Raw genomic sequence first — 41,466 nt, forward strand, 5'->3', positions numbered from 1 at the left:
GCCCATGAAGAACAACTAGTTGGTCGTGGATGCCCTGACGTGGCACGCTGTTGCCGTGCCCGAGCCAACTGCCGCGGACCCGTATCCCGGCGACATCCAATCGGTTTTGCTCTCCGAGGCCGAAGTGCAGAAGAAGGTGTCCGAGCTGGGCGCGATCCTCGGTGCGCACTACCGCGAGTCGGTCGCAGAAAACGGCCAAGACCTCCTGCTGGTGACCGTGCTCAAGGGTGCGGTCATGTTCGTCACCGACCTCGCTCGCGCGATCCCGCTGCCAACGCAGCTCGAGTTCATGGCGGTCAGCTCGTATGGCTCGTCGACGTCGTCATCGGGCGTGGTGCGCATCCTCAAGGACCTCGACCGCGACATCAACGACCGTGACGTGCTCATCGTCGAAGACATCGTCGACTCCGGGCTCACGCTCAAGTGGCTGCTGCGCAATCTCGCCACCAGGCATCCTCGGTCGCTGAAGGTCTGCACGCTGCTGCGCAAACCCGACGCCGTCCGGGTCGACTTGGACATCGACTGGTGCGGCTTCGACATCCCCAACGAGTTCGTCGTCGGCTACGGCCTCGACTACGCGGAGCGCTACCGCGATCTGCCGTACATCGGCACCCTGGATCCGAAGGTCTACGAGACGCCCTAGGGTTCGCGGCGCACAATGCAGGCATGGTCGACACCCGCACCGCGCTGAGAATCTGCCCGTTCTGCGAAGCCACCTGCGGGCTCACCCTGGAAGTCGACGACACCGCGCTTCGGGTGGTCGCCGCCCGCGGTGACCGCGAGGACGTCTTCAGTGCGGGCTTCATCTGCCCCAAGGGGGCGAGTTTCGGTGAACTCGACGGCGATCCGGATCGGTTGACCCGTCCGCTGATTCGCCGGGACGGCGAGCTGGTCGAGGTCGGCTGGGACGAGGCCTTCGCGGCGGCCGCGGCGGGACTGGGAGCCGTGCTCGCCGAGCACGGGGGTTCGTCCGTCGCGGTGTACGCCGGCAATCCGAACGCCCACACCATCGCCGGAGCGCTGTACGTGCCGTTGATCATCCGCGGCCTCGGAACCCGGCAGGTGTACTCGGCCAGCACCCTCGACCAGATGCCCAAGCACGTCGCGCTGGGGCTGATGTTCGGCAACCCGCTGGCGTTCACGGTGCCCGACCTCGACCGTGCCGTGCACCTCGTCGTGATCGGCGCCAACCCGCTGGTGTCCAACGGGAGCCTTGCGACCGCCGCCGACTTCGGCGGCAAGCTCAAGGCGCTGAAGAAGCGCGGCGGCCGGCTGACGGTGATCGACCCGGCGCGGACCCGCACCGCCGAATTGGCCGACCGGCACGTCGCGCCCCGGCCAGGAACGGACGCGGCGCTGCTGTTCGCCATGGTGCACACCCTGTTCGACGAAGATCTCGTCGACCTCGGGCAGCTCGCGGATCTCGTCGACGGTATCGACGAATTGCAAGCGCTGGCAAGGGAATTCGCACCCGAGCACGTCGCCGACCACTGCGGTGTTCCCGCCGAGGAGATTCGGGCGGTCGCCAGGGAGATCGCCGCGGCCCCCGTCGCCGCCGTGTACGGCCGGATGGGCACCTCGACCGTCGAGTTCGGCACCGTTGGCAGCTGGTTGGTCGACGTGCTCAACGTCTTGACGGGCAACCTGGACCGGCCCGGCGGGGTGATGTTCCCCCAGTCACCCGTCGGCGCGGCACCCCGTCCGCCGCGACCCGGCCGCGGATTCCTGGTGGGACGGTGGCACAGCCGGGTCTCCGGGTTCCCCGAGGTGCTCTCCGAGCTGCCGGTGACGGCGCTGTCGGAGGAGCTGGAGACACCGGGGGAGGGCCAGGTCAAGGCCGTCATCACCGTCGCGGGCAACCCGGTGCTGTCCGCGCCGGACGGAGCCCGGTTGAGCCGCGCGCTCACCGGCGTGGACTTCATGCTCAGCGTCGACCCGTACCTCAACGAGACGACGCGCCACGCCGACGTGATCCTGCCCCCGCCGCCGCCCTCGCGCAGCGCCCACTACGACATCGCGCTGGCCAACGCGGCGGTTCGCAACAACGCCCGCTACTCGCTTCCCGTGCTGCCGCTCGACGACGGCCAACCCGACGAGCCGACGATCCTGTCCCGGCTGGCGCTGACGATCGCCGGCCTCGGGCACGACGCCGACCCGGCGTTGGTCGACGAGCAGGTGATCGCCGCGACGCTCGGCAAGGAGGTCGCCGACCCCACCTCACCGGTCGCGGGGCGCTCCGTCGACGAGCTGACGGCGATGCTGCCGCCGGGACCGGGTTACGAACGTCGGCTCGACATGATGTTGCGGCTCGGCCCCTACGGCGACGGCTTCGGCGCCAACCCCGACGGTCTGACCCTGCAGGCGCTCAAGGACGCCCCTCACGGCGTCGACCTCGGGCCGCTGCGTCCGCGCCTGGCCGAGGTGCTGCGCACCCCGACGGGCAAGGTCGACCTGGCGCCTGCCCTGCTCGTCGCCGACGCCCAACGGCTTCGGGCGTCGGTGTCGTCAGACCGCGTCGACGGCTACGTGCTGATCGGCCGACGGCACCTGCGGTCGAACAACAGCTGGATGCACAACCTGCCCGCGTTGGCAGGCGGAACGAACCGCTGCACGCTGCAGATTCACCCCGACGACGCCGACGAGCTCGGCCTCGCCGACGAGGCAAGGGTGAAGGGGCCGGGCGGCGAGCTGGTCGTCGCGGTCGAGCTCACCGACCGCATCCGGCGCGGGGTGGTGTCCCTTCCGCACGGGTGGGGTCACGACCTCGGCGGCACCGCGCAATCGGTGGCGACCGGGCAACCGGGGGTGAACGTCAACCAGCTCAACGACGGGCTGACGGTCGACCCGCTGTCCGGCACCGCGGTGCTCAACGGCATCCCGGTGCACATCGCGGCGGTGGTGTGAGAAAGCTGGTCAGCCCAGTTCCCAGACGACCGTGACGGCGAAGCCGACGGTCTGCTGACCCGGTGACATCGGCGCGGCCTCGGCGGCCACGTCGTAGCGAACCGGCGACGGCGGCGGCGGGGTCACGCCACCGGTCTCCGAGATGGACAGCACCTTGCCGAGGCCGAGGCCGGACAGCTCCGCGTACTGCTGAGCCCGGCTCTTGGCGTCGTCGAAGGCCCGGCTGCGGGCGTCCTTGACCAACTGTGAGTCGTCCTCGATCGAGTACGTCACCGAATTGATCCGGGTGGCGTCACCACCGGTCGTGGTGACGGCGGCCAGGACCTGGGGTCCGGTGTCGATCTTGCGGACCTTGACGTCGATCGAGTTGCTGGACTGGTAGCCGACGATCGAGGTGCCGTTGGAGCCGTACTGCGGCTGCAGCGTGACCGTCGTCGTGCTGATGTCCTTGCGGTCGATTCCCTGACCGACGAGCGCGTCGGTCACCGCGTTGGCCCGGCTGCTCGTCTGATTGGACGCGCCGATCGCGTCCGGCGCCGTCGCGGCGATCGAAAGGCTGATCGTCAGCGTGTCCGGCGTGCCGTCGACCTTGCCCTCGCCGATCACGGTGACCTGGCGCGGCGCGGCTGTCCCTGGAACCGCTGCGGGGGCCGCGGTGGCGTCGCAGCCGACGACTGCGACGGCGGTCAGCGCCGCCCCGGCGAGCAGGAGGAGTCGAGTCAGAGGCTTCGGCATGGCACGCACCCTACCGTCCACTCAGACGGTGCCCAGGAACTCCAACAGCGCGGCGTTGACCTCGGCCGGGCGCTCCTGTTGCAGCCAATGACCTGCGCCGTCGACGAGCACCTCCCGGTACGGTCCCGACACCACGTCGCGGACGCGGTCGCGGGGCGTCATTTCAAGGGCCGGATCCGCGGTGCCGCCGATGAACAGAGTGGGCACGGCGATCGTCGGCGACGGGGTGGTCTGCGTCAGCTCCCAGTTCCTGTCGAAGTTGCGGTACCAGTTCAGCGGTCCGGTGAATCCCGTCCTGGTGAACTCGGCGACGTAGTGGTCGACCTCGTCTTCAGCTATCCAGTCGGGGCGGCCGTCCGGTTCCGGCAACCGCTCGACGAAGCCCGCCGGGCCGGGTGTCGCCATCTTGAGGAAGACGTTCGTGCTGTCGGTGGACCGCATGCCGCCCATCAGTCTGCGCATGGTGCGGGCGGGGTCGGCGGACAATTCGGCGTCGGCTGGCCCTGGTTCCTGGAAGTAGAGGATGTAGAAGAAGTCGTCGCCGAACGCGCTGCGCCAGGCCTCCGTCGGCCGCGTCGGGGGGCGGGGGATCGGGGGCACGCTGACGGCAACGCACGCCGACACGCGATCCGGGTGCAGCAGCGGAAAGTTGGTGGCCACCACCGAACCCCAGTCGTGGCCGACGACTACCGCCTTCTCCGCACCCACGTCGTCGAGCAGCCCCGCGACGTCGCCGGTCAACTTCACGACGTCGTAGTCCTCGACGTCCGACGGCGCCGACGAACCGCCGTAGCCGCGCTGATCGGGGGCCAGCACGTGATACCCGGCGGCAGCCAACGCAGGGATCTGATGACGCCACGAAAACGCGAGTTCCGGGAAGCCGTGCGCGAGCACGACGACGGGTGCTCCGCGGTCACCGGCCTCGGTCACGCGCAACGTCACGCCGTTGGTCTCCACTAGCCGCTGGGTCGAGGTGAGCACCTGCTGAGCCAAGCACGAGACGTCGGGAACCGTCGATCGTTGGTCAAGCGGTAGCCTTGATTCACCCAACCTGCGCTTATCGGAAGGACGTGGCCGGACTCGATCAGCTCGAGAATCTTCTGGCCTAAGACAACGAATGAACCGTAAGAACGTCATCCGCACCCTGACAGCGATTGCGGTCGTCCTGTTGCTGGGTTGGTCCTTCTACTACTTCAGTGACGACACCCGTGGTTACACGCCGGTCGACACCTCGGTGGCGATCAGCCAGATCAACGGCGACAACGTCAACTCCGCCCAGATCGACGATCGCGAACAGCAGGTTCGCCTCGATCTGAAGAGCGCGAACGGCGACACCGAAGGCAAGGACAAGGTCATCACCAAGTACCCGACGGGGTACGGGGTCGAGCTGTTCAACGCCTTGAACGCGAAGAACGTCAAGACCAACACGATGGTCAACCAGGGCAGCATCCTCGGGTCCCTGCTGATCTACCTGTTGCCGCTGCTGCTGCTCGTCGGTTTGTTCGTCATGTTCTCCCGCATGCAGGGCGGCGGCGGGCGGATGGGCTTCGGCATGGGCAAGTCCAAGGCCAAGCAGTTGGGCAAGGACATGCCCAAGACGACGTTCGCCGACGTCGCAGGCGTCGACGAAGCCGTCGAAGAGCTCTACGAGATCAAGGACTTCCTGCAGAACCCGACGCGCTACCAGGCGCTCGGCGCGAAGATCCCGAAGGGCGTTCTGCTCTACGGTCCGCCAGGTACCGGCAAGACGCTGCTGGCCCGCGCCGTCGCCGGTGAAGCCGGGGTGCCGTTCTTCACGATCTCCGGCTCGGACTTCGTCGAGATGTTCGTCGGCGTCGGTGCCTCCCGGGTGCGCGACATGTTCGAGCAGGCCAAGCAGAACAGCCCCTGCATCATCTTCGTCGACGAGATCGACGCCGTCGGTCGCCAGCGCGGCGCAGGCATGGGCGGCGGCCACGACGAACGCGAGCAGACGCTCAACCAGTTGCTGGTGGAGATGGACGGCTTCGGCGAGCGCCAGGGCGTCATTCTCATCGCGGCGACCAACCGGCCCGACATCCTCGATCCTGCGCTGCTGCGCCCCGGTCGCTTCGACCGGCAGATCCCGGTGTCCAGCCCCGACCTGGCCGGCCGCCGTGCGGTGCTCAAGGTGCACTCGCAGGGCAAGCCGATCGCCGAGGACGCCGATCTCGACGGCCTCGCCAAGCGCACGGTCGGCATGTCCGGCGCCGACCTCGCCAACGTCATCAACGAGTCCGCCCTGCTGACGGCCCGCGAGAACGGCACCATCATCACCGGTGCCGCGCTGGAGGAGGCCGTCGACCGCGTCGTCGGTGGACCGCGCCGCAAGGGCCGGATCATCAGTGAGCACGAGAAGAAGATCACCGCGTACCACGAAGGTGGGCACACCCTCGCGGCCTGGGCGATGCCCGACATCGAGCCGATCTACAAGGTGACGATCCTGGCCCGCGGCCGTACCGGCGGGCACGCGATGTCGGTGCCCGAGGACGACAAGGGCCTGATGACGCGCTCCGAGATGATCGCGCGCCTGGTGTTCGCCATGGGTGGCCGCGCGGCGGAGGAGCTGATCTTCCGCGAGCCCACAACGGGCGCCTCGTCGGACATCGACCAGGCCACCAAGATCGCCCGCGCGATGGTCACCGAGTACGGCATGAGCGCCAAGCTGGGCGCCGTCCGCTACGGCACCGAGCACGGGGACCCGTTCCTCGGCCGTTCGATGGGCACGCAGGCCGACTACAGCCACGAGGTCGCCCAGATCATCGACGACGAGGTGCGCAAGCTGATCGAGGCCGCGCACACCGAGGCGTGGGAGATCCTCACCGAGTACCGCGACGTCCTCGACGTGCTGGCCGGTGAGTTGCTCGAGAAGGAGACGCTGCACCGGGTCGAGCTGGCGGCGATCTTCGCCGACGTGAAGAAGCGTCCACGTCTGACCATGTTCGACGACTTCGGTGGCCGCGTGCCGTCGGAGAAGCCACCGATCAAGACGCCTGGCGAGTTGGCGATCGAACGCGGCGAGCCATGGCCGCCGCCAGTGGAGGAGCCGGCCTTCAAGGCGGCGATCGCCGCCGCGAGCAGAGCGGCCGAGGCCCAGAACGGCGCCAACGGCCACAACAACGGTGTCAACGGCAACGGGTCCTACGGCGGCCAGAACGGCTCGTCCGGCCCAGGCGGCAACGGCGCACCCGCCGGTCCGACTCAGCCCAACTACGGCGCACCCGCCAACTGGCATGCACCGGGATGGCCTCCTCGGGGACAGCCGCAGGGGCAGGGGCAGTACCCGCCGCCACCGCCGTCGGGATGGGGACCGCCGCCGCCATACCAGGGTGGCTACCAGCAGCCGTATCCGCAGCCCTATCCTCCATACCAGCCGTATCCCCAGCCAGGCGCGCCCGCGCCGCGCGGTGGCGGCCCCGCGCCGCGCCAGCAGGACGACGTCGACGACAGCAGTGACGACGGACCCGCAAAGCACTCGGCCGGCTGAACCGAACGGAGCTCCGTTGACGAAGCCCGCTACTACGACGACCGCCGACCCGACCGACTCGCATGCCTTCGTGGCGGCGACGTTCGACCAGGAGCGCGCCGAGAACGCCGTCCGTGAACTGCTGTACGCGGTCGGTGAGGATCCCGAGCGGCACGGTTTGCTCGACACGCCGGCCCGGGTCGCGCGGGCCTACCGGGAGATGTTCGCCGGGCTGTACTCGAATCCCGACGACGTGCTCAACACCACGTTCGACGAGCAACACGACGAGCTGGTGCTGGTCAAGGACATCCCGATGTACTCGACCTGCGAACACCACCTGGTGTCGTTTCACGGCGTCGCGCACGTCGGCTACATCCCTGGCGTCGACGGCCGGGTGACGGGGCTGTCCAAGCTGGCCAGGGTGGTGGACATGTACGCAAAGCGGCCGCAGGTCCAGGAGCGGCTGACGGGGCAGATCGCCGACGCGCTGATGCGCAAGCTCGACCCGCGCGGCGTGATCGTCGTCATCGAGGCCCAGCACCTCTGCATGGCGATGCGCGGCATCCGCAAGCCGGGGGCCAGCACCACGACCTCGGCGGTGCGGGGCCAGTTCAAGACTGACAATGCGTCGCGGTCCGAGGCGCTGGATCTCATCCTCCGCAAGTGACGTCGACACGCGTGAAGGTGATGGGCGTCGTCAACGTCACCGACGATTCGTTCTCCGACGGCGGCCTCTACCTCGACCGTGACCGCGCCGTCGAACATGGCGTGGCGTTGGCCGCCGCGGGCGCGGCGATCGTCGACGTCGGCGGCGAGTCGACGCGTCCTGGCGCCACCAGAGTCGACTCCGCCGCCGAGATCGCCAGGGTGGTTCCGGTGATCAAGGCGCTCAGTGAGCAGGGGGTGACGGTCAGCATCGACACGATGCACGCGGCCGTCGCTCGGGTGGCGTTGGAGAACGGCGCCAGAGTCGTCAACGACGTCTCCGGTGGGCGGGCCGATCCCGACATGGCGCCGCTGCTGGCCGAGGCGGGCGTGCCGTGGATCCTGATGCACTGGCGAGCAGTGGCCGCCGACCGCCCACACGACGTGCCGCCCTACGGCGACGTGGTGGCCGAGGTGCGCGACGAGTTGGCGGCCGCGGTGGACGCCGCGGTTGCCGCCGGAGTCGACCCCGGCAAGCTCATCATCGATCCGGGTCTTGGCTTCGCCAAGTCCGCCCAGCACAACTGGACGTTGCTGGCGGCGTTGCCGGACATCGTCGACCTCGGCTTGCCGGTGCTCGTCGGCGCATCGAGGAAGCGGTTTCTCGGTGCGCTGCTGGCCGACGAAGACGGTGAACTGCGGCCGCCCGGTGGCAGGGAGACCGCGACGGCGGTCATCTCGGCGCTGGCGATGATGCACGGCGCGTGGGGGGTGCGCGTCCACGACGTCGCCGCGACAGTCGACGCGCTGAAGGTCGTCGAGGCATGGGAGGCGGCACCCACGTGGGCAGGTGAGGCGGGCCGTGGCTGATCGAATTGAATTGCGCGGCTTGACCGTTCGTGGAAATCACGGCGTGTTCGACTACGAACGTCGTGACGGTCAGGACTTCGTCGTCGACGTCACGGTCTGGATCGACCTCGCCGCCGCGGCGGCCAGCGACGACCTCGCCGACACCGTCGACTACGGGGCACTCGCCCAGCTGGCGGCGGACATCGTCGCCGGCCCGCCCCGCAACCTGATCGAGACGGTCGCCGCCGAGATCGCCGACGCGGTGATGGCCGACGAGCGGCTGCACGCCGTCGAGGTCGTCGTACACAAACCAGAAGCGCCGATTCCGTTGACGTTCTCCGACGTGGCGGTGGTGGCGCGGCGATCGCGCCGCGGCGGGCGCGCCGGCACGCCATCGTGACCCGCGTCGTCGTGTCGATCGGCTCGAACGTCGGCGACCGCCTTGCCTACCTGCGGTCGGTGGTCGACGGGTTCGGGTCTGCCGTCCGCGCCGTGTCACCGGTGTACGAGACGGACGCGTGGGGCGGCGTCGAGCAGGGGCCGTTCCTCAACGCCGTCGTGATCGCCGAGGACGCCGCGCTTGACTGTCGTGCATGGCTGCGCCGCGGGCAGGAACTGGAACGGTCGGCCGACCGTACGCGCGAAGTCCACTGGGGTCCAAGGACTCTCGACGTCGACCTGATCACGTGTCACTCCGGCGACGACGAAGTGACGAGTACCGACGAGGTGCTGACGCTCCCGCATCCGTACGCGCATCAGCGGGCCTTCGTGCTCGTCCCGTGGTTGGCCGCCGACCCGGAGGCCACGTTGACGGTGAACGGAGCGTCGCAACCGGTCCGACGGCTGCTCGCCGACCTGGACGCGGGCGAGCGCGACGGCGTCCGTCCCGTCGCCGACGTCCTGGCCCGCTGAATGGTCCCGACCCGCAAACGGGATCTCACGATCGCGACCGTCGTCCTGGCGATCCTCGGCTACGTCGTCACGTGGCGGCTGTTCGGGTCGTTCCCCCCGATCAGGGTCTTGACCGGAGTGTCTCTGCTCGGGGTGGCCGTCGCCGTGGCGGCCTGGGCGTTCTACCTCAGGTCCAAGATCGGCGACGGCAAGATCGGCGTCGGCCCCGGCCGGGTTCACCCGTTGGCCGTGGCACGCGCCGTGATGATCGCGAAGGCGTCCGCGTGGGTCGGGGCGTTGGCCCTTGGTTGGTGGTTGGGGGTGAGCGCATTCTTCGTGCCGAACCGGAGCGTCCTGCGAGTCGCAGGCGAAGGCAGTGTCGGTGCGGTGCTGGCCGCCCTGAGTGCGCTGGCCCTGGTGCTCGCCGCCCTCTGGCTCGAGCATTGCTGCAAGTCGCCGGACGAGCCGCCCGACGACGCGGACGGCGTGCTCGGTTAGCTCGCCCGAGCAGCTGACCAGGAGAATCGCCGACGCGGTCGGTACGCGATGAGGACTGTCACAGGTACAGTCGGCCCATGACCGAACCGACTCGTGGGGCCCGCGCGCGGCGCGGAAACCGCAGGCCGGGCTCGTTGCTGCTGACGGCTTTGCTGGTACTTGCCATCGTGTCGAGTTCGGCCCTGGTGTTCACCGACGAGGTGGCGCTGTTGAAGCTTGCCGTGGTCGTCGCCCTGTGGGCGGCGGTGGTCGGTGCCTTCGTGTCGTTCATCTACCGACGGCAGGCCGATCTCGACCAGGCGAAGTCCCGCGACCTGAAGTTGGTGTACGACCTGCAGCTGGATCGGGAGATTTCGGCGCGGCGCGAGTACGAGTTGTCCATCGAGACGCACCTGCGCCGCGAACTCGCCTCGGAGATGCGGGCCCAGACGTCCGACGAGGTAGCCAGCCTCCGCGCCGAACTGGCGGCGCTGCGCGCGAATCTGGAGATCATCTTCGACACCGATCTGCAGAGCAGGCCGGCCATCGAGACCGAACGAACCACCGTGCACAGGTTCGGGGACTGGGACGCCGTACCGCAGGCGACGCAGGAACGCGACGACGACCGGAGCTTCGGCCCCGGCCGGGTGATCAGCAGCCGCATCGACACCCAGGACACGCCGGCCGCCGACGCCATCGTCGGTGACGACAGCGATCCCAACACCGAGGAAAGCCCGATCATCGACGTGCCCGCGGAGCCGCAGCCCGAGGGTGACGAGTGGGGACCGTTGTTGTCGGGCGGCGCGCACCGGCGCGCATCGGAACAGGAACGCGCCGCCGCCGCGTGGCGCCCGCCGGCCGCCGAGGAGCCACGGCCGGAGGGCAGACGACGCGCGCCGGAACCGTTTCCGCCGCCGCCGCCCAGCGCGCCGGTTCGGGAGCCGGTCAACAGGCACGAACCGGTGGAATCGGATTGGCGGCCAGCTCCCGCCCAGGGTCAGTTCATCCCCGCCGGAGCACCGGGGAGCAACTGGACGTCCCCCGTCGTGGAGCCCGACACCTCCGACACCCTCGACACCTCGGCGACCGCTGACCCCGTCGACCAGGTCCCACCGCCACCGCCACCGCCACCGCCGGCGATGACGTCGCCGCCAACGGAAGCGCCTCGCCCTGGGCGCCACTACACGGGCGACCACAAGGTGGAGACCGCCGCCGAATCCGCCAGGCGCGCCCGCCATGCGGCCGCCGCGGAGGATGCCGAGGCCGCTCGCCGCACACCGCCGACGCTGGCTACTCCGACCCCTCCTCAGCCCGAGGCTCCCGAGGTGCCACCCGCACGGCATCGCGGTGCCGACGAGCCGGAAGAACCGGCGGGCCAGCACATCGGCGGCCAGCCGGTCTCCGAGCTGATGGCTCGTCTGCAAGCCAACGGCACCGGAGGCGGCCGTCGTCGGCGCCGCGACGAGTGAGTTAGTCTCGACGCTCACAACCACTAGCCTGCGAGGTCGTCTGCGATGGTGCAGCCCGACGGACTGCGTCCGGCCCGGCTCGCGGTGGGCATCATCTCCGCAGGCCGGGTGGGGACGGCCCTTGGCGTTGCCCTCGAGCGGGCCGAGCACGTCGTCGTCGCATGTAGCGCGATATCGCGAGCGTCGCGTCAGCGGGCCGAGCGCCGACTCCCCGACACCCAGGTGCTGCCCGTCCAAGACGTCGCCGCCAATGCCGAGTTGCTGATCCTGGCGATCCCCGACGTCGAACTCGCCGGAGTCGTCGCGGGACTGGCCGCCACGGGATCGGTCCGGCCGGGCACCATCGTCGTGCACACCTCGGGAGCCAACGGCATCGCCGTGCTCGCCCCGCTGGCCGAACTCGGGTGCATCCCGTTGGCGATTCACCCCGCGATGACGTTCACCGGCTCCGACGAGGACCTGACCAGGCTCTCCGGCGCGTGCTTCGGCATCACCGCGGCCGACGACGTGGGGTACGCGGTCGCCCAGTCGTTGGTGTTGGAGATCGGTGGCGAGCCATTCGGCGTGCCGGAGGACGCCCGGCCGCTCTATCACGCAGCGCTGGCCCACGGGGGCAATCACGTCGTCACCGTGGTTCTCGACGCGGTCGAGGCGCTGCGTGCCGCACTCCGCGGGCAGGAACTCCTCGGCCAGGAAGCCGTCGGCGACGCCCCAGGCGGCATCGCCGAGCGCGTCCTCGCGCCGCTGGCGCGCGCGTCGCTGGAGAACGCGTTGCAACGCGGTCAGTCCGCACTGACCGGACCCGTGGCCCGCGGTGACTCCGCCGCCGTCACCCGTCATCTCCACGCCCTCGAGGACGTGGATTCCGCACTCGCACAGGCATACCGGGCCAACTCACTGAGGACGGCGCAGCGGGCACATGCCCCGGCCGACGTATTCGACGCGCTGACAGACCAGCCGAATGAAGGGGGTCGCCCGTGAGCGTCCACAAACCGCCGAAGTTCGCCGCAGGTGAGCTCAACGTCTACACCAAGGTCCGGGACGTCGCCGACGTCTCCCGCGCGCTTCGCACCACCGGACGACGCGTCGTCCTGGTGCCGACGATGGGGGCGCTGCACGAGGGTCACCTGGCTCTGGTGCGGACGGCCAAACGCGTGCCGGGTGCGGTCGTGGTCGTGTCGATCTTCGTCAACCCGTTGCAGTTCGGCGCTGGCGAGGATCTCGACGCCTATCCCCGGACGCTTGACGACGACGTGGCGCTGCTTCGGGGCGAGGGTGTCGAGATCGTGTTCGCGCCCACCGCGGCCGACATGTATCCGCACGGTCAGCGGACGACGGTTCAGCCCGGCCCGCTCGGCGCCGAGCTCGAAGGTGCTTCCCGCCCAACGCACTTCGCGGGGATGCTCACCGTCGTGCTGAAGCTGCTGCAGATCGTCCGACCCGATCAGGCGTTCTTCGGCGAGAAGGACTACCAGCAGTTGGTGCTGATTCGGCAGATGTCGGACGACCTCGATCTCGACGTCAAGATCGTCGGAGTGCCGATTGTGCGAGAAGCCGACGGGCTCGCCATGTCCTCGCGCAACCGGTACTTGGACTCCGACCAGCGCGAGCAGGCGGGAGCCCTGTCGGCGGCGCTGCTCGCCGGCATGTACGCCGCCTCCCATGGCGCGGCGGAGGCGCTGGACGCCGCCCGCGCCGTGCTCGTCGAAGTGCCTGATCTCGAGGTCGACTACCTCGAGATCAGGGACCCGTGGCTGGGTCCGACGCCAGCGGAGGGATCCGCCAGGATGGTGGTCGCCGCCAAGATCGGCACCACCAGGTTGCTGGACAACATCGCGGTCGACGTCGGCGCGGCAGCGGGAATCGACGGGCATTCGCGCGTCGAATCGGGTCAGAGCCGCGAACTGCCGTGGAGGAATTGACGCCGTGCTGCTCGCGATCGACGTCCGCAACACCCATACCGTCGTCGGACTGATCTCCGGTTCGGGCGACCACGCAAAAGTGGTGCACCACTGGCGCATTCGCACCGAGGCCGAGGTCACCGCTGACGAGTTGGCCCTGACGATCGACGGTTTGATCGGCGACGACGCCGAACGGCTGACTGGCGCGACCGGGTTGTCGACCGTGCCGTCGGTGCTGCACGAGATTCGCGTGATGCTCGACCAGTACTGGTCTTCGGTGCCGCACGTGCTCATCGAGCCGGGCGTGCGGACGGGCATCCCGTTGCTCGTCGACAATCCCAAGGAAGTCGGCGCCGACCGGATCGTCAATTGCCTTGCGGCGTACCAGAAGTACGCCAGTGCGGCGATCGTCGTCGACTTCGGGTCGTCGATCTGCGTCGACGTGGTGTCGGCCAAGGGGGAGTTCCTCGGCGGAGCCATCGCGCCGGGCATCCAGGTGTCCTCGGACGCGGCGGCCGCCCGGTCGGCGGCCCTGCGTCGGGTCGAGTTGACCCGCCCGCGTTCGGTGGTCGGCAAGAACACCGTGGAGTGCATGCAGGCCGGCGCGGTGTTCGGCTTCGCGGGCCTGGTCGACGGTCTGGTCAGCCGGATTCGATCCGACGTCGACGGCTTTGCGGGCGACGACGTCGCGATCGTGGCCACCGGACACACGGCGCCGCTGTTGCTGCCCGATCTGGACACCGTTGCGCACTACGACCAGCACCTCACCCTGGAGGGTCTGCGCCTGGTGTTCGAGCGCAACCAGAACGACGGCCGGAGCAAGCTCAGACCGGCTCGCTAGCCCCGTTTCTCCCAGTTTCGGACTCCCCGTTTCTTCCTGTTGACGTGTGACGTCCGCGGGAGAATCATGTGTTGCGCATCGCGTGAGCGTTGCGCTCCATGCAACAGTCGGAGGATTCCTTGGCAGCCCCCAAGGTCGTCGTCATCGGTGCGGGAATCGTCGGAAGCTCGTTGGCCGACGAACTCACCGCCCGAGGCTGGACCGACGTCACCGTTGTCGACCGCGGTCCGCTGTTCGCCACGGGTGGGTCGACGTCGCACGCCCCCGGTCTGGTGTTCCAGACCAATCCGTCGAAGTCGATGTCGGAGTTCGCGAAGTACACCGTCGAGAAGTTCAGTGCCCTCGATCATCCCGACGGCTGGGCCTTCAACCCGACGGGCGGACTCGAGGTGGCGTCGACCCCGGAGCGCTGGGCCGATCTGCACCGCAAGGCGGGCTGGGCCCAATCCTGGGGCATCGCAGGCGAACTTCTGACCGCAGGGCAATGCGCGGAGATGCACCCCCTGCTGGACGCCGACCGCATCCTCGGCGGGTTCCACACTCCCACCGACGGTTTGGTCAAGGCGATCAGGGCCGTGGAGGCCCAGGCGCGCGCGGCGACCGCCCGCGGCGCGACGTTCCGCCCCCACACCGAGGTGCTCGGCATCGTCGACGACGGCCGCAAGGTGACGGGCGTTCGGACCGCCGACGGCGTCATCCCCGCCGACGTCGTCGTGTGTTGTGCCGGGTTCTGGGGCGCCCAGCTGGCCAAGCAGGTCGGTCTCGTCGTGCCGCTGGTCCCGATGGCGCACCAGTATGCGACGACCGGCCGGATCGAACCGCTCGTCGGCCGCAACACCGAACTGACCGAGGCCAGGCTGCCCATCCTGCGTCATCAGGATCAGGACCTGTACTTCCGGGAGCACGTCGACCGGATCGGGATCGGGTACTACGGGCACGACCCGATGCCAGTCGACATGTCATCCCTTGCGGCCGACACTGCAGGCGAGCAGATGCCGTCGATGCTTCCGTTCACCGAGGAAGACTTCGCCCCCGCCTGGCGAGAGTCCACGAAACTCCTTCCCGTGCTCTCCGATTCGAAGGTAGAGCAGGGATTCAACGGGATCTTCTCGTTCACCCCCGACGGCTTCTCCATCATGGGTGAGCACCGCGAGCTCAGCGGCTTCTGGGTCGCGGAGGCGGTCTGGGTGACGCACTCGGCTGGCATCGCCAAGGCCACCGCGGAATGGATCGTCGACGGCACCCCGTCGGTCGACGTCCACGAATGCGACCTCTACCGCTTCGAGGACGTCGCCCGCACCGACGACTTCATCCTGACGACCAGTTCGCAGGCGTTCGTCGAGGTGTACGACATCATCCATCCGCATCAGTTTCGCGACGCGCTGCGCGGGCTCCGTACCAGCCCGTTCTACGCGCGTCAGCAAGAGCTCGGCGCCTTCTTCTTCGAAGGTGGGGGCTGGGAACGGCCGGCCTGGTACGAGGCGAACGGCGAACTGGCGCAACGGCTCCGCGACGAGGGCCTGGCGTTCCCCGAGCGCGACGAATGGTCGGCGAAGTTCTGGTCGCCGATCTCGATTGCCGAGGCCCACTGGACCCGCCACCACGTCGCGATGTACGACATGACGCCGCTGACCCGTTACGAGGTTGCGGGCCGCGGTGCGGTCGAGCTGCTGCAGCGGCTGACCACCAACAACGTCGACAAGAGCGTCGGGTCGGTCACCTACACGATGATGCTCGACGAAACGGGCGGCGTCCGAAGCGATCTCACCGTCGCCCGGCTGGCTCCCGACCGTTTCCAGGTCGGCGCCAACGGGCCAACCGACTTCGACTGGCTCACCCGTCACCTGCCCGAGGACGGCAGCGTGACGGTCCGCGACGTCACCGGCGGCACGTGCTGTGTCGGCCTGTGGGGGCCCGCGGCCAGGGACCTGGTTCAGCCGCTGTGTCATGACGACCTCTCCCATGATGGCTTCAAGTACTTCCGCGCCATGTCGACTCATCTCGGCGCCATCCCGGTGACCATGATGCGGGTGTCCTACGTCGGCGAACTCGGGTGGGAGATCTACGCCGACGCGGCATACGGGGCCGCGCTGTGGGACCTGTTGTGGAACGCCGGGCAGGACCACGGCGTCATCGCCGCAGGCCGGATCGCCTTCAACAGCCTGCGCATCGAGAAGGCCTACCGTTCGTGGGGCACCGACGTGACGGCCGAGCACCTTCCCGCGGCGGCCGGACTGGACTTCGCCGTCCGGATGACCAAGGACGACTTCGTCGGCAAGGCCGCTCTGGAAGCGGCCCCACCGCCAGAAAAGGCATTGCGCAGCATCGTCTTCCACGACCCGACGGCCGTGGTGCTCGGCAAGGAGCCGGTGTTCCTGGACGGCTCCCCGGACTGTGCCGGCTACGTGACCAGTGCCGCCTACTCGGCCACGATCGGGCGTTGCATCGCCTACGCGTGGCTCCCCGCGTCCACCGCGCCGGGTGACGTGGTCGCCGTCGACTACCGAGGTAGCCGCTACGGCGCAACGGTGCACGCCGAGCCGATAGTGGACCCCGAGATGGCCCTAATTAGGCGATGACCAGAGGAACGCGATGACCACGACCGAGAACTCGCCTGCGCTGCTGGCCACCCTTGCCGGTGACTTCTACACCAGTGCAACGATTTTCGCCGCCGAACAGAACGAGATATTCGAGAAGCTCTGGTTCTGCGCCGCCCGCTCCAGTGAACTGGCCAACCCCGGTCAGTTCAAGAACGTGCAGATCGGGCGCGAGAGCGTGCTGGTGGTCCGCGGCAAGGACGGCGCCCTGCGGGCGTTCCTGAACGTCTGCCGCCACCGCGGCGCCGCGCTGTGCACCGAGTCCGAAGGCCAGGTCAAGCGGAGCCTGCAGTGCCCGTATCACGCCTGGACCTACGCGCTCGACGGCAAGTTGATCGCCGCGCCGAACCTGGCGTCGCTGAAGGAGGCCTCCGGTGAGGGCATCGACCGCTACAAGTACGGGCTGATTCCGGTCGCGCTGACCGAGTGGCTCGGCTACGCGTGGGTCTGCCTTGCCGACGAACCGCCGTCGTTCGACGACGACGTGATCGGCGAGGTCACCCGCCGCCTCGGCGATCCGACCGCCGTCGACCACTACGACATCGCAAGTTTGAGCGTCGGCCGCCGGGTGGTCTACGACGTGGCGGCCAACTGGAAGCTCATCGTCGAGAACTTCATGGAGTGCTACCACTGCGCCACGATCCACCCCGAGCTCACCGAGGTACTCCCCGAATTCGCCCAGGGCCTCGCGGCGCAGTACTACGTGGGACATGGCGCCGAATTCGGTTCCGACATATCCGGTTTCACCATCGACGGCAGCGCAGGCTTCGACACCCTTCCCGGCGTCACCGAGGACCAGGATCGCCGCTACTACGCCATCACCATCAAGCCGACGGTCTTCGTGAACCTCGTGCCCGACCACATCATCTTCCACCGGATGTATCCGCTCGCCCCGGATCGCACCATCGTCGAATGCGACTGGCTCTACACCGCGGACGTGGTGGAGCAGGGTCGCGACGTCTCCCGTTCGGTCGAGCTGTTCCACCGGGTCAACCAGCAGGACTTCGACGCCTGCGAGCGCACTCAGCCCGCGATGTCGTCGCGCGCCTATCGCAACGGTGGCGTACTCGTTCCTTCCGAACATCACATCGCGGAGTTCCACGAGTGGGTAGTGTCCCGAATCGGCGCCCACCCTGACGCCACGACGCGAGGTGACATGTGAACGGTGAGCCCGACCTCTACGTCGGCGGGCGGTGGCGTCACGCGTCCGACGCCGGGACCCGCGAGATCGTCAACCCGGCCGATGGAAGCATCGCCGCCGTGGTCGACGAGGCAACCGACGCCGACGCCAGGGATGCCGTCCAGGCGGCCAGGGCGGCGTTCGACGACGGGGCTTGGCCCGCAACGCCCGTCGCCGAACGGGCGGCGCTGCTGATGCGGATAGCCGATCTGCTACAGCGCGACCGGGAAGAACTGTCGCTGCTCGAGACCCGCGACACCGGAAAGACCCTGGCGGAGAGTCGGATCGACATTGACGACGTGACGTCGGTGTTCCGCTACTACTCGAAGCTGGTTGGCGTGCAGGCCGACCGGGTCGTCGACGTCGGCGATCCCGACGTCATCAGTCGTGTCGTTCGGGAGCCCATCGGGGTGTGCGTCCTCATCGCGCCATGGAACTACCCGCTGTTGCAGATGTCGTGGAAGATCGCCCCCGCGCTTGGCGCCGGCTGCACCATGGTCGCCAAGCCCAGCGAAGTCACCCCCTTGTCGACCATCGCCTTCGTGCACCTGCTCGAAGAGGCGGGCGTGCCCGGCGGAGTGGTCAACCTGGTGCAGGGCAGCGGCGCGGCCCTTGGCGCCGCCCTGACCGACAACGGCGACGTCGACTTCATCTCGTTCACCGGCGGACTCGCCACCGGGCGGACCATCTCCAAGGTCGCCGCCGAGCACGTCACAAAGGTGGCCGTGGAACTCGGTGGCAAGAATCCGCACATCGTGTTCGCCGACATCGGGACCGGAGACGCGTGGGACGCCGCCGTCGACCAGGTGCTGACGGGGGTGTTCCTGCACTCCGGTCAGGTCTGCTCGGCAGGCACCAGGCTGATCGTCGAGGAGTCGATCGCCGACGAGTTCGTCACCGCTCTCGTCGCCCGTGCCGAGAAGATCCGGATGGGTGACGGCATGGATCCGGCCAGCGAGACCGGTCCGCTGGTGTCAGAGCAACACCGGGCCAAGGTGGAAGCCCATGTGGCGTCGGCGATCTCGGAGGGGGCGACGCTCGTCACCGGCGGATCGCGGCCCACCGATCCGGCGCTGGCGGCTGGCAGCTTCTATCTGCCGACGATCTTCGACCGGTGTGACCGTTCCATGGCGATCGTCCAGGAGGAGACCTTCGGTCCGATTCTGACGGTGGAGCGGTTCACCGAAGAAGCCGAGGCGATCCGCCTCGGGAACGACACGGAATACGGTCTCGCGGCGGGCGTTCGGACGTCCGACCCGGCGCGGGGCGAACGTGTGGTGCGCGCGTTGAGGCACGGCACGGTGTGGCTGAACGACTTTGGCTACTACACCGCGGCAGCGGAGTGGGGCGGATACGGGAAGTCTGGGAACGGTCGCGAGCTTGGCCCCGCCGGGCTCGCGGAATATCAAGAGCTCAAACATATCTGGCACAACGTCGCGCCGAAACCCGCGGGCTGGTTCAAGGGTGTATAGCCGAACCTTTCGAGAGGACGTTTAATGGCAGTCGACCCGAACGCTCTGAGCGCCGACAGTGGCGGCTTGGACGACTTTGGCTACAAGGAATCCCTCGACCGAAGCATTGGCAAGTTCGCCAGCTTCGCCGCCGGGGTCAGCTACATCTCCATCCTCACCGGCACTTTTCAGCTGTTCTACTTCGGCTTCGGCACGGCGGGACCGGCCTACCTGTGGTCGTGGCCGATCGTGTTCGTCGGCCAGATGGCCGTGGCGCTGTGCTTCATGGAGCTGGCCGCCAAATACCCGATCGCGGGAGCGGTCTACAACTGGTCGAAGATGCTCGCGAGCCGGATCGTCGGATGGATGTCGGGCTGGCTCATGCTGACGGCGTCGATCGTGACGATCTCGGCCGTCGCGCTGGCCTATCAGCTCAATCTTCCCCGGCTGTGGAGCGGCTTCCAGATCATCGGCGACGGCACGGGTGAGTACGACGGCCCCGCCAACGCCGTCCTGCTCGGCACCGTCCTGATCGCGTTCACGACACTGGTCAACGCTCTTGGCGTCAAGCTCATGGCCCGAATCAACAGCGCGGGCGTCTTCATCGAACTCATCGCCGCCGTGTTGATCGTGGTGCTCCTCGGATTCAACATCAAGCGCAGTCCCGACATCTTCTTCTCGACCAACGGCTACGGGGCGGGGGAGAGCACGGGCTACCTCGGCGCCTTCCTGATCGCCTCGCTTGCATCGGGTTACGTCATGTACGGCTTCGACACGGCCAGCTCGCTGGGCGAAGAGACCGTCGAACCGCGCCGCACCGCACCGAAGGCCATCTTCCGGGCGATCCTGGCGTCCTTCGTGATTGGTGGCGGCATCCTGGTGTTCGCGGTGATGGCCGCACCCAACCTGGAGGACCCGGCGCTCGGCGAGAGCACCGGCGGTCTGCAGTACATCGTCGAGCAGGTCATGTGGGGCCCGCTTGGCACGATCTTCCTGATCTGCATCGTCATCGCGGTGACGGTGTGCACGCTGGCGGTCCACACCGCGGCCATCCGGCTCACCTTCGCCATGGCACGCGACAACGCACTTCCCTTCGGAGAGAAGCTGGCTCGCGTTCATCCCAAGACGCAGACCCCGATCGTTCCCGCGGTCATCATCGGCGTGCTCGCCGTGCTCATCCTGGTGATCAACGTCGGCCAGGCCAAGATCTTCACGGTGCTGACCTCGATCGCCATCATCATGATCTATCTCGCCTACCTGATGGTGACGGGACCGCTTCTGAAGAAGCGACTCCAGGGGCAGTGGCCGCCAAAGGATCTCGCCGAGGGCGGCTACTTCACGATGGGCAAGTGGGGCATGCTGGTGAACATCGTCGCCGTGGTGTGGGGCGCGGCGATGGCACTGAACCTCGCCTGGCCGCGGGTCGCGGTGTACGGCGAGGGCTGGTACTACCAGTGGGGCGCCTTCATCTACATCGGCGTCATCCTCGGCGCGGGTCTTCTGTGGTACGCCGTGAAGGGCCGCCACCACATCGGCACGCTGGAATCGCATGCCGCCGTTGCGAAGATCCCCGGCATCGATGTCTGACGATCAGTTCGATTACGTCATCGCCGGCGGCGGGACGGCCGGCTGCGTGCTGGCCGCCCGCCTGTCGGAGGACCCCGACGTGACGGTGTGTCTGGTCGAGGCCGGCCCGACCGACGTCGGCAACGACGACATCCTGCCCCTGGCGAAGTGGATGCACCTGCTCGACTCCGGCTACGACTGGGACTACCCCGTCGAACCGCAGGAGAAGGGCAACAGCTTCATGCGGCACGCCCGCGCGAAGGTGCTCGGTGGGTGCTCGTCGCACAACTCGTGCATCGCGTTCCACCCGCCCGCCGAATGCCTCGACGAGTGGGTCGAGATGGGCGCCACCGGTTGGGGGTCGGCCGAAATCCTGCCGCTGGTCCGGCGTTTGGAGACCAACGACGCGCCAGGGGACCACGGGCACGACGGCCCGGTTCGCCTTCAGGACGTGCCGCCCGTCGACCCATGCGGCATCGCGGTGCTCGAGGCAGCGGCACTGGCTGGGCTGCCGACGGTTGCGTTCAACCGTGGCGACACCGTGCGCAACGGCGCGGGCTGGTTCCAGATCAACGTGGGCGCCGACGGCACCCGCATGTCCACCTCGCACGCGTATCTGCACCCAATCCTGGACTCCCGCAAGAATCTGGAGGTCCGCACCGGCTGCTGGGTCTCGGAGATTCTCTTCGACGAGTCCAATGCCGCCACCGGCGTGCGGTATCAACGTCCCGACCTCACCGGCTACGACACCGTGTCGGCGCGCCGCGAGGTGATCGTCACCGCCGGATCCATCGACACGCCGAAGTTGTTGATGCTCTCCGGAATCGGTCCCGCCGACCACCTCAGGGAGATGGGCGTCGCGGTTCGGGTCGACTCACCGGGCGTCGGGTCCAACCTCGACGACCACGTCGAGGGGCTGGTGTTCTGGGAGGCCGCCAAACCAATGGTGACCACCTCGACCCAGTGGTGGGAGATCGGTCTCTTCACCTGCGTCGACGAGGGTCTGTCCCAGCCCGACCTGATGATGCACTACGGCAGCGTGCCGTTCGACATGAACACGTTGCGACGCGGCTACCCGACGACGGACAACGGATTCTGCTTGACGCCCAACGTGACTCAGGGCCACTCGCGCGGAACCGTTCGCTTGCGCAGCCTCGACTATCGCGACCGGCCCCGGGTCGACCCCCGTTACTTCACCGATCCCGACGGCTACGACGAGCGGATCATGCTCGCCGGTGTTCGGTTGGCCCGCAAGATCGCCGAGCAGGCGCCGCTGAAGGGCTGGATCGCGCGCGAGCTGGCGCCGGGGCCCGACGCGACCACCGACGACGAGCTGCTCGACTACGTGCACCAGACGCACAACACCGTCTACCACCCGGCGGCCACCGCGCGGATGGGAGCGGTGAGCGACCCGATGGCCGTGCTCGATCCGCAGTTGCGGGTCAAGGGCGTTTCTCGGCTGCGGGTGGTCGACGCGTCGGCGATGCCGAAGCTGCCGTCGGTGAACCCCAACATCACCGTGATGACCATGGCCGAGAAGTGTGCGGACTTGATCCGGGGGAGCTGAGCGAGTTCCTCGGCGGGTACACGCCATTCCAGGCGGCGTCCGCCGACGAACTCGCCGATCTGGCGGCCGGGTCGACCGTGGTCACGTTCGCCACCGGCGCGGTGATCGCCGACTACTCGGCGCAGGTGCCCGGCGACGTGTGGATGGTTCGCACGGGCCGCGTGACGCTGCAGGCCGCCGACGGCTCGGCGGTCGACGTCGTCGAGCCGGGCGGCATCTTCGGCTACACCCCGCTGCTCACCGGCGGCGGGATGGAGTTCGTGGCTCGAGCCACCGAGCCGAGCACCCTGATCCGGTTGCCGGGCCAGCAGGTGCGTACCCAGTTCGCGACGCCCGCCGGGTTGGCGTTCCTCGCCTCGTCGGCGTGGAGCGTCACCGCGGGCAGTCGCCCCGCCCTGGTTCCCGTCGCCGACAGCAGGCCGGTCGGCGAATTGGTGCACGGGGACGTCCATCTCGTCACGCCCGACGTCTCGGTGCGCGACGCCGTCATCCGGATGACCGAACGGCACGTGTCCTACGCGCTGATCTCGTTGCCGGACGGCGAGTACGGGATCTTCACCGACCGCGATCTTCGGACTCGCGTCGTCGCGGCCGGGCTGTCGGTGGACGTGCCGATCACCCGCGCGATGAGCGCACCGGCGCGACGCGTCACCGCCGACCTGACCGCCGAGACGGTGCTGATGTCGATGCTGGAGAGCGGACTTCGGCACATGCCGGTGACCACGGCGCGCGGCGAGGTGATCGGCGTCCTCGAAGACGCCGACCTCCTGGCGGCCTCGGCGAGGCAGAGCTTCATGTTGCGGCGCTCCATCGGTCTGGCCGCCGACGCCGACGAACTGCAGGCCGCCGCGCAGCACGTCACCCATACCGCCAGCGCGCTGTTCCGAAGCGGCACGAAGGCATCCGCGACGAGCGGCATCCTCTCGATCGTGATCGACAGCGTGGTCCGCCGGGCACTGGAACTCGCACTCGCCGAGGCGCCGTCGGACGCGGGCACTCCGACGTCGGGCTTCGCATGGTTGACCCTCGGCAGCATCGCACGACGTGAGGCGATGCCCTCCTCGGACGTCGACAGCGCGCTGTCTTGGCGCGACGACCTGTCGCCGGTCGGCGACCAGCTCAGGGCGATCGCGAGGCGTGCCCACGCCATCCTCGACGGTTGTGGGCTGCCGTCGGACAGCAACGGAGCCGTCGCCTCGAGTCCCAATTTCTCCCGCTCACAAAGCGATTGGGCCCGAGCCGCCCGTGGTTGGCTAGAGGATCCGCTCGTCGGCAAGGGGTTGATCCTGTCCTCGCTGCTGCTCGACGGCCGGGTGGTCTGGGGCGAGACCGCGCTGCACACGATCCCGGCTGCCTACCGCAGGATGCGCGCCGAGCATCCGAACGCGTTGCGGCTGCAGCTGCTCGACGCGCTGTCCGGTCGGGTACGCGCCCGGTCCCTGCGCGACGTGCTGTCGCGTCGCGGTGGCACGTTCGACCTGAAGAGCCACGCGGTCACGCCGATCGTGAACCTGGCGCGGTGGGGCGGCCTGGTTGGCGACGTCGCGTCGGCGTCGACCCCGGCTCGGCTCGAGGCGGCCGCGGCCTGCGGCGCGCTGAGCGAGCGTGACGCGGCGACTCTCGGCGAGGTCTTCGTGATGCTGCAGCGGCTGCGGATGACCCATCAGGTCGAGCAACTCCTCGTCGGGCAAGTTCCCGGTGACGTGATCACCATGTCCGAGCTGTCCCCGCTGAACCGGAGCTTGCTCAACGACGGACTCCGCGAGATCGCCGCCGTCCAGAGACGTGTCGGCAACTTCGGCATTCCGGCCGTATAGGGTCGGAACCGATGCCGAGGCCGGAGAGCAGAACGACCCCAGAAGACGGCGGACGGTCTGCGTCCGTCCAGTCCGTGGACCGTGCATTGCTGGTCATGGAGATCCTGGCCACCAACGGGCAGGCTGGTGTCACCGAGATCGCCGCCGAGCTGGGCGTCCACAAATCGACCGTGTCCCGGATCATCTCGGTGCTGGAAGCTCGCGGGTACGTCGAGCAACTCGCCGACCGCGGCAAGTACCGGTTGGGCTTCGCGATCGCCAGGCTGGCCCGCGCCACCAGCGGCCAACTCGACCTCGTGAAGCAAAGTCAGGCCGCGTGCGACGCGCTTGCCCTCGAGTCCGGTGAGACGACGAATCTGGCCGTCCTCGACGGCGACCGGATCGTGAACGTCGCCGAAGCCATCGGCCCCGCCGGCATCGCCCTGCGCACCTGGGTGGGGCAGAGCTGTCCGGCCCACACCACCTCCAGCGGCAAGGTGCTGCTCGCGGCGCTCGACGACGCTGCGCTGCGCGAAACCGTCGGCACCCGGCTCGAGTCGTTCACCGACGCCACCATCACGACGCGGAGCGCCCTACAGGCCGAACTGGACGTGGTCCGCGAGCAGGGGTGGGCATGCGTCCGGGAAGAGCTGGAGGTCGGGCTCAACGCCGTCGCCGCACCGGTGTACGACGCGTCCGGCCGGGTCGTCGCGGCGCTGAGCGTCTCGGGGCCGTCCTATCGGCTCGGCGAGAACGAGTTCGGCGCGACCGCCAAGCGCACCGTCGCCGCGGCCGAGACCATCAGCCGCCGGCTCGGTTGGATCGACGTCTCCACCCGCCTCTGAGAGCTCGGGCGTCAGAAGAACGTGCGGACCAGGTCGACGATCCTGCCGTCGTCGTCGAGCGCCGGGATCATCTGCCACTTGTCGAACACCGTGCAGGGATGGGAAATCCCGAACTCGATCCACGTCCCCACCTCGACGCGATCGCGGTCGGCTGATCCAACCCGCAGATAGGCGTGCTGGTCGTTCAGCTTCAGCACGGTGCTGTCGGCGAGCCCGTACGGCACCGGAAGGTCCTGGTCGAAGGACACGTCGCGTCGGCCCATCGTCACCAAGGCCAGATCGGGCTCGGGCCGTGACGTCACCTGTGCCCATACCGACAGCGCGGGCCGGAACGCTCCCGTCAGCGGTGAGGTCCGACCGTAGAGCCCGTCGTCGTGAGTGAGGTAGCACCCGCTTCGCAGCACCGTGCGGACCGGCCCGACACCCGCCCATCCCGTGAGCTCGTCGGAAACCAGGTCGAAGTACGTGCTGCCGCCCGCCGTGACGAGCACCTCGTCGCCCTGGAACGTCGTCGCCAGACGGCCCACCGCCGACCGCAGTTCCCGCAGGTAGGCCCGCACCCGCCCGCGGGCATCGCCGGTCACGTCGTGTCCCGTGGCGGCCTCGTAACCCGCGACGCCTACCAGCCGCAGCTGCCGGGACGCGGCCGCGGCCCGTGCGACGGAATCGACTGCGTCGGCGCCCCGGCAGCCGGTTCGCCCGCCGGCCATCCCCACCTCGACGCAGACGTCGACCGGCCGTCTGGCGCCTGCGGCGGCGAGGGTGGCCGACATGATCTCAACCCCGCGCAGCGAGTCGACCCAACACACCAGGCCGAAATTCGGGTCGTCGTCCAATTCGGCTGCCAGCCAACGCAACCCGGCCTCGTCGACCAGCTCGTTGGCCAGTACGACGCGGTTGACGCCGAACGCGCGAAACGTCCGCACCTGACTGATCGTCGCCAGGGTGACGGCCGTGGCGCCTGCGTCGAACTGCCGCGCGAGCAGCTGCGGGGCCATGTGGGTCTTGCCGTGCGGGGCCAATTCGACGCCCCGGTCGCGGCACCACGCGGCCATCGTCGAGAGGTTGTCGGCGATGGCGGACTCGCGCAGCACGCACAGCGGCCCGACGGCGCCAGCGGCGATCGGGTCGACGCCGCCGGCACACACCTCGGCGGGGGTCTGCCCCCACCACTGCGACGGCAGACCCTTGAAACGCCAGTCCATCGGTTCGTCGGCAAGGGCGGCGACGGCAGTCGCGTCGACGGTCGCGGGCATTGACCCATTCAAGCCTCATTTAAGCTGGCACGTCGTGAGCTCCGCAGATGTTCCCGAGGCCGGTCCGACGAACGACGACTCCGATCTACCCGAGCAGTTCCGGATCCGTCAGGCGAAGCGAGAGCGACTGCTCGCAGAGGGGCGCAATCCGTATCCGGTCGAGGTGGCCCGCACCCACACCCTGGCCGAACTCCGATCCGCCTACGCCGACCTGGAGGTCGACACCAAGAGCGGGCAGATCGTCGGGATCGCCGGTCGGGTGGTCTTCGCCAGGAACTCCGGAAAGTTGTGCTTCGCAACGCTGCAGGAGGGCGACGGCACCCAGCTGCAGGCGATGATCAGCCTCGACGGCGTCGGCAAGGAGTCACTGGACGCCTGGAAGTCCGACGTCGACCTTGGCGACATCGTGTTCGTCCACGGTGAGGTGATCAGCTCGCGGCGCGGCGAACTGTCTGTGCTTGCCGATTCTTGGCAAATAATCTCGAAGGCCCTGCGGCCCCTTCCCGTCGCGCACAAGGAGCTCAGCGAAGAGTCGCGGGTGCGGCAGCGTTACGTGGACTTGATCGTGCGTCCGGAAGCTCGCACCATTGCCCGCCAACGGATTGCGGTCGTTCGTGCGGTGCGTTCGGCTTACGAGCGACGCGGCTTTCTCGAAGTGGAAACGCCGATGCTGCAAACCCTTGCTGGTGGTGCCGCCGCACGGCCCTTCGTGACCCACTCCAATGCCCTCGACGCCGACCTGTTCCTGCGCATCGCGCCGGAGTTGTTCCTGAAGCGGTGCTTGGTCGGTGGTTTCGAGAAGGTTTTCGAGATGAATCGGAACTTTCGAAACGAGGGCGCTGATTCCACGCATTCACCGGAATTCGCCATGCTCGAGACTTATCAGGCCTACGGCACCTACGACGATTGCGCCGTCGTGACGCGCGAAGTTATTCAGGAGGTCGCCGACGAGGCGATTGGCACCCGAAACGTGCCACTGCCCGATGGCACGACCTACGATCTCGACGGGGAATGGGCGACGGTCGAAATGTACCCGTCGCTGTCCGAGGCGCTTGGCGAGGAGATCACTCCCGATACGCCGACCGATCATCTCTGGTCGATTGCCGAGAGTCGCGGTGTCGAAATCGCTCGCGATCGCGGATTCGGTCACGGCAAGCTCGTCGAAGAACTCTGGGAGGACGCCGTCGGAGTAGACCTGTGGGCGCCCACATTCGTACGAAACTTCCCCGTGGAGACGTCGCCGCTGACACGCGAGCATCGCAGTATCCCCGGCGTCACCGAGAAGTGGGATCTCTACATCCGAAACTTCGAATTGGCCACCGGCTACACCGAATTGATTGATCCCGTGGTGCAACGGGAAAGGTTCGAAGCCCAAGCACGTGCGGCTGCCGCGGGTGACGACGAGGCAATGGTTCTCGACGAGGACTTCCTGGCGGCATTGGAGTATGGGATGCCCCCGACCGCCGGAACGGGAATGGGCGTCGACCGCTTGTTGATGGCGTTGACGGGCTTGTCGATCCGGGAGACGGTTTTGTTTCCCCTCGTACGAAGGGATGCGCGTCGGCAGGGCTAGCCGGAAGGCGTTTCATACTTTTGTGTTGAATTGCGTCGCTTCCTATGCCAACATTGTTCAGGGTTTCGAGCGAAGTATGACTACGCGCCCGTGCAGAAGGGGCAGTGTGAGCCAATGGCAAAAAAAGTGACCGTCACGTTAGTCGATGATTTCGACGGTGAGGGTTCTGCCGACGAGACCGTCGAATTCTCACTCGACGGCGTCAGCTATGAGATCGACCTATCGTCGAAGAATGCGACGAAACTTCGAAACGATCTCAAACAATGGGTGGAGGCAGGTCGCCGTGTCGGTGGCCGTCGCCGTGGCCGCTCGGCCGGATCGGGCCGTGGACGCGCGACGATTGATCGCGAACAAAGCGCCGCCATCCGGGATTGGGCGCGCCGTAACGGACACAGCGTTTCGACGCGCGGCCGCATTCCGGCCGACGTGATCGACGCATTCCACGCGGCAACGTAACCGCGGGTAGCCATACGTACGTTTCCCCGTTGGGTACGACGATCGACTTTCGCTAGCGGCGAAGCGTCGTCGTGCCCGTTGGCGGAACCGATCCGCGCGGATCGGGCGTTGGAACCCCTGCGGCCTGGAAAAGGTCACCGTTCGGTCTTTCACTACGAGAGGACAAGCGGGACACCCAGAGCTGCCGCCCACTACAGTGGACGTCAAGCGCAGAGCACGGTTCGCCGTGTGAGGACTGCGCTATCTACGGAGGGCAGGTAACCACCGATGTTCGAACGCTTCACCGACCGCGCACGGCGCGTTGTCGTCCTGGCTCAAGAAGAAGCCAGGATGCTGAACCACAACTACATCGGCACCGAGCACATCCTCCTTGGCCTCATTCACGAAGGCGAGGGTGTCGCGGCGAAGTCGCTCGAGTCGCTGGGCATTTCGCTGGAGGGTGTGCGCAGCCAGGTCGAGGAGATCATCGGACAGGGCCAGCAGGCACCGTCCGGCCACATCCCCTTTACCCCGCGCGCCAAGAAGGTGCTGGAGCTGAGCTTGCGCGAGGCGCTGCAGCTCGGCCACAACTACATCGGCACCGAGCACATTCTGCTCGGCCTGATTCGCGAAGGCGAAGGCGTCGCCGCCCAGGTCCTGGTCAAGTTGGGTGCCGAGCTGACGCGCGTGCGTCAGCAGGTCATCCAGCTGCTCAGCGGTTACCAGGGCAAGGAGACCGCCGAGACCGGCACGGGTGGCCGCGGCGGCGAGGCGGGCAACCCGTCGACGTCGCTGGTGCTCGACCAGTTCGGTCGCAACCTGACCGCAGCCGCGATGGAGGGCAAGCTCGACCCCGTCATCGGCCGCGAGAAGGAAATCGAGCGGGTCATGCAGGTGCTGAGCCGCCGCACCAAGAACAACCCGGTGCTGATCGGCGAGCCCGGCGTCGGCAAGACCGCCGTCGTCGAGGGCTTGGCGCAGGCCATCGTGCACGGTGACGTGCCCGAGACACTGAAGGACAAGCAGCTCTACACCCTGGACCTCGGGTCTCTGGTGGCAGGCAGCCGTTACCGCGGTGACTTCGAGGAGCGCCTGAAGAAGGTGCTCAAGGAGATCAACACCCGCGGCGACATCATCCTGTTCATCGACGAGCTGCACACGCTCGTCGGTGCGGGTGCCGCCGAGGGCGCGATCGACGCGGCGTCGATCCTCAAGCCGAAGCTGGCTCGTGGCGAGCTGCAGACCATCGGTGCGACGACCCTCGACGAGTACCGCAAGTACATCGAGAAGGACGCCGCCCTGGAACGACGCTTCCAGCCGGTTCAGGTCGGCGAGCCGACCGTCGAGCACACCATCGAGATCCTCAAGGGGTTGCGCGACCGGTACGAGGCGCATCATCGCGTCTCGATCACCGACGGCGCGATCGTCGCGGCGGCCACGCTGGCCGACCGCTACATCAACGACCGGTTCTTGCCCGACAAGGCGATCGACCTGATCGACGAGGCGGGCGCCCGGATGCGCATCCGCCGGATGACCGCACCGCCAGACCTGCGCGAGTTCGACGAGAAGATCGCCGACGCCCGCCGGGAGAAGGAATCTGCGATCGACGCGCAGGACTTCGAGAAGGCGGCCAACCTGCGCGACCGCGAGAAGACGCTGGTCGGTCAGCGGGCCGAGCGGGAGAAGCAGTGGCGCTCGGGTGACCTGGACGTCGTCGCGGAAGTCGACGACGAGCAGATCGCCGAGGTGCTCGGCAACTGGACCGGTATCCCCGTGTTCAAGCTGACCGAGGCCGAGACCACGCGTCTGCTGCGCATGGAGGACGAGATCCACAAGCGGATCATCGGCCAGGAGGACGCCGTCAAGGCCGTCTCGAAGGCAATCCGTCGTACGCGTGCCGGCTTGAAGGATCCCAAGCGTCCGTCGGGCTCGTTCATCTTCGCCGGCCCGTCCGGTGTCGGTAAGACCGAGCTCTCCAAGGCGCTGGCCAACTTCCTGTTCGGCGACGACGACGCCTTGATCCAGATCGACATGGGCGAGTTCCACGACCGCTTCACCGCGTCGCGGCTGTTCGGTGCCCCTCCCGGGTACGTCGGCTACGAAGAGGGCGGCCAGCTCACCGAGAAGGTGCGCCGCAAGCCGTTCTCGGTGGTGCTGTTCGACGAGATCGAGAAGGCCCACCAGGAGATCTACAACACGCTCCTTCAGGTCCTCGAAGACGGTCGCCTGACCGACGGTCAGGGCAGGACGGTCGACTTCAAGAACACCGTGCTGATCTTCACCTCGAACCTCGGCACGTCCGACATCAGCAAGGCGGTGGGCCTCGGCTTCACCCAGGGTGGCGGCGAGAACAACTACGAGCGGATGAAGCTCAAGGTCAACGACGAGCTGAAGAAGCACTTCCGCCCGGAGTTCCTCAACCGCATCGACGACATCATCGTCTTCCACCAGCTGACGAAGGAAGAGATCGTCCAGATGGTGGAGTTGATGATCGCCCGCGTCGGCAACCAGCTCAGGGCCAAGGACATGACCATGGAGCTGACCGACAAGGCGAAGTCGCTTCTGGCCAAGCGTGGTTTCGACCCGGTGCTGGGAGCCCGTCCGTTGCGTCGGACGATCCAGCGCGAGATCGAGGACGCCTTGAGCGAGAAGATCCTCTTCGACGAGGTCGGTCCGGGACAGGTCGTCACGGTCGACGTCGACAACTGGGACGGCGAGGGTGCCGGCGAGGATGCGGTGTTCACCTTCGTCGGTGCCACCAGGCCCGTCGTCGACGCACCGGATCTGGCGCCGGCGGGCGCTCCGGAGTAATTCGGCAGCACTGAAACGACAAATGGGCGGTACCCCGTACAAGGGGTGCCGCCCATTTCGTCGTCTAGGAGTGGCGTCGTGCTCGCCTGTGCCTATGATGCTCGAGTAACCGACGCACGAAGGAATGCTGGTGAAAATCCAGAGCGGTCGCGCCACTGTGAAAGTCAGACCCGACGTACGTCACTCTTGATACGGGACGCGAACTCCCGAAAGGACATCTGACATGACAACTTCCGAGGCCCGCAGGAGCGTCGCTCCCGCGATCGACTTCACCGCCACCAAGGCGGCCCTGTGGCTGTCGCTGACGGCCTTCTTCGCTCTGCTGGTGCTGTACTTCGTCGGCGTCGACCAGGGTGCTACGTCGGTGTTCGGCGACAACATGTACATCCACGAGTTCGTCCACGACGCTCGTCACCTCCTCGGGTTCCCCTGCCACTGACGGGCAGGAGAAACCCAAGATGGAAAAGCAAATCATTGGGCGCGGCCTCCTGGCCGGCGCCATTGCAGGCGTGCTCGCGTTCGTCTTCGCGAAGATCTTCCTGGAGCCCGTGATCGGTCGGGCCATCGACTTCGAGGACGGCACGTCCGCCGCGCACGAAGCCATGGAGGCGGCCACCAGCGGGCACAGCCACGGCGAGGGCGGCGAACTGTTCAGCCGCGGCATCCAGTCGACGGTTGGCATGGGTTTCGGCGTGCTGCTGTTCGCCGTCGCCATGGGGGCGTTGTTCGCCGTGGTCTTCGCGGTGGCGCACGGCCGGGTCGGCAACGTCTCGGCCCGCATGCTGTCGGTGCTGGTCGCCGGGGCCATGTTCGTCTCGCTGTGGATCGTCCCGGCGCTGAAGTACCCGCCGAATCCGCCGGCGACCAGCGAGGACTCCACGATCTTCCAGCGCTCGATGCTGTACCTGCTGATGGTCGGGCTGTCGGCGCTGCTGATGGTCGCCGCCGTGTACTTCGGGCGCCAACTGGCTCCCAAGCTCGGCGCCTGGAACGCGACCTTGGTCGGCGGCGCGTCGTACCTCGTCGCGGTGTTCGTGGTGATGTTGGTCTTGCCGACGATCAACGAAACCCCCGGCCCCATGGTGAACGACGCGGGCGTCATCGTCTTCCCCGGCTTCCCGGCGGTGGACATGTACGAGTTCCGGCTCTACACGTTCACCACCCAGCTGATCGTCTGGACGACGATCGGCCTGGTGTTCGCGGCGTCGATCTCAAAGGTGTTGGACTCCCGCAGGACTGGCGCGGAGGTCGGCGCCAGCACGTGAGTGAGATCGTCCGGCTGACCCTCGTCTCCCATGCGATGACGGATGCGATGGCAGCCGGACGATTTCCGCGTGACGAGGCCCTGAACGCGCTGGGGCAGCGTCAGGTCGACGCAACCGTCGACCTCGGGGTCGTCGACGCCGCCGTCTGTGCGCCAGAGACCCGCACCAGGCAGACCGCGGACCTACTGGGGTTGCGCGCCGAGACCGAGCCGCTGCTGGCGGACCTGAACTGCGGCGCATGGCGGGGCAGCGTGCTCGGCGGAATTGGGGTGGGCGAGCTGACGCTGTGGCTCACCGATCCCACGCAGGCGCCCCACGGCGGTGAGTCGGTGGTCGAACTCGTCACCCGCGTCGGCGGTTGGCTGGATTCGCTGTCGGATCGCCGGGGCCGGCTGGTCGCGGTGACCCATCCCAGCGTCGTCAGGGCCGCCGTGGTCTACGCCTTGAGTGCGCCGTCGGCGTCCTTCTGGCGCGTCGACGTCGGTCCGGTCTGTCGTACCGTCATGCACCTTCGCGGCGGGTCGTGGACGCTGCGGTCAACGGGCTAGGCCGGCTGAACCAAACCGAACGCGCCCTGCGCTATCGACAGCAGCCAGCTCGCCGCCGTCAGGCTGCGGAACTTCGGCCAGTTCGCCTGGAAGCTGACCACCCAGGCCTGGCCCGTCCGGTCGACGGCGTACCAGCTGAAGCCGATGTCGCCGGGCAGATTTCCGCCCTTGGCGCCGATGTAGGTCCACTTCGTCTTGTCGAGTTCGATGCCCGGGGTGGCCGACAGGATGTCCCTGATCGGCGCCGCGGGCCCGACGGCAGCCGTCTGCAGGGCGGCGTGCACGCGGCAGATGTCTCGTGCGGTGCCGTACCACTCGGCGCCGTAGGGGGAGGCGGGCGTGTGGGTGCGCTCCGGATCCGGTTCGTAGTGGCGGGTGTTCGTCTGCGCGATGATCGCCGCGCGATCCCGGGGCGACGCGGACTTCCACTGCTCGCGCAGATCGGGCTCACCCCACCCCACCGAGAACAGCTCGTGGGTGTTGGGGAACGGGGTCATGCTGGCGGGGTCGTGGTGACCGGCGTGGACGAGCGCACGTTCGACGGCTCCTGGTCCAAGCCGGGCCATCAGCAGGTCGGTTGCCATGTTGTCGCTCGCCGAAATCATTTGTTGCGCAGCATCTCTCACCGACACCCGGGCCCCGGGCGGCAGGTGGTCGAACCCGGCTGAACCGACCGCCTTGGCTTCCTTGGTGATGGTCAGTTGATCGTCCCAGCCGAGGGTGCCCGCGTTGACCGCGTCGGCGATGCCCAGCAGGACGTAGAGCTTGAAGATCGACGCCAGCGGTAGCGAGTCGTCGACGTTGGTGCCCGCCACCTTCGTGCACGTGCCGTCGGTGACCTTGGAGACCTGATACGAGTAGTGCGCGCCGGACTTGGTCAGTTCGGCGTCGACGTCGGACCACTGCGTGATCGTCGCCTTCTGCAGGGTGACTTTGAAGCGGTCGACCATCCCGGCGTCGTTGGTGCGCAACTCGATGTCCTGGCCGACGCCGTAGGAGGTCAGCAGGTGCAGGGTGGCCTGCCCGGCGCCGTAGTCGATGCCAGAGACGGTGAACGGCCGGTCCCACCACATCTTGTCCATCACGAATGCGATGTCGTCCACCTGGGGGGCGGCGGCGAGGGTCGAGACGCCGGGGACCCCGATCGGCCAGTCGGAGTTGAGCATGTCGACGGTCTGCTTGGCGCGCAGGCCCGGCGGGGTGTTGGTTTCGATGTGTGCGCCGTAGGCGGCCTCGGCCGGTGCGGCCGGGCCGGTGTGCGCACACCCGCACGCCAGGGCGGCGATCAGAGTTGAGGCAACACCGAGGGCTGTGGCCCGCAGTCCCACCTAGCTACGCTCCCGACCGCTGAACGTCCAAGACGACCTCGAACTCGAGAAGCGAGGCGCCGGTGGCGACGGGGTTGGCGCGCTGACCGGCGTGGGCCTCGACCGCAGGACCGCTGGCCCAGGCCTGGAAGGCCTCCTCGGACTCCCACTGGGTGACGACGAAGTAGCGGTCCTCGCCCTTGACGGGACGCAGGAGCTGGAAGCCGAGGAAGCCAGGTTGGCCGTCGACTGCGTGCGCACGGTTGGCGAAGCGCTTCTCCAACTCTGGGCCTGCATCGGCCGGAACCTCGATCGCGTTGATCTTCACCACTGCCATGGGGTCCACGTTACCGGTTCGTTATCTGGGGTCGGGGAGCTGCTGCCAGGATGTCGGGATGCCTTCGGACTTGTTAGTGGGCCGCGGCGGTGCCGGCGCGCCCATCGTCCTGGTGCACGGGTTGATGGGTCGGGGGACGACGTGGTCGCGACAGCTGCCGTGGCTGACCGGGCTTGGCGAGGTCTACACCTACGACGCGCCGTGGCACCGCGGCCGCGACGTCGAGGATCCGCATCCCGTCAGCACGGAGCGGTTCATCGACGACCTGGCCGACGCCGTCGCGGCGCTAGGGCGGCCCGCCACGTTGGTCGGGCATTCGATGGGAGGACTGCACTCGTGGTGCCTCGCCGCGGCTCGGCCGGATCTGGTGACCGCGCTGGTCGTCGAGGACATGGCACCCGACTTCCGCGGCAGGACGACGGGTCCGTGGGAGCCGTGGCTGCACGCGCTGCCCGCCGAGTTCGGGTCCGAGCAGCAGGTGCTCGACGAGTTCGGGCCGGTCGCCGGACGGTACTTCGTCGAGGCGTTCGATCGCACCGACACCGGGTGGCGACTGCACGGCCGTCCCGAGCGCTGGATAGAGATCGCGGCGCAGTGGGGAGAGCGCGACTACTGGCAGCAGTGGCAAGAGGTGCGCGCGCCGACGTTGCTCGTCGAGGCGGGCAATTCCGTCACGCCACCCGGCCAGATGGTCCGGATGCGGACGACCGGCCCGCAGGCGACCTACCTGCGGGTGCCGGGGGCTGGCCACCTCGTTCATGACGACGCGCCGCGGGAGTACCGCGACGCCGTCGAGCCGTTCCTGGCCCAGTTCGCCTAGCGGTGTTCACCCGTTCTGCCTGACGCCGGCCATGCCGGAACGTTCTCGAAGCGGGTGCGGGCGGCGTCGGCGTCGTGTTGGACGCGGTACCAGTCGGGGTCGCCGAATTGTCTGACGAGGTGCCCACGCAACGTGTCGTTGCGGTGGCTGGCCCAGCTCAGCAGCGCGGCGATGGCGAAGGGCGCGGACAGGATCAGGAAGGCAAGTATCACGTTCATGGCAGCAATTATTTGACCGAAAACATTCCGCCAACAGTGGCAGTACGGACGTGGTGCATTAAGATGCTGCCATGCTCAAGAGCGTCTCTGCATTGGTTCTCGACGGGGTCGCGCCGTTCGAATTCGGGGTGATCTGCGAGGTCTTCGGCATCGACCGTTCGGCCGACGGCGTGCCCAACTTCGACTTCAAGGTCTGCGGCCCAGAACCCGGCGTACCGCTGCGGATGTCGGTGGGCGCGTACCTGGTGCCCGACGCCGGACTCGACGCCCTCGTCGGAGTCGACCTCGTCGCCATCCCCGCGTTCATCGGAACCGACTACCCGGAGGAGGCGCTCGCCGCGGTGCGGGCCGCCGCCGAAGCCGGGTCGACCATCCTGACCGTCTGCTCGGGGGCGTTCCTGGCCGGCGCCGCAGGGCTTCTCGACGGCCGCAAGTGCACGACGCACTGGATGCACGCCGACGACCTGGCCGCCCGTCACCCCACCGCGGAGATCGACCGCAACGTCCTGTTCGTCGACGACGGCAACCTGATCACCAGCGCGGGCACCGCCGCAGGCATCGACGCCTGCCTGCACCTGGTGCGACGCGAGCTGGGCAGCGAGGTCACCAACACCATCGCCCGTCGCATGGTGGTGCCGCCACAGCGCGACGGCGGTCAACGCCAGTACATTGAGCAACCCATTCCCGTTCGATGTTCGGAAGGTTTTGCACCGCAACTGGATTGGGTGCTGTCCAATCTCGACGAGCCGCACACCGTCGGTACCCTTGCCGCCAGGGCCAACATGTCGGCCAGGACGTTCGCGCGCAGGTTCGTCGAGGAGACCGGCCGTACCCCGATGCAATGGGTCACCGACCAGCGAGTCCTGTTCGCCCGCCGCCTGCTCGAGGAGACCGACCTCGACGTCGACCGAGTGGCCGACAAGGCGGGCTTCGGCACCGCGACCCTGCTGCGCCACCACTTCCGACGGGTCGTCGGCGTCACGCCGTCGGACTATCGGCGCCGATTCTCCAGCGACGACTCCGATTGTGCGGCAACGGCTTAGCGGACCGTTGGTTTCATACGGCGTAGACGCACCAGGCGCCCGGCACGCCCTTGAGTCGATGCTCGCCGCGGTCGCTGAAGGTTCGGTGTGAGCCGGTCACGATTTCACGCACCGTCGACGAGACGAGGACCTCGCCGGGCCCCGCCAACGCGGTGATTCGCGCGCCGATGTGCACGGCCATGCCTGCGATGTCCTGCCCGCGGGCCTCCACCTCGCCGGCGTGAATGCCGACCCGGACGTCGACGCCGAGGGTCGCGACGGAGCCGATGATCTGTTCTGCGCAATCCAGCGCCACGCTCGGGCTGCTGAACGTCGCGACGAAACCGTCACCGGCGGTGTTGACTTCGCGTCCGCCGAAGCGTCTGAGTTCCCGTCGCACCAGATTGTCGTGACTGTCGAGCAGGTCGCGCCAATGGTCGTCGCCGAGGGCGGCGGCGCGCTGCGTCGACCCGACGATGTCGGTGAACACGATCGTGGTGAGCACGCGCTCGGCATCGGAGCCGCCACGCGACCCGGTGACGAACTCCTCGATCTCGGCGAGGACCGGCGCCGCGTCGCCCACCCAATAAAGCGTGTCGGCGCCGGGCAATTCGACGTAGCGCGCCCCCGGGATGTGCTCGGCGAGGTAGCGGCCGTGACCGACGCCGACGAACGTGGCGTCTTCGCGGTGCACGATCAGCGTCGGCGCGGTGATGGCGGGCAGCTTGTCACGCACGTCGGCGTCGGTGAGCGCCTGGCTCGACCTCCTGGCCATGCTCGGTGAGGCCGCCCGGTTGCCCGCGGCATCCCACCACGTGCGGAAGACCTGATCGTTGGCGACCGACGGTGCGACCATGGCGAGCACGTCGACCCCGCGCTCCACGGCGTCGGACTCCGTCGACGCCGCGGCGAACGAACCGGCGGTGCGGGGCTGGGCCCCCACGTCGTAGTCGGGTGCCCAGAGCACGCGGGCGGATCCGTTGACCACCACCAGGTTGGCCACGCGCTCGGGGCGGTCAGCCGCCAGGAAGAGCGCGCTCATCGAGGTGTAGCCGGAGCACATGATGGTGGCGCTCTCACAACCGACGGCGTCCATGACCGCCACGGCGTCCTCGGCCCAGCAGGCCGGGGTGATCTTGTCCGCTCCGATGCGCGAGGACATCCCCATCCCGCGGTGGTCGAATCGGATGACCCGGCAGAACGACGACAATCGCCGGTAGAAGCGGTACATCGAGGGTTCGGAGTCGATCGAGTCGATCGGAACGAACGGCCCCGGCATCACGATGAGATCAACCGGGCCGTCGCCGATCACTTGGTACGCGATGTCCAGATCGCCCCGCGATGCGTAACGAGTGCGCGGAGCCCGGGAGACGGGTACGGCCACCTGCCAAGGCTAGTTCACCAGCACGTTCGACGGTCCGGCTTCACCGCCTTCTCCGCTGAGCGCGAACAAGCCGTCGGCGGTCTGCTCGACGAGGCCGTCGGTGAGCAACGAGTCCAACGCCCGGTCGCGCTGGGCAGGGTCGGTCAGCCACGCCACGTCCAATTGAGCCCGCGTCACCGGAGCCGCGTCGGCGCGCAACACGTCCAACAGCCGACCGCGGACCTGCCGGTCCGTGCCCGCGAACTTCTGTACTCGCCGGGCCGGCTCGGTCGACGGTGGGAAGCCGGCCGAGCGCCATGCGCAGATGCTCAGCGGGCACACTCCGCACTTGGGTGACCGGGCCGTGCACACGATCGCGCCGAGCTCCATCAGGGCGATCGAAAACCCAGGCGCGCGTTCGTCATTGGGCAAGATGGCGTCGACGTCGGCGAGGTCGCGGACGCTGGCGGGGGAGTCCGCCCTGCCGTGTACGACCCTGGCGACCACGCGGCGCACGTTGGTGTCCACCACCGGAACTCGCTTGCCGTAGGCGAAACAGGCGATCGCCCGTGAGGTGTAGGTGCCGACGCCCGGAAGCGCAAGCAACGCGTCGACGTCGTCGGGCACCACGTCGCCGTGTTCGGTCGCGATCACGGTCGCGCACTCGTGCAGCCGCTTGGCCCGACGCGGGTAGCCGAGCTTTCCCCACGCCCGCAGGACGTCGGCCGCGCTCGCGGCGGCGGTGGCTGACGGCGTCGGCCAGCGGGCCACCCAGTCACGCCAGATCGGTTCCACCCGGACGACGGGGGTCTGCTGCAACATGAACTCGCTGACCAGGATTTGCCACGCCGAGACACCCGGCTGCCGCCACGGCAGATCCCGTTGCGCATGTGAATACCATTTGAGGAGTTCGCCCGCGTCGACCATCAGTGCCTACTCCAGGCACAATGTGGCCATGCCGAATACAAGCCCGATAACTGCATGGAAGGCACTCAGCGAGGGTAACGACCGGTTCGTCGCCGGTACCCCGGAGCACCCCAGCCAGAGCATCCAGCACCGCGCAAGCCTCGCCGAGGGGCAGAAGCCGACCGCGGTGGTGTTCGGATGCGCCGACAGCCGGGTCGCAGCCGAGATCATCTTCGACCAGGGTCTCGGCGACATGTTCGTGGTGCGAACCGCGGGCCACGTGCTGGATTCGGCGGTCCTCGGTTCGATCGAGTACGCGGTCACGGTGCTGAACGTGCCGCTCATCGTGGTGCTCGGGCACGACAGCTGCGGCGCGGTCAAGGCCACGCTGGCGGCGCTCGACGACGGCGAGGTGCCGGGCGGCTACGTGCTCGACATCGTCGAACGCATCACTCCGTCGATCCTCCTCGGCCGCAACGAGGGCCTGACCAGGGTCGACGAATTCGAGGCGCGCCACGTCTCGGCGACCGCCAAGCAGCTCATCAGTCGATCGAAGGCGGTTTCGGACGCCGTCGACTCTGGCTCGCTGGCCATCGCGGGCGTGACCTATCAGCTTGCCGATGGTCGCGCGCGCCTCCGCGAGCACCTCGGCGACATCGGAGTGGAGTAGCCCACCGGCGACACGCCGGGCGAGGTCGGACGTCATGACCCGACACCGCCTTACCGTGTATGTGTGCTGGACACCGAACCGCATCACCCGCTGCCGCCGGAGATCTACCGGCGCAGGCGGTTCCTCGCGATAGGCGTCGGAGCGCTCGCGCTCGTCATCGTGATAGCCATCGTCGTAGTGGTGTTCGCGAACAGCAGCGGAGACTCGGCTCCCACCCAGCCGACCTCGACTCCCGCAGCGACTGCGCCCCAGCTTCCCGGGGCCAATCCCGAGGTCAAGACGCCGATCCTGCCGCCAGCCCAGCAGTCCCCGCCCCCGACTCCGACCGCCGTCGAGGCCGTCGTCCCGCCGCCGGTGCTCAAGGAGGGCGACGACTGCCCCGACTCGGCGCTGGCGGTCAAGGGCATCACCAGTCAGCCCAACTACGTCGTCGGCGATCAGCCGAAGTTCACCATGGTCGTCACCAACATCGGCCTGGTGGCGTGCAAGCGCGACGTCGGCGCCGCCGTGCTCGCGGCCTACGTGTACGGGCTCGACAACAACCGGTTGTGGTCGAACCTCGACTGCGCACCGTCCAACGAGACGTTGGTCAAGACGTTCAATCCCGGCGAGCAGGTGACCACCGAGGTGACGTGGACCGGGATGGGTTCCGCCGCGAACTGCCCACTTCCGCGCCAGCCGATCGGACCGGGCACCTACAACCTGGTCGTCCAGCTTGGCAACTTGCGGTCGGCCACGGTCCCGTTCACGTTGGCCGTGCCGGCCAACGTGCCGGCGGGCGAAGCGCCCCCAGCTCCCGCTGACGCGCCGCCGCCCGAAGTCGCGGCCCCCGCGGGCAACTAGTTCCACGGGTCGTTCGATTCTCGTTCGCTTTGGATGCGTCTAGCGCGGTCCTCAGCTCGGGTCCTCTTTCGGCGGGGCACGGTGAGACCGGCGGTGTGACTCACAGGTGTCTCGGCAGTGACCACCTTTGCGGTTGGCTCGGATAGTTCTGGGAACAGCAGGCGGCTGCCCGGGGTGGTGGCGTGGGTGCGTCCGTCGGGTGCGGTCCACACGATGGTGCCGTCGTCGAGTTGCCGCTCCCGCCAACCACTCTCGCCGCCCCAGAAGGTCTTCAACAAGTGATGTCTTCGGCATAGGCATTTCAGGTTGGACGCCGCGGTCGGCCCGTAGGGCCACGGAATCGTATGGTCCACATCACAATTCGTGGCCGGCACCTTGCAGCCCGGGAAACGACACGTCATGTCGCGGCAGCGGACGAAGTCGGCCAGCTTCTTCGACGGTCGGTACCGGGGTTCCGGTGGGGCCTGTCCGGGATGCACGATCCGAGTGATGGTCGCGCCGACTGCGGCGCGGCAGGCGATCGCGCCGGGTAGGAACTGCCCGCCCATCAGGGCGGCGGGCCGCAGGCAGGCTAGGCGACCCGGGGTGGGGGTGAGTGCTTCGGTGAGGGTCAGCTCGCGCAGCGGCTTGGTGAACATGGCCGGGGGTTCGCCGTCGAGGGCGGTGCGCTTGTCGCTGGGGTCACTGGGGAGGTGCCCGCGGGACTCGCAATCTGGTGCAGTGTCGCTCGAGCGGTCGGCGCGGTGGTGGTGGCGGCGGGGGTGGCGGCAGGGGTGGCACGGGCCGTTCGTCGAGGGTGTCCGCGCTCGCGATCACGTAGACCACCACCCCCGTCGATGGCGGGTTCTGCGCCGCGGGGCAGTCCTCGGTGTCACACAGGCAGGCCAGGCGGTC

38 protein-coding genes and 1 pseudogene are annotated in these 41,466 nt (G+C 68.0%); 29 read left to right on the forward strand and 10 right to left on the reverse strand.

Annotated elements, in window-relative coordinates:
* Positions 1 to 55: 55 nt before the first annotated feature.
* The gene (gene hpt / locus B1790_RS33360) at positions 56 to 643 is read left to right on the forward strand and encodes a hypoxanthine phosphoribosyltransferase (RefSeq protein ID WP_079927579.1); all 588 of its coding nucleotides are present in this window, start codon (positions 56 to 58) and stop codon (positions 641 to 643) included.
* A 23-nt stretch (positions 644 to 666) separates the two neighbouring features.
* Positions 667 to 2,904 (forward strand): molybdopterin-dependent oxidoreductase, encoded by a 2,238-nt coding sequence (locus B1790_RS33365; protein WP_079927554.1) that lies wholly within the window; start codon positions 667 to 669, stop codon positions 2,902 to 2,904.
* Between the two features lie 9 nt (positions 2,905 to 2,913).
* Here B1790_RS33365 and B1790_RS33370 read toward each other — a convergent pair whose 3' ends face one another.
* Entirely contained in the window at positions 2,914 to 3,639 is a 726-nt protein-coding gene (locus B1790_RS33370; protein WP_079927580.1) for an SIMPL domain-containing protein, read from the reverse strand.
* Between the two features lie 21 nt (positions 3,640 to 3,660).
* The gene (locus B1790_RS33375; RefSeq protein ID WP_198952192.1) at positions 3,661 to 4,620 is read right to left on the reverse strand and encodes an alpha/beta fold hydrolase; all 960 of its coding nucleotides are present in this window, start codon (positions 4,618 to 4,620) and stop codon (positions 3,661 to 3,663) included.
* A 136-nt stretch (positions 4,621 to 4,756) separates the two neighbouring features.
* Between B1790_RS33375 and ftsH the strand changes: the two genes are divergently transcribed.
* The 17 genes from ftsH (at position 4,757) to B1790_RS33460 (ending at position 25,198) form a co-directional block, all read left to right on the forward strand.
* Positions 4,757 to 7,144, forward strand: a complete 2,388-nt coding sequence (gene ftsH / locus B1790_RS33380; RefSeq protein ID WP_079927555.1) for an ATP-dependent zinc metalloprotease FtsH — start codon at positions 4,757 to 4,759, stop codon at positions 7,142 to 7,144.
* Between the two features lie 70 nt (positions 7,145 to 7,214).
* Positions 7,215 to 7,790: a GTP cyclohydrolase I FolE gene (folE, locus tag B1790_RS33385; RefSeq protein ID WP_142271675.1), complete on the forward strand. Its 576-nt coding sequence runs from the start codon at positions 7,215 to 7,217 to the stop codon at positions 7,788 to 7,790.
* A gap of 20 nt (positions 7,791 to 7,810) precedes the next feature.
* On the forward strand, positions 7,811 to 8,638 hold the full coding sequence (gene folP, locus B1790_RS33390; protein ID WP_079927583.1) for a dihydropteroate synthase: 828 nt from the start codon (positions 7,811 to 7,813) through the stop codon (positions 8,636 to 8,638).
* The gene (gene folB / locus B1790_RS33395) at positions 8,631 to 9,017 is read left to right on the forward strand and encodes a dihydroneopterin aldolase (RefSeq protein ID WP_079927584.1); all 387 of its coding nucleotides are present in this window, start codon (positions 8,631 to 8,633) and stop codon (positions 9,015 to 9,017) included. The genes folP and folB overlap by 8 nt, the downstream gene beginning before the upstream one ends.
* A complete protein-coding gene (gene folK / locus B1790_RS33400) occupies positions 9,014 to 9,529 on the forward strand; it encodes a 2-amino-4-hydroxy-6-hydroxymethyldihydropteridine diphosphokinase (RefSeq protein ID WP_079927556.1) in 516 nt (171 codons plus the stop codon). Before folB ends, folK begins: the two co-directional genes overlap by 4 nt.
* A complete protein-coding gene (locus B1790_RS33405; protein WP_079927557.1) occupies positions 9,530 to 10,006 on the forward strand; it encodes a DUF3180 domain-containing protein in 477 nt (158 codons plus the stop codon).
* Positions 10,007 to 10,083: 77 nt separating this feature from the next.
* The gene (locus tag B1790_RS33410) at positions 10,084 to 11,454 is read left to right on the forward strand and encodes a DUF6779 domain-containing protein (RefSeq protein WP_079927558.1); all 1,371 of its coding nucleotides are present in this window, start codon (positions 10,084 to 10,086) and stop codon (positions 11,452 to 11,454) included.
* A gap of 45 nt (positions 11,455 to 11,499) precedes the next feature.
* Complete coding sequence (locus B1790_RS33415; protein WP_079927559.1) at positions 11,500 to 12,435, forward strand: Rossmann-like and DUF2520 domain-containing protein; 936 nt, start codon at positions 11,500 to 11,502, stop codon at positions 12,433 to 12,435.
* Positions 12,432 to 13,376: a pantoate--beta-alanine ligase gene (panC, locus tag B1790_RS33420; protein WP_079927560.1), complete on the forward strand. Its 945-nt coding sequence runs from the start codon at positions 12,432 to 12,434 to the stop codon at positions 13,374 to 13,376. The genes B1790_RS33415 and panC overlap by 4 nt, the downstream gene beginning before the upstream one ends.
* Positions 13,377 to 13,380: 4 nt before the next feature.
* A complete protein-coding gene (locus B1790_RS33425) occupies positions 13,381 to 14,196 on the forward strand; it encodes a type III pantothenate kinase (protein ID WP_079927561.1) in 816 nt (271 codons plus the stop codon).
* 98 nt (positions 14,197 to 14,294) lie between these two features.
* Positions 14,295 to 16,775, forward strand: coding sequence for an FAD-dependent oxidoreductase (locus B1790_RS33430; RefSeq protein ID WP_079927562.1), 2,481 nt, complete (start codon positions 14,295 to 14,297; stop codon positions 16,773 to 16,775).
* A 13-nt stretch (positions 16,776 to 16,788) separates the two neighbouring features.
* On the forward strand, positions 16,789 to 17,955 hold the full coding sequence (locus B1790_RS33435) for an aromatic ring-hydroxylating dioxygenase subunit alpha (protein ID WP_079927563.1): 1,167 nt from the start codon (positions 16,789 to 16,791) through the stop codon (positions 17,953 to 17,955).
* Positions 17,952 to 19,445: an aldehyde dehydrogenase family protein gene (locus B1790_RS33440; protein WP_079927564.1), complete on the forward strand. Its 1,494-nt coding sequence runs from the start codon at positions 17,952 to 17,954 to the stop codon at positions 19,443 to 19,445. The genes B1790_RS33435 and B1790_RS33440 overlap by 4 nt, the downstream gene beginning before the upstream one ends.
* A gap of 24 nt (positions 19,446 to 19,469) precedes the next feature.
* Positions 19,470 to 21,011 carry an APC family permease gene (locus B1790_RS33445; protein ID WP_079927565.1) on the forward strand — a complete coding sequence of 514 codons (1,542 nt, stop codon included), beginning with the start codon at positions 19,470 to 19,472 and terminating at the stop codon, positions 21,009 to 21,011.
* Positions 21,004 to 22,557: a GMC family oxidoreductase gene (locus B1790_RS33450; RefSeq protein ID WP_079927566.1), complete on the forward strand. Its 1,554-nt coding sequence runs from the start codon at positions 21,004 to 21,006 to the stop codon at positions 22,555 to 22,557. The genes B1790_RS33445 and B1790_RS33450 overlap by 8 nt, the downstream gene beginning before the upstream one ends.
* Positions 22,530 to 24,374 (forward strand): putative nucleotidyltransferase substrate binding domain-containing protein, encoded by a 1,845-nt coding sequence (locus tag B1790_RS33455; protein WP_142271672.1) that lies wholly within the window; start codon positions 22,530 to 22,532, stop codon positions 24,372 to 24,374. Before B1790_RS33450 ends, B1790_RS33455 begins: the two co-directional genes overlap by 28 nt.
* A gap of 11 nt (positions 24,375 to 24,385) precedes the next feature.
* Positions 24,386 to 25,198: an IclR family transcriptional regulator gene (locus B1790_RS33460; RefSeq protein ID WP_079927567.1), complete on the forward strand. Its 813-nt coding sequence runs from the start codon at positions 24,386 to 24,388 to the stop codon at positions 25,196 to 25,198.
* Between the two features lie 11 nt (positions 25,199 to 25,209).
* Here the strand turns inward: B1790_RS33460 and B1790_RS33465 are convergent, their stop codons facing one another.
* On the reverse strand, positions 25,210 to 26,454 hold the full coding sequence (locus B1790_RS33465) for an alanine racemase (protein ID WP_079927568.1): 1,245 nt from the start codon (positions 26,452 to 26,454) through the stop codon (positions 25,210 to 25,212).
* 34 nt (positions 26,455 to 26,488) lie between these two features.
* On the opposite strand from B1790_RS33465, the gene lysS reads away from it, so the two are divergent.
* The 6 genes from lysS (at position 26,489) to B1790_RS33495 (ending at position 33,086) form a co-directional block, all read left to right on the forward strand.
* Entirely contained in the window at positions 26,489 to 28,027 is a 1,539-nt protein-coding gene (gene lysS / locus B1790_RS33470) for a lysine--tRNA ligase (RefSeq protein WP_079927569.1), read from the forward strand.
* Between the two features lie 114 nt (positions 28,028 to 28,141).
* Positions 28,142 to 28,483 (forward strand): histone-like nucleoid-structuring protein Lsr2, encoded by a 342-nt coding sequence (gene lsr2, locus B1790_RS33475; RefSeq protein ID WP_056552959.1) that lies wholly within the window; start codon positions 28,142 to 28,144, stop codon positions 28,481 to 28,483.
* A 267-nt stretch (positions 28,484 to 28,750) separates the two neighbouring features.
* Positions 28,751 to 31,273 carry an ATP-dependent protease ATP-binding subunit ClpC gene (gene clpC1, locus B1790_RS33480; protein WP_079927570.1) on the forward strand — a complete coding sequence of 841 codons (2,523 nt, stop codon included), beginning with the start codon at positions 28,751 to 28,753 and terminating at the stop codon, positions 31,271 to 31,273.
* Between the two features lie 223 nt (positions 31,274 to 31,496).
* Positions 31,497 to 31,712 (forward strand): CbtB-domain containing protein, encoded by a 216-nt coding sequence (locus B1790_RS33485; RefSeq protein WP_056552966.1) that lies wholly within the window; start codon positions 31,497 to 31,499, stop codon positions 31,710 to 31,712.
* A gap of 19 nt (positions 31,713 to 31,731) precedes the next feature.
* Positions 31,732 to 32,538, forward strand: coding sequence for a CbtA family protein (locus B1790_RS33490; RefSeq protein WP_079927571.1), 807 nt, complete (start codon positions 31,732 to 31,734; stop codon positions 32,536 to 32,538).
* On the forward strand, positions 32,535 to 33,086 hold the full coding sequence (locus tag B1790_RS33495; protein ID WP_079927572.1) for a histidine phosphatase family protein: 552 nt from the start codon (positions 32,535 to 32,537) through the stop codon (positions 33,084 to 33,086). The genes B1790_RS33490 and B1790_RS33495 overlap by 4 nt, the downstream gene beginning before the upstream one ends.
* Here the strand turns inward: B1790_RS33495 and B1790_RS33500 are convergent.
* Together B1790_RS33500 and mhuD are read right to left on the reverse strand one after the other, a co-directional pair.
* The gene (locus tag B1790_RS33500) at positions 33,083 to 34,414 is read right to left on the reverse strand and encodes a serine hydrolase (protein ID WP_198952194.1); all 1,332 of its coding nucleotides are present in this window, start codon (positions 34,412 to 34,414) and stop codon (positions 33,083 to 33,085) included. The two genes, B1790_RS33495 and B1790_RS33500, sit on opposite strands and share 4 nt — an antisense overlap.
* A gap of 4 nt (positions 34,415 to 34,418) precedes the next feature.
* Positions 34,419 to 34,730 (reverse strand): mycobilin-forming heme oxygenase MhuD, encoded by a 312-nt coding sequence (gene mhuD / locus B1790_RS33505; protein WP_056553523.1) that lies wholly within the window; start codon positions 34,728 to 34,730, stop codon positions 34,419 to 34,421.
* A gap of 58 nt (positions 34,731 to 34,788) precedes the next feature.
* On the opposite strand from mhuD, the gene B1790_RS33510 reads away from it, so the two are divergent.
* Entirely contained in the window at positions 34,789 to 35,550 is a 762-nt protein-coding gene (locus B1790_RS33510; protein ID WP_079927573.1) for an alpha/beta fold hydrolase, read from the forward strand.
* Here B1790_RS33510 and B1790_RS33515 read toward each other — a convergent pair.
* On the reverse strand, positions 35,547 to 35,768 hold the full coding sequence (locus B1790_RS33515; RefSeq protein ID WP_079927574.1) for a hypothetical protein: 222 nt from the start codon (positions 35,766 to 35,768) through the stop codon (positions 35,547 to 35,549). The genes B1790_RS33510 and B1790_RS33515 overlap by 4 nt on opposite strands.
* Positions 35,769 to 35,839: 71 nt before the next feature.
* Between B1790_RS33515 and B1790_RS33520 the strand changes: the two genes are divergently transcribed.
* The gene (locus B1790_RS33520) at positions 35,840 to 36,811 is read left to right on the forward strand and encodes a helix-turn-helix domain-containing protein (RefSeq protein WP_079927575.1); all 972 of its coding nucleotides are present in this window, start codon (positions 35,840 to 35,842) and stop codon (positions 36,809 to 36,811) included.
* Between the two features lie 13 nt (positions 36,812 to 36,824).
* On the opposite strand, the gene B1790_RS33525 is transcribed toward B1790_RS33520, so the two are convergent.
* A complete protein-coding gene (locus tag B1790_RS33525) occupies positions 36,825 to 38,174 on the reverse strand; it encodes an adenylate/guanylate cyclase domain-containing protein (protein ID WP_142271673.1) in 1,350 nt (449 codons plus the stop codon).
* A gap of 9 nt (positions 38,175 to 38,183) precedes the next feature.
* Positions 38,184 to 39,080, reverse strand: coding sequence for an A/G-specific adenine glycosylase (locus B1790_RS33530; RefSeq protein WP_079927576.1), 897 nt, complete (start codon positions 39,078 to 39,080; stop codon positions 38,184 to 38,186).
* A gap of 28 nt (positions 39,081 to 39,108) precedes the next feature.
* Here B1790_RS33530 and B1790_RS33535 point away from each other — a divergent pair, with 28 nt between their 5' ends.
* The gene (locus tag B1790_RS33535; protein WP_079927577.1) at positions 39,109 to 39,729 is read left to right on the forward strand and encodes a carbonic anhydrase; all 621 of its coding nucleotides are present in this window, start codon (positions 39,109 to 39,111) and stop codon (positions 39,727 to 39,729) included.
* A gap of 63 nt (positions 39,730 to 39,792) precedes the next feature.
* Positions 39,793 to 40,572, forward strand: a complete 780-nt coding sequence (locus B1790_RS33540) for a hypothetical protein (RefSeq protein WP_142271674.1) — start codon at positions 39,793 to 39,795, stop codon at positions 40,570 to 40,572.
* On the opposite strand, the gene B1790_RS33545 is transcribed toward B1790_RS33540, so the two are convergent.
* Together B1790_RS33545 and B1790_RS35555 are read right to left on the reverse strand one after the other, a co-directional pair.
* On the reverse strand, positions 40,569 to 41,210 hold the full coding sequence (locus tag B1790_RS33545; protein WP_079927578.1) for an HNH endonuclease signature motif containing protein: 642 nt from the start codon (positions 41,208 to 41,210) through the stop codon (positions 40,569 to 40,571). The genes B1790_RS33540 and B1790_RS33545 overlap by 4 nt on opposite strands.
* Positions 41,211 to 41,253: 43 nt before the next feature.
* A pseudogene (locus B1790_RS35555) lies at positions 41,254 to 41,466 on the reverse strand (HNH endonuclease); the annotation flags it as partial.

Origin of the sequence: Mycobacterium sp. AT1 (assembly GCF_002043095.1) — a bacterium.
In the GTDB taxonomy this organism is placed as follows: Bacteria; Actinomycetota; Actinomycetes; order Mycobacteriales; family Mycobacteriaceae; genus Mycobacterium.

Excerpts from the sequence above, each read along its gene's own strand:
- B1790_RS33365 (WP_079927554.1), top strand. The coding sequence starts at position 667 with ATGGTCGACACCCGCACCGCGCTGAGAATCTGCCCGTTCTGCGAAGCC.
- B1790_RS33370 (WP_079927580.1), bottom strand. The coding sequence starts at position 3,639 with ATGCCGAAGCCTCTGACTCGACTCCTCCTGCTCGCCGGGGCGGCGCTG.
- ftsH (WP_079927555.1), top strand. The coding sequence starts at position 4,757 with ATGAACCGTAAGAACGTCATCCGCACCCTGACAGCGATTGCGGTCGTC.
- folP (WP_079927583.1), top strand. The coding sequence starts at position 7,811 with ATGGGCGTCGTCAACGTCACCGACGATTCGTTCTCCGACGGCGGCCTC.
- B1790_RS33405 (WP_079927557.1), top strand. The coding sequence starts at position 9,530 with ATGGTCCCGACCCGCAAACGGGATCTCACGATCGCGACCGTCGTCCTG.
- B1790_RS33410 (WP_079927558.1), top strand. The coding sequence starts at position 10,084 with ATGACCGAACCGACTCGTGGGGCCCGCGCGCGGCGCGGAAACCGCAGG.
- B1790_RS33415 (WP_079927559.1), top strand. The coding sequence starts at position 11,500 with ATGGTGCAGCCCGACGGACTGCGTCCGGCCCGGCTCGCGGTGGGCATC.
- B1790_RS33430 (WP_079927562.1), top strand. The coding sequence starts at position 14,295 with ATGCAACAGTCGGAGGATTCCTTGGCAGCCCCCAAGGTCGTCGTCATC.
- B1790_RS33435 (WP_079927563.1), top strand. The coding sequence starts at position 16,789 with ATGACCACGACCGAGAACTCGCCTGCGCTGCTGGCCACCCTTGCCGGT.
- B1790_RS33445 (WP_079927565.1), top strand. The coding sequence starts at position 19,470 with ATGGCAGTCGACCCGAACGCTCTGAGCGCCGACAGTGGCGGCTTGGAC.
- B1790_RS33450 (WP_079927566.1), top strand. The coding sequence starts at position 21,004 with ATGTCTGACGATCAGTTCGATTACGTCATCGCCGGCGGCGGGACGGCC.
- B1790_RS33460 (WP_079927567.1), top strand. The coding sequence starts at position 24,386 with ATGCCGAGGCCGGAGAGCAGAACGACCCCAGAAGACGGCGGACGGTCT.
- B1790_RS33465 (WP_079927568.1), bottom strand. The coding sequence starts at position 26,454 with ATGCCCGCGACCGTCGACGCGACTGCCGTCGCCGCCCTTGCCGACGAA.
- lsr2 (WP_056552959.1), top strand. The coding sequence starts at position 28,142 with ATGGCAAAAAAAGTGACCGTCACGTTAGTCGATGATTTCGACGGTGAG.
- clpC1 (WP_079927570.1), top strand. The coding sequence starts at position 28,751 with ATGTTCGAACGCTTCACCGACCGCGCACGGCGCGTTGTCGTCCTGGCT.
- B1790_RS33485 (WP_056552966.1), top strand. The coding sequence starts at position 31,497 with ATGACAACTTCCGAGGCCCGCAGGAGCGTCGCTCCCGCGATCGACTTC.
- B1790_RS33490 (WP_079927571.1), top strand. The coding sequence starts at position 31,732 with ATGGAAAAGCAAATCATTGGGCGCGGCCTCCTGGCCGGCGCCATTGCA.
- mhuD (WP_056553523.1), bottom strand. The coding sequence starts at position 34,730 with ATGGCAGTGGTGAAGATCAACGCGATCGAGGTTCCGGCCGATGCAGGC.
- B1790_RS33510 (WP_079927573.1), top strand. The coding sequence starts at position 34,789 with ATGCCTTCGGACTTGTTAGTGGGCCGCGGCGGTGCCGGCGCGCCCATC.
- B1790_RS33515 (WP_079927574.1), bottom strand. The coding sequence starts at position 35,768 with ATGAACGTGATACTTGCCTTCCTGATCCTGTCCGCGCCCTTCGCCATC.
- B1790_RS33520 (WP_079927575.1), top strand. The coding sequence starts at position 35,840 with ATGCTCAAGAGCGTCTCTGCATTGGTTCTCGACGGGGTCGCGCCGTTC.
- B1790_RS33530 (WP_079927576.1), bottom strand. The coding sequence starts at position 39,080 with ATGGTCGACGCGGGCGAACTCCTCAAATGGTATTCACATGCGCAACGG.
- B1790_RS33535 (WP_079927577.1), top strand. The coding sequence starts at position 39,109 with ATGCCGAATACAAGCCCGATAACTGCATGGAAGGCACTCAGCGAGGGT.
- B1790_RS33545 (WP_079927578.1), bottom strand. The coding sequence starts at position 41,210 with ATGTTCACCAAGCCGCTGCGCGAGCTGACCCTCACCGAAGCACTCACC.